Genomic DNA, 56,368 nt, shown 5'->3' with positions numbered 1-56,368 from the left:
TACCAGGGCGTTCCGCCGTCGAGCAGATTGCTGCCGCGCTCCTCGCGCCAATGGCCGGAGCCGAGCAGGCCCCAGATCACGGAGCCCAGTTGCGCGGCGCCCTCGATCATGGCGGCGTCCACGACCTGGCCTTCGCCGCCGCGCTGCACGTTCAGCAATGCGGCCACCACGCCGAGCGCCAGCAGCATACCGCCACCGCCATAGTCGCCCACCAGATTCAGCGGCGGCACCGGCGCGCTGTCCGCGCCGCGGCCGATGCCCGAGAGCACGCCCGAGAGCGCGATGTAGTTCAGATCGTGGCCCGCGCGCGCGGCGAGCGGCCCGGTCTGCCCCCAGCCCGTCATGCGGCCGTAGACGAGCCGCGGATTGCGCGCGAGTCCCTGCTGCGGCCCGAGGCCGAGGCGCTCCATCGTGCCCGGCCGGAAGCCTTCGATCACCACGTCGGCGCGCGACATCAGGTCGAGCGCGGCTTCGCAGGCCTGCGGGTCCTTGAGATCGAGCGTGACGGAGCGCCGGCCACGGCCCACGACGTTGATGAGCTTGCCCTCGCGTTTCGGGCCGAGGTCGTCCGGCGCGACGGGCCGGTCGATGCGCATGACGTCGGCGCCCATGTCGGCCAGCATCATCACCGCGAATGGGGCGGGGCCAATCGCCTCGAATTCGAGTACGCGAATTCCGCTCAGCACACCCATTTTTTGTCTCCGTTATGTTTGGACTTGTCTGGCGATTGCCGCCGTCACGAGCAATCGCTACACCCACTCAAGTAAGCCAGTTGGAGGCATGCGCGTGCCCCCCCTTATTGGGTGGCGCAAAGGGCGGGCTGCGGGTAGCCGCCGCCCATCGCCGGACGCGTAAACGGCGGAGGAAACACGCACCACGAGCCGTCGTGGTGCCGGAAGAACACGATGGCGTAGCCGCCGGACGGCCTCGCGGTCTCGACGCGCACGCAGCGCCACGGCGTCGAGCGGCATGGCTGAACGCGGGTCAGCACGACCTCGGCTGCGGGTTCCGGCGCCAGCCACTTCTCGATTGCCGCGCGCAACGACCTTCCATGCGCCCCTTTGTGACTCGCCATCGCTTATCTCCCGCCCTGCTCCGTTCATGAGGCTGCATGCAGCGAATCGCCGATGCACACTTGCCAGACATGAGCATAGTGACCGCGCGAGCCCCTCCACCCCCCTGCAAATGGGGGGCTGTAGCACGCAGCGATCTCCTTGAGGGAACAGACGGCATTGCTAGCCAGATCATCGGGAAGGGAAAGCCACAGCGCTGCACACCAATATCGTGCGAGCGAAAAGCAAGTGCGAGTCGCTGATTGCCGCGTGCCTCAGGGCCGTGATGATCCTGCTATTTCTCGGCCGCTGGCGCGCTACGCTCATGAATTCGCTTTAGCTCGTCGATGCGAAGACGATAGCTTCTGAGCAGACAAGCTTTATCGCTACACACATTGCGGGAATTTCGAAGCCATGCTCGTTGTTCCGCCCGCAATTGCGCCTTGTTAGATGATGCTTTTAGTTTTTGATTATAGGTTTCTGCCAATATGCTATCGAGGCGGGTAAGCTCCGCATCCCCGCAAATAAGCCGCGCTTGAACGGATATCAGCGTGTTGCAATCAAGACTTCGCGCTAGGGCCGTCTTCGCCGCGGATTGCGTTTCCAGCAGTCCCGGCCTGCAGAGCCCCTGCAGCGACTTGCAGGCGATATCGCGTCCGACCCATGCCATGTCTTGTGCGCCGTATTGCTTGACGAAACGATTGATGGCGGCCTGGCTGACGCCCCTTTGCATGGCGTTTGCCGCGATTATTTCGTTGCAAAGCGAGTCGGTGGCGTAGTTTCTCTTATCGCGCCGGTAGCAACTGTGGAAACCGAGCCGCCCCGTACCCACTACGCTTCGGCGCTCTCCTGAAGCGAACAGGATGGAAGCGCAAGCAGATGCGCACCTGGCATTATCTGGAACCAGGGTATAGACGCGGACTTTATCCATCGCATCGACGATTCGGAAAGCAGCCTCGACGTTTCCGCCGGGACTATTTAAAACAAGAATGACGAGTCCTTCGTCGTCACGGTCGGCCAATTTTGCGGCCGCCAGAAACCTCTTTGCATCGCCGTCCTGAATCTTCCCCTCGCCGATCACCATTTTCAGCTTGAGCTGTGGCTGGGTGGCAATCTTGAAGTCCATCCCTGGCGCGGCACCTGGAAACATCAGAATGACGAAACAAAACCAGCACGATAACCGCAGGATCCAGCGTTGTGCCGCCGCATCTCCCGCTGTTGGGTGCCCGGTGTTCGTCGATGGGTAATGCATGCGTCGTGCGAAATTCAACCGCGCTTCGTTCGGGGCCGCTTCGCCGGAGCAGACGCCGGCGCTTCGAACCGCTCCATCTTGACGCAGCGCCCAGCCGCCCATTCGGCCTGCAGCGCCTTGCGCACGTCCAGCAGCGCCGTGCGCTGTTCGTCGAGCCGCGTACGCAGCGCATCGATCTCCTGCAGACGCTGCTCGATGCGCCCGAGCAGCGCCTCCTTCGAGAAGCCCTGCATTTGCTCGACCGCCGCGCGCATGTCCTCCAGCGAGAAACCCAGCCGCTGCGCCAGTTGAATCTGCCTGAGCCGCTCCTCGGCCGCTTCGTCGTAAATGCGATAGCCGTTCGCGCCACGGTGCGCCGGCGGCAGCAGGCCGCTCTGTTCGTAGAAGCGGATGGCCGAGGCAGCCAAGCCCATGCGCGCCGCCAATTCGCCGATCTTCATGGTGCTTGACCTTCAAGTGAACTTGAAACTTAGTATATGCCAGTCACCCATGCTGAAAAGGTCAATCGATGGCTGCTTCACTGTTCGCTCCGCTCGCGCTGCCCAACGGCGGCACCCTGCCCAATCGCATTGCCAAGGCCGCGATGGAAGAAAATCTCGCCGACGCCGGCCAGCTTCCGGGCGCGGCGCTATGGCGTCTCTACGAGGCCTGGGGCGCGGGCGGCGCGGGCTTGCTGATCACCGGCAACGTGATGATCGACGGCCGCGCGCTGACCGGTCCGGGCGGCGTCGTGCTGGAGCGGGGCACGCCGCTGGAGCCATTCAGGCGCTGGGCGGCCGGCGCGCGCAAGCACGGCGCGCGGATCTGGATGCAGATCAATCATCCCGGGCGGCAGGTCATCGCGGCGATGGGGCGCGATGCGTGGGCGCCTTCGGCCGTGCCGGTCGATCTCGGGAAGCACAGCAAACTGTTCGCGCAGCCGCGCGCGATGACCGAAGCGAACATTCACGAGGTGATCGAACGCTTCGCGAATACCGCGCAAGCCGCACAGCAAGCTGGCTTCGACGGCGTGCAGATCCACGCCGCGCACGGCTATCTGCTGTCGCAGTTTCTTTCGCCGCTCACCAACCGGCGCGACGACGCCTGGGGCGGCGCGCTCGAAAACCGCGCAAGGCTGCTGCTGGAGGTCGTGCGGGCGGTGCGCGCGCGCGTTGGCGCGTCGTTCGCCGTGGCGATCAAACTCAATTCCGCCGACTTCCAGCGCGGCGGATTTTCCGAAGCGGACGCGCGGCAGATCGTGCTATGGCTCAACCTCGAGGCCGTCGATCTGGTCGAGCTCTCAGGTGGCAGCTACGAAAGCCCCGCAATGCAGGGGCGCACCGCGGACGGCCGCACGCTCGCGCGCGAGGCGTATTTCCTGAGCTTCGCCCAGGAGATTGCAGCGGTCGCACGCATGCCGGTCATGACCACAGGCGGCATTCGCCGGAAAGCGGTGGCCGAGGCCGTGCTTGCGGAAGGCGTGGCCGTGGTCGGCATGGCGAGCGCGCTCGCTTGCGTGCCGGATCTGCCCAGGCGCTGGCGCGACGGGCAAGCCGTCGATGCGCCGCTGGCCGTGGTCGACTGGCGGGACAAGGCCGTGGCCGGGCTCGCGACCATGGCGCTCGCCAAGCGCCGGCTGCGCGTCATCGCAGCAGGCAGACGGCCGGGGCGCAGCTATTCGCCGCTCTACAGCCTCGTGATCGATCAGCTTCGCACGCGCAAGCTGACCGCGCGATATCTGCAGTGGCGGCAGGCCCGCGCTTGACTCCGCTTGAATCCACTGAACCGCGCTCGACGACGTTCGACGACGCAAGGCTCAGGCGTGCCCGCGAAAGCTCGCGCACAACCGGAATGCGTCCTCCGAAACGGGAATCCCTTTGGCCTTGCAATAGCGCGTGACGAGCTTCAACAACTCCTTGATGTCGCGGCCGCTCGCGTTCGGATACGTCTGCGTGAGCGTCTCGATTACGTCATCGCCGAGCGCCGCGCCGAACTGTTCCGAAAGCACTTTCCAGAGGCGGACCGCGTCGGCTTTCGGCGGTGTTTCGTAGTGAATCGTCGCGATGCAGCGCGAGAGAATCGCATCGTCGACATCGTCGATGCGATTGGTGGTCATGAACAGCAGCCCGTTGAAATACTCGAGCGTGCGCAGGAACTCCGCGACGATCGCGTTGTGTTCGAGATCATTGTCGCGCCTGCGGATATAGACGTCGGCTTCGTCGAGCAGAAGAACGGCGTCCCAGCGCATCGCACGCCGCAAAATGGTCGAGAGTGCCGCGCCCACCGAAGCCGCCGTGGTTCCGAGCTGCCCCGAATGCACGCGATAGAGCGGCTTGCCGACCACTTCCGCATAAACCTCGGCAGTCAGCGTCTTGCCGAGGCCCGGCGCACCCTGGCAGAGTATCGTCGTGCCGCCCGACTTGCCCGGCACGACGTCCTGCACGAACATGTTCATGTTCGACGTGAGAATGTCGATCAGATCGTGATGGTGGGCCGGCAACACCAGCTTGTCGCGCAACTCGGGCTGGTAGCGATACGCCTCCATGTGCTGCACGTGCACCCAGATATCGCGATGCCATTCCAGGTGGAACAGGTGAACATAGCCGTGCAGCGGAATTCTTTCGAAACCTGCGGCAATGCCGGCGCCGCGCCAGAATTCAGGATCGCAAATCATTTCGAAGCGGCGCTCGAGCCGCTCCTCGTCGTTCACGCACTTGGCGACGACGCCGTCGACGATGCGCGTCAGCTCCACCGCGCCTTTCTCGTTCACCGTGAACGCAGCCTTCGTCACGACGAACTGCGCGCCAAAGCGGCGCTGAAACTCAAGAAAGCGCTGCGCGTGCTGCTCGTATTCGGATTTGAACTCCGCGCATTCCTTGTAGAAGCCAAACTCGGCCAGCAGCTCGGGAATCGTGCGATTGACGATATCGTGGCGATTGATCACGAGTGAGGTGGTCATGCCCGAGCGGCGTTTGTGATAGTCGGTCAGCTCCGAATTGGCCGACACCATCGTATTGGCCAGCATGTCGACCACCACATAAGGCGCACCCTGCTCCGGCTCCATGTAGCGAATCCGGTGCACGAGCCACGGCAGCAGCGTGCCGTCCTTGTTGCGCTGGTAAAGCCAGCCATCGATGGCGTCGCGAGACAGGTACGCGACGAGGCCCGGCACCAGCTGATCCAATGCGGGAATGACGCGCGCCTGCGGCGCGTTGTAGATATTGTCGAGCGCCAGCATCTGAAACATCAGCATGCGTTCGTTCTGCGTCTTGCTCAACGCGTAGAGCGTATTGAGCGAACGCGCGTCGAACAGCTTGCTCGACACGATCATGTTGCCGTGGCACACGCCGTGCTCCTTGAGCCGCATGGCGAGCAGCGATTCGGTCTCGATCATCCCGAGCAACGGATGAATCAGCGATTCCGGTATTTCAAAATCCATGTGCAAGACCCCCGTTCATTGCCGCCGCCATTGCGGCAGCGGACTCGCGCGTCATTTCAGGAAGAATTCGATTGCCATGCTGACGATGGGCGGATGAACCACGTGCACGCCATTGAATTCGATGTACTGAACATCGTATCCGGCTGCGCGCAGTCTTGCGGCATTGGCGCGGCCGCTCGTTTCGATCGGCAGCTGCTCGTCGACAAGACCGTGAGCGATGAACACCTTCGGCGCGCCTTCCTGCATGAAAATCGACATGAAGCCGCCGGAAAACGCGATCACGTGGCTCACGACATCGCCATTCGTCACGCCGATCGAAAGCGCGTAACTCGCGCCATCCGAAAATCCCGCGAACGCGAGGCGGCCCGGATCGATGCGGTAGCGCGACGAAACCTGCGTGAGCGCCTCGCGCAGCCGCTCAAGATCGGGGCCGTTGCCGCCAATCACAATGTCCCACGTCGGGTAAGTCGAATGCGGCGCGAGGACCAGAAACTTGTGCTGGCACGCATGCTCCTCGATAAAAGGCAACACCTTCTCCGGAAAGCCGCCCGCGCCATGAAACATCACGAAGAGCGCAACGGGCGCATCGTCATCGAGGCCCGGCGGCACGAACAATACGGCGTCGCGCTCATCGGCGAGCCCGAGATGATGGCGGCCCGGCGGCAACCGGCCCTGGGTCGGCTCGGCGTGAGCAAAGGACAGGCGACCGAACAGCGAGGGATCGAACATGACGGACCTGAAGGTGGATGCGGATCGCCGCCGAGATCGCCCCGGCTGTTGTTGGATGTTGCGGCTATTGTGATATATCATATATCACAACGCGATACAAAAGGAAGGAATTCCAGTCCCGCAATCAGCCCTTCTGAAAAACGATCACGGCATACCGGCACAAGTGCGCGCTTTCGTTCTTGAATACGCAATCGCCGGGCGGTCCCAGATCGAGGCAATCCCCCGCGCCCAGGTCATGGCGCTCGCCCGCTTCGATAAAGACCAGATTGCCCGCCAGCACCCAGATCAATTGCCGCGTGTGCAAATAGGCGGAAGCCGGCATCGGAATCTCCGCACCCGGCGGCAAATCGATTTCCACGAGATTGAGCGGTGCCGCCGACTTCGGCGACAGGTGACGCCGTACATACCCGCTTTGCGGATCGATCCACATCGGCTGATCCGCCGCGCGCAAGAGGCGGCCCTCTTCCAGTTCCGCGAGCGCCAGCAGCGCCGACATGCTCATGCCGAACGCCCCTGCCAGCTTCGCGAGCAGCGACGCCGTCGGGCTGCTCTCGCCGCGCTCGATCTTGTGGATCATGGCGCGCGAGACGCCGGATCGGGCCGCGAGGTCGGTGAGCGACCAGCCGCGCCCCTCGCGCTCGCCTCGAATGCGCGTGCCGATGCGTTGATCTATGTTGTCTAATATCGTGTACACTTGTTCCATTATAGTAGATTCAACGAAGAGGCGGCCATGAACATTCGCAACGCGGGACCCGAGGACATCGACGGTATCACGGCGATCTATAACGACGCCGTGCTGAACACGACCGCGATCTGGAACGACACCGTGGTCGATGCAGCCAACCGCACGGCATGGCTCGCCGAGCGGCGCAAGGCCGGCTACCCGGTGCTGGTCGCTGTCGACGCTCAGCAGTCGGTGCTCGGCTATGCCTCGTTCGGCGACTGGCGCGCCTTCGACGGCTATCGGCATACGGTCGAGCACTCGGTCTACGTGCGCAACGACCAGCGCGGGCGCGGCATCGGCGTGGCGCTCATGGAAGCGTTGATCGGCCGGGCGCGCGCGATCGGCAAGCACGTGATGGTGGCCGGCATCGAGGCGAACAATGCGGGCTCTATCGCGTTGCACGAGAAGCTCGGGTTCGAGCACGTGGGGCATATGAAGGAGGTGGGCATGAAGTTCGGCGCGTGGCTCGATCTGGCATTCATGCAACTCAGGCTCGACACGCGGCCAACGCCAGGGGGGTGATGCGCCCCGCCCGCCAAAATTTTTTCGCCCCGATGTCACACACGGGCCAGGCTCGCTCGTCATGTCAATGGAACCCAACGAAAGGAGATGGAACCATGACTGCCAAGCTCGACCCGTTCGCCGCCGCCCCCGCTCAAATGAAGTCCTGGATGGGCGCCTCGCTGGCCATTGCCGGCAGCCTCGACCGCAGCCTCGTCGCGCTCGTGGAGATCCGCACCTCGCAAATCAACGCCTGCGCCAATTGCATTAACATGCACACGGCCCATGCGCGCGAGGCAGGCGAGACCGAGCAACGCATCTACCTGCTCTCGGCCTGGCGCGAGGCGCCCTGCTACAGCGAGCGCGAACGCGCGGCGCTTGCGTGGACCGAGGCGCTCACGCGCATTTCCGAAGGCCATGATGCAATCGAGCGCGCCCGCACCGCGCTCAACGACCACTTCACTCAGGAAGAACAGGTGAAACTCACGCTGGTGATCAACGTGATCAATGGCTGGAATCGGCTCGCAGTCGGCTTCGGCCTGTGGGTCGATCCGGCGGCGGCGAAAGCCATGGCAACCCGGGCCGCCGCATGACGGATACCGGCCTGACCGCCCCTGAAAACCCGGGGGACGCCGGCGACGCCGCAGCGAGCTTCGATCCGCTGCGGCGCAAACTTATCCGCGTGGCGTACCGCATGCTCGGCTCCGTGGCCGACGCCGAGGACATCGTGCAGGACGCGTTCATCCGCTGGATGATGCAGGTCGATCGCACGGAGGTGCGCGTGCCCGAGGCCTTCCTGCGCCGCATGGTGATGCGCATGTGCCTCGATCAGCTCAAGTCCGCGCGGCATCAGCGCGAAACCTATGTGGGTCCGTGGCTGCCCGAGCCGGTCGTCGAAGAGGACGATCAGGACGACGTCACGCTGCCGCTGATGCTCGCGCTGGAGAGGCTCTCGCCGCTCGAGCGCGCGGCGTTCCTGCTGCACGACGTGTTCGGCCTCGACTTCGACGAAGTCGCCGCCACGATTCAGCGCGAGCGGGCCGCGTGCCGCCAGCTCGCGGCGCGGGCGCGCACCCATGTGCGCGAGTCGCGCCCGCGTTTTCACGTGGAGAAGGCGCGCGGCCTGGAATTGGCGGAGGCATTTTTCGCCGCGTCGCGCAGCGGCGACATGAGCGCGCTCGGCGCCATGCTGGCCACCGACGTGAGCCTGCATGCGGATGGCGGCGGCAAGCGCTCCGCAGCGCCCAAGCCGCTGTTCGGCTTCGGGTCGGTGATGAAAGTGCACGCGCATCTGGCGGAGCTGTTCCGCAAGAACGGCTCGACACTCGTGCGCGCGGGTTTCATCAACGGGCTGCCCGGCTTCGTCACGCTAGAAGCCGATGGGGAGTTGCAGACGACCGCGCTGGAAATCGAGAACGGCAAGATCGCCGCCATTTACGTCATGCGCAATCCGGACAAGCTGCGGCATCTGCACTGACCATTGGCGACATCGGCCTCAAGCAGACGGCTCCTGCCAGTAGCCCTCGCGCGCGTAGAGCCCCGCGAAGAAGTCCAGAAACGCGCGCACCTTCGGCGAGACGGTTTTGCGGGGCGGATAAACGCCCCACACACCCGGCGTCGCGGTGGAGGTGCGCGCCTCCCAGCCGGGCAGCAGGCGCACGAGCTTGCCCTCGCGCAGCGCTCCGCCCGCGGCCCACTCGGGCAGCAGCGCGACGCCCATGCCGGCCAGCGCGAGCGAGAGCACGGCTTCGGTGTCGTCGACGCGCAAGCGTCCGCCGAGCTTCACCGTGACCTCGCCCGAACTGCTGCGGCCCGAGGGGCTCACGATGACCCACTTGTCCTCGGCGGTCAGCGGAAAGCGGATGGCCTCGTGCGAGGCGAGTTCCGCGGGCGTGGCGGGATGCCCGCGCCGCGACAGGTACTCGGGGCTCGCGCAGACGATGCGCCGGTGCGTGGCGAGCTGCTTTGCCATCAGCTGCGAGTCGGGAAGCACGCCGATGCGCACGGCCACGTCGATGCCGGCCTCGATGATGTTCACGATCTCGTCGGTCAGGATCGCGTCGACGCTGATCTTGGGGTAGCGCGCCATGAATTCGGGCAAATGGCGGATCACGTGCCTGCGCCCGAACGACGTGGGCATGGTGACGCGCAGCACACCCTGCGGCGCGCTATTGAGCGACGAAGCGGCCTCGCGCGCCTCGTCGAGGCTTTGCATCACGCGCAGCGCGCGCTCGCGAAAGACGCGCCCGCCCTCGGTCAGCGTGAGGCCGCGCGTCGAGCGATTGAACAGCGAGACGCCAAGATCGGCTTCGAGTTCGGAGATATAGCGCGAGACCGTGGACGTTTTAACCTCGATCCGCTCGGCCGCCTTGCTGAAGCTGCCCAGCTCCGCGGACTGAAGAAATGCCCGAATCGCCAAAAAATAATCGATTACCACCTTGCCGCGCCTCCGCCCTGTTCCTGGCTGTTCCCGCCGTGTTCTTTTGACCCGGAGATCGGCCCCGCGCCGTTGATGCGCATTCTACCCGCCGAACGCCCGCGCCAATTGCGGCACCATTGATGTCGGGATTCATGGCCGGCATGGACGCCCCCCCTTGCACCGCTGGCGCACGGCTTTCAGTAATTTCCGAAAAATTACTGAAATCTCCGCCCATCCATAATTTCAGTAAAATATAAAAAATTACTGAAAACGGCTCCAGACATGCTCGGCTCACCGCTTTACCAACGTCACGACCAGGCTTTTTGCGCGCAGCTTGCGAACGTCGAGCAGGCGGCCGCCACACAGGACACCGTGCTCATCGGCGCGCCGGGGACGATACTCGAGCACAAGCGCGGGGGCCTCGTCTACTACGCCCGCCAGTTCATGAACCCCGAGGGCAAGAAGCAGGAAGAAAGCCTTGGCGGCCCGCAAGGCGACGCCGAGGTGGAAGCGCGCGTGGCGGCGATGCGCGAGCGCATCGTGCAAAGCAAGGATCTCGTGAACCGCATTCGCGAACTCGCGAAGCTCGGCTTCCAGATCGCCGATAACAAGACTTGCGCCACGATGGGCGTGCTCTACAACCACGGCCTGTTCCAGGCCGGCGCGGTGCTCATCGGCTCACATGCCTATGCGGTGCTGCTCAATAGCCTCGGCATCAAGTCGCTCGCCTACGAAACCGAAGACGTCGATATTGCCCGCGCACGGCAACTGGCGTTGCAGCACGTGCCCACGGGCGGCCTGCTCGCGATCCTCAAAGAGACCGGCATCGCCTTCGTGGAGGTGCCGCCGATGACGCGCGGCGCGCCATCGACCTCGTTCAAGCAGGCCGGCGCGACGCGTTTTCATGTCGATCTGCTCGTGCCTTCGGAAGACGACTCGTTCCCGATCGTCGCGGTGCCCGAACTGGATGCGCACGCAACTGGATTGCCTTACCTCGCCTATCTGCTCGGCAAGTCGCAGATGGGCACGCTCATTTCGCGGCACGGCGCGGTTCCGGTGCGCGTGCCGGACCCGGCGCGTTTTGCGATTCACAAGCTGCTGGTGTCGCGCTTGCGCACGAGCATGCTCGTCAAATCGCAGAAAGACGTGCATCAGGCTTGCGTGCTCCTCGCCATGCTCGGCGAGCACCGCAGCGGCGATATCGAAGATGCATGCGCCGACCTGCCCGATTCGGCCCGCGCGCCTGTGCGCCGGGCACTGCCTGAAGTGCGGCGTCTGCTCGAGGCGCACGAGGGAGCGCTGGAGGAGTTTGAAGCGGCTATGGGTGGGTAAGCGGGGGAAAGCGATTGTGCTGCTGGGCACGCCTGCGCCCATGAGATCGCTCGCCGCAAGTCAGCACGTCACGGCAGCGGCAAATGCCGGAGCGCCGAGCGGCAAAAGTGCTTGACTTGAATCAAGCGATGCTCCGGCGAGCTGAGCGTGAATGGTGCACAGGGCCACCGTGTTCGCACGCGGGGCTCACATCCAGTCGACCACGACGCGGTGCACCGCACGCAGGAGCCGATCGATGATCATCATCGCTGCCTTTATAGCGACTGTCTTTCTGTACAGTCTGTTATCCCGGCGCCTCGAGCGAACGGTTCTCACTGCCCCGATCGTCTTTGCCGCTGCTGGTGCGCTGATGCACTTCTCTCGCGAAGCGCTTCACGAACTCACGATCGGCCGCCACGATCTGCTGATGATGGCCGAGCTGGGCCTCGTGATGACCTTGTTCACCGACGCTTCACGGGTTCGTCTGTCGATGCTCAAGGGCGAGGCCAATCTGCCTTCGCGCCTGCTCAGCGTGGGCATGCTGCTCACCATTGCGCTAGGCATGATTGGCGCCAGGCTCGTCTTTCCGGCGCTGAGCTGGCCGGAGGCGGGCATTCTTGCATCGATCCTCGCACCGACCGACGCGGGCCTCGGTCAAATCATCGTGAACAGCCCGCTTGTTCCCGCGCGAATCCGCCAGGCATTGAACGTGGAAGCGGGACTCAACGACGGACTCTCCGTGCCATTTCTCATGTTTTTCATTGCCCTGGCCGAGGCGAGCGAAATGGGTCGACGCGGCGCGGTCCTCGCGCATTTCATGCTCGAGCAGTTGGGTTACGGCACGTTGATCGGTCTAGGCATCGGTCTCGCCGGCGGCTGGCTGCTCAGTCTCGCACAGCGCCGGCAATGGACGTCCAATCCAGCCGCGCAGCTGGGCGTGGTCACCCTGCCCTTTGCATGCGTGGTCGCGGCGGAAAGCACCGGCGCAAGCATGTTCATCGCAGCCTTCGTTGCAGGGCTCGCCACCCAGGCTGCTTTCCACGACGTCGGCAAGCACAGCGTCGAGTTCACCGAAGAGTGGGGGCAACTGTTCAACTACTTCGTCTTTTTCCTGTTCGCCCTGCTGGTTACCGGCGTCGTGCCGCAGTTCGGCTTCGCGGTGGTGGGCTACGGCGTGCTTAGCCTGACGTTGATCCGCATGGTGCCGGTGGCCATCGCGCTGCGCGGCACCCATCTGAGCCGCCCGACCACTTTGTTCATGGGCTGGTTCGGCCCGCGAGGGCTCGCGTCCATCGTTCTCGGGCTCGTCTATCTCGAAGGCGAAAAAGGCTTGCCTGGCGAGTCGACGATCAAACTCGCGGTCATGGCCACGGTCCTGCTCAGCATCGCCGCTCATGGGCTCTCGGCGCTTCCATCGATTAGCCGGTATGCGAAATCGATCGCCGCTCTCGGCGATTACGCGCCGGAGCACGCGGGCACCGAAGCCGAAGCAGACCGGGTGAGCGGCAACGGCGGATAAGCCGCTCGCGCGCGGCAAGCTTTGCGCCCACCGCAGCCGGCAAGCCGTAGCCCAACGTGCCGTAACCTGTCGACGAGTTGAACCACGAGCGCGGCGCCGCAGCATCGTGCACGAAGTTGCCCGCATAAACCGGGCTAGTCGAGTCGCCGGCGATGATCACACCGGGCAGCGCACTGGCGATCGTGTCGACCAATTGCTTCTGCGAGCGCGTCGGCGCATCGTAAGACGCCAGCACGGCGCGCCGCCCTTCCGCGACGCGCGCCGCGCCCCAGTTGGACTGACGTGCGGGCACGGGCAGTTCATGCAGCCGCTTCGACAGGCTGCTCAGCGCCTGCTGCGCATCGCCGGCAATCGCGACGTCTGCGCGGAAGTTGCGCATCCGCTGCTGCGCGTCGATGTCGATGCGGATCAGTCGGCCCTTGATACCAAAGCCCCGGTCGAAGACGACGTCATAGTCGGTCTCGCCCAGCTCCGTGCCGACCGCGAGCACGACATCGGCATCGCGCACCATCGCCCGCATCGGCGGCAACGACTGAGTCGACCCGATCAGGAGCGGATGACCGCACGGCAGCAGGCCCTTTGCGTTGTTGGTGAGCGTGACGGGCGCCTGCAAGCGTTCAGCGAGTTCGCGCAACTCGACCGCCGCATGCACCGCCCCGCCGCCTGCAAGAATGAGTGGCTGGCGCGCGGCGGCGAGCAAATCCGCAGCCATGGCGAGAGCGTCCGCGCTGGCTGCCGGGTTAGCCGGCGATACGGCGGGCACTCTGCTCGGTTTCAGGATCGGATCGCGATTGACTGTGACTACAATGGCTTTGCTTTGTGCGAGGTGGAAGGCGATGGGATCGCTAAAGCGATGGGTGGGAAGTCGATTGCTTGCATGCGGAACTTTCTGGGAGTTCACATGGACCTTTACGCCACGGCTTGCTTGTGGCGACCGCAAGCGCCGCAATACGTACCTGATGTTTTTTCACGGAAACAGCTTTCCCGGATTCAGAATCCCGTTGGGATCGAGTGCGTGCTTGATCGCCCGCATGCACCCAAGCTCCGTCTCGCTACGCGTGTAGCCCAGAAATGCGCGTTTGTGCAAGCCGATGCCGTGTTCGGCCGAAACCGATCCATGAAACGCCCTGACGAGATCGTAGACGGCGCTTTCGACCGCGTCGGGCGATACGCCCGGGATCGAGCGTCCATCTACGGTAACGTGGAGATTAGAGTCGCCGACGTGGCCGAAGAAGAACAATCGGCTGGCCGGCCAGTGGGATTCGAATTTGGCACGGCAGATGTCGACGAAATTGCCGATGTCCCCGATCGGAATGCTGATGTCGAAATTGATGGGGGTGAGCTTGACGGGAAATTCCGATGTTGCCTCACGTATTCCCCACAACGACCGAGCTTGTGATTCGGATTGCGCAATAATGGCGTCGAGTAATAAGCCGGATTCGAGATGGTTCGCCAGCGTTTGCGCGAGACTGTCGTGCCGGTCGTCGGCATAGGATGTATGCTCGATCAGCGCGTAGAGCGGGTACGCGCTTGAAAACGGCGCATGCTGGTTTCGGGACAGGGAAACGCCCAATTCGAAGAAGTCCGGCCACATCAGCTCAAACGCGCTGAGTTCCTTGCCAAGGCGCGCTCTGAGCGCTCGCAACAGCGCGATGACACTCTCGTATCCGGAAAGCGCACAAAGCGCGGTGTGTCGTGCGGCCGGGCGAGGGGCGAGTCGCAACACGGCTCGTGTGATGATGCCGAGCGTGCCTTCCGAACCAACGAACAGATGCCGCAAATCATAGCCGGTATTATTCTTGATCATCTTTCCCATGGCGCTCAGCACGCTGCCGTCTGCGAGCACGACCTCGAGTCCCAGCACCTGATCTCGAGCGGTTCCCGATTGAATGACGCGGATGCCGCCTGCGTTCGTCGCAAGGTTGCCGCCTATTTGACACGAACCACGTGCACCGAGATCGAGCTGGAACTCGAAATTTTCGGCCTCGGCGGCTTCCTGAATCGCCTGCAGCGTGGTGCCCGCCTGCACAGTCATGGTGGCCGCGCAACGGTCTATTTCTTCGATTCCGGCCATTCTCTCCAGCGAAATGCAAATGTCGCGCGACGTCGGCACGGCGCCCCCCGAGAGGCCCGTCAATCCACCCTGAGGCACGACACTTTGCCCGGCCGCATTGCAAAGCCGCAGCGCGGCGGCAACCTCTTGTGTATTCCGTGGCAACACGACCGCAAGCGGGGCTTGTGGAGACTTCGCGCTCCAGTCGCCACGGTAGCGGCTCGCGATGTCATCGCCGGTTCGCACCGCGTCCGCGCCAAGCGCGTCTTTGAGCGCGTTCAGTATCGTTTCCATGAGGGGCGTGTCGAGTTCGATTTTGGAGTGAAGCGCATTGCCTGCGTACCGGCTTGCGGTTCCCGCTCAGCGGGACGCCTGCTGCAAATTCTTTCGGTATCCCATCGACGCATTGATGCGGCCGAGAATGTAGTCGCCGGCAGCGACGGGTTCATACTTTGCGTCCGCATCGCCGACGCCCAGGCCGCGCGGGTCCACCACCGCACAATAGTCGGGATCGTAGAACGTTGCGATCGAATAGCGCTCGCGTCCCGAGCGATTGATCACGCGATGCATCGTCGAGCGAAAGCGATCGTTCGACCAGCGCGCGAGCAGGTCGCCGACGTTAATCACGAGGGTGCCTTCGATCGGCGGTGCGTCGACCCAGCTGTTCGAGCCGAGCTCGCGTACCTGCAGGCCGCCGACGTTGTCTTGCCACAGCAGCGTGATGCAGCCGTAGTCGGTGTGCGGCGCGACGCCGAACTGATCGGCTTCAGACTGCGGGTCCTGGTCCGGATAGTAGACCATTTGCGTACGTTGCAGGCGTTTGGTGTACTTATCCACGAAAAAGTCCTCGCCTATACCGAGGCTCAGCGCGACCACCCGCAGAAGATCCGAGCCGCACGCGCCGAGCGCCTCGTAGTAGTCGTAGAGGGCAGGACGCAACTCCGGCATGAACGCGGGCCAGTTGTTCGGACCACGCAACGCTTCGCCCGCGAGCACGGTTGGATCGTCTTCCGGCAGTTCCAGACCGATGGAGAAGAACTCCTTGAAGTCCGGACGCGTTGCCTGGTACATCGTCGCGTCGCCCAGCGCATTGAAGCCGCGATGCCGGTGATTGACCGCCGCCTGCCGTTTGACCTCCAGTGGGTGCGCAAAAAATGCGCGCGCCGCCGCCTGGGCACGCTCAATGATTTCAGCCGGCACGCCATGGTTCCGGATATAGAAAAAACCGCTGGTTGTGCAGGCCCGGAAGATTTCACGCGCGACCTGTTGTGTGACTTCGCGGTCGCGATTGCGCACACCCTGCATGTCGATCAGAGGAATGTAGGCGGTATCAGTCATTGCTATTCTCTTGTCAAGGTTCTAGTCGATAGGCCGGCCGGATACACGCGACGCGAGTCATCCCTGCTGCGGTGCGACACCGGGCGAGAAGCGGCAGCCGAGCCGATAACGCGAGCCAGGATGCACGAAGCGCGCGAACGTGACCGCCCGGCCGTTGGTCCACGTGCGCCGCACAAGCGTCAGGCAAGGCTCGCGATCGGGGATTTCCAGCATTGCCGCTTCGCTGGGCGTCGCCAGCGCCGCATCGACAATGTGCTCGATCTCGTCGAGCGGCACCGTGTCGTACAGATACTCGGAAGGCCGCCGCACGCTGAAGTCCTGCGTGAGAAAATCCGGTGCGAGGTCGGGATTCACGTAACGTTCTTCCAGTTGCACCGGCAGGCCATTCTCGCGATGCACGCAAATGACGTGAAAAACAGAAGCGCCCGGCATTAGCCCGAGCGCGGTGGATACCAGCATGGGTGCTGTTTCGCGCGCCTGAAGCAGGATGGAAAAACTGTACGCATGGCCACGCGAACGGATCTCGTCGCCGATGTGCGCGATCGTCAATAGCGTCGACAGCGGCTTGGTCTCGGCGACGAACGTGCCGATGCCCGATTGCCGCGTGAGCACCCCTTCGTCGGATAGCTCGCGCAACGCGCGATTGATCGTCATCCGCGAGACGCCGAGCGTTTCGACCAGCGCAAGTTCCGACGGTATCCGGTCGCCCGTCCTCCATGCACCCGAGTCGATGCTGTCGCGCACGTACATCTTGACCTGCTCGTAGCGCGCGAGGTCCGAGCGCGAAGCCGCTACGGCGCGCGGTGTCCCGGTGTCGTGCACAAGTTTGGCGATCTTCAATGCGATGCCCTCACGGCGACCGCGCAGCGCTCGCGCGCGAGCGCGTCGACGAACAGGTCGTTGTCGTCCCCGCTGCCGATCGACACGCGCATGCAGCTTTCGTAGCCGGCTTCGCGCCAAGGTTTGACGATTACGCCGCGCGCAAGTAGCCGCCGGGACAGCGCGCTCGCGTCCTCGTGCGTATCGAAAAACAGAAAATTCGCATATGAGCGCGCCGGCATGTAGCCAAGCGCGACAAGCGCCCCGCGCATGCGCTCGCGTTCGCACTCGACGTGCGCCACGCTCGCATCCACATGCGCGCTATCGGCAAGCGCCGCGAGCGCCGCACATTGCGCGAGATGATTGATGCCGAACGGCGTGCGAATGCGGTTCATCAGATCGACGAGCCGAGCATCGGAAGCAACGCCATAGCCGATCCGCATGCCCGCGAGCCCATACGCCTTCGAGAACGTACGCAGCATCAGCCACGGCGAACGGCTCCGCGCCAATAGCGGCAAGCAGTCGGCGTAATCGGGTGCATGGCGTGCGTACTCGTAATAGGCTTCATCCCACAGCACTAGCGTCGAGGGTGAGACGCAGGAAAGCAGCCGCTCGATCAGCGCGGCGTTCATTGCGCAGCCTACCGGATTAGAAGGATTACTTAATATTAGCATACGCGTTCGCGGACTGAGCGCCGCACACAGCGCGTCGACGTTGAATTCGAGCGCGCTCATCGGCACCGTCTTCACATGTGCGCCGGCACTTTGCGGGTAGATGATGTGCAGCCCAAACGACGGAGCCACTGTGATCACCTCGTCGCCCGGGGCGAGAAATGTGTGCGCGGCAACCGCGAGCAAATCCTCCGAGCCGTTGCCGAAGCACAGGCGCTCGGGCGAGAGCGCGACACGTTCGGCGAGCGCCGCTCGCAATGCATCGCACGACGGGTCGGGATAGATACTGACGCCCCCGGCGAGCGCGTGCGCTAGCGCGGCCTCGACGAGCGGGCCCGCGCCAAGCGGATTCTCGTTGCTCGCCAGCTTCGCGACACGTGCGAGTCCGTACTGCGCGCGCACACTGTCCGCTGACAGGCCGGCATTGTAAGGGGGCAGCGCGCGCACTTCGCTGCGGGTTGCTCCAATGAACAGCTCGGTCGGTGTCATTCGGAGTCCTTGTCGTCAGACTGCGCCCAGAAAGCATTGCGGTCGAAATAGTTTTGCAGGAACTGGCGCAGCCGCGGCTGCGTGGCGTCGTGGAACACTTCGCGCGGCTTGCCCTGCACGGCAATGCGGCCTTCGTCGATAAAGACAACCTTGTCAGCGACCTGCGCGGCAAAGCCCATCTCATGGGTGACGACCACCATCGTCATGCCTTCGCGCGCGAGCTGTTTCATCACTTGGAGCACTTCGCCAACGAGTTCCGGATCGAGCGCCGAAGTCGGTTCATCGAACAGCATGATGTGCGGTTCCATCGCCAGTGCTCGCGCGATCGCTACGCGCTGCTGCTGGCCGCCCGACAGCTTTGCGGGCCGCGTGTCCGCCTTATGCGTGAGACCAACCGTTTCGAGCATCGCAATACCGCGCTGACGCGCTTCGTCCCGTGGCATTTTGCGCACGCGCTGCAACGCTTCGGTGACGTTGCCGAGCGCGCTCATGTGCGGCCACAGGTTGAATTGCTGGAACACCATGCCGATATTGCGCCGCACCCGGTTGATCTCCGACTGCGATGCGCGTACGCGGTGGCCATTGCGCATCCTGTAGCCGAGCAGTTCGCCTTCGATCCTCACCTCGCCCCGGTCGTAGCTTTCGAGGGCGGCGAGGCAACGCAAGAGCGTGCTCTTGCCCGAGCCTGACGGCCCGATGATGCACACGACTTCGGACTTGTGGATTTCCAGATCGACCCCGCGAAGCACTTCGACTTCGCCGAATTTTTTTCCGAGACCGTGAACTTCGATCAGCGGCGAGCTGCCCGTGACTGCATGCGCGTGTAGCGAGGAAGTATGAATGTCGATGGGAGCGTTCATCGGAATCGGGCGCTGGTGGGTTAGTCAATCTGCAAGCCGTGCTTCGACCCACGCACCCACACGCGAGGTGAGCTCGACGAGCGCGAGATAGCAGACGCAAAGCACGAGCAGCGTTTCGACGAAAGCAAAGGTTTCGGAGCCGATGCCAGTCAGCACGAAAGTGAGTTCCGGCACGGTGACAATCGACAGCACGGCAGTTTCCTTGCTGAGCACGATCGTCAGGTTGGTGATCGCAGGCATGATGAGCACGAGCATTTGCGGCAACTGCACGCGCCACACGGTTTGCCATCTCGACAGGCCGAGACACTGCGCGGCTTCGAGATGGCCCGCTGGTATTGATCGGAAGCCGGAGCGAAACGCTTCGGCAAAGTACGCTCCCCCATATAAGCCGAGACCAATGATGCCAGCCGGAATCGGATCGAGCGTGAGACCGAACGAAGGGCCACCGTAGTACAGGACGAATAGCTGCACGAGGAACGGCGTCGCGCGAAAGCATTCGATATAGGCGCGTAGCACGCCGCGAACCCAGGGGGCGCACAACAACTGCATCACCGCGATGACGAAGCCAATCAGTATTGCGATCACGACACCCGCGACCCACGTGCCGAGCGTCATGCCGAAGCCCGAGGCGATCGATGGCAGATTGTGCGTGATGACGGTGGGATCGAACTGACTCATCGTGCATCCCTCATGCGTGCAGCCGCACTTCGGCGAGATGTGCGAGGCTCGCGAGCACGCCGTTGATGACCAGATAGATCAGCCCAGCCGCAACATAAACTTCGAGCGGCCGGTAGGTACTCGCGGCAATGTTCTGCGCGGTGCGCGTGATCTCGGCTACGCCGACCACCGAAATCAGCGAAGATGCCTTGATCAGCAGCACCATTTCGTTCGCGAGTGACGGCAGCGTGAGACGGAACGCTTGCGGCACCTTGATGCGCCAGAGCGTCGCGAACGTGCGCATGCCGAGCATCCGTGCCGCTTCGATCTGTCCATACGGCACGCTCAGAAACCCGCCTCGCAGAATCTCGGCGATATACGACGCCGAGCACAGCGACACCGCGCTGATGGCGGCCACGAGCGGCGGCACGTTGATGCCGACGAACGGCAGCAGGTAATAGACGAGGAGCAGTTGCACGAGCAGCGGTACTCCCCGGAAAAAGAACACATAGGCGCCGCCCAGTCTGCTTAGCCAGCGGTTCGGCGAGAGCCGCGCGGAACAAACCGCGAGGCCGATGAAAAAGCCGATCGCGAGTCCGGCCAGCGAGATCGTCACCGTGGCGAGCGTCGCCTGAAACAGCAGCGGCAACGATTGCATGAACACGTTCAGATGGAACATGGCGGGGCGTGTCGTTGTCGGACGGTGCCGCCGCGTGCATCGCAGCGGGATGGGGAACGAGGCGCGTCAGAAGTTCGGCGTCGGCATCGTATTGGGAACGGCCATCGTCGTGCCGAGCCATTTTTTCTGCAGCGCGGCGAGGCTGCCGTCAGCCTGGAGTTTCAGCAGCGCCGCGTTGAACGCGTCGAGCAGTGGCTTGCTGTCCGCGTCCTTGCGCACACAGTATGCGTAGTAAACCTTTGCACCGAACGGTGGCGTGAGCACTGCGAATGTTTCCGGACGTTGTTTCGCGACGTAGGCGATATTCGTCATTGCATTCGCGACCGCGACGATCCGGCCCGCGGCGAGATCCGAATACGCCTGGTTGTTGTCGACATATTCGCGGATCGTCGGCGCTGTGGGCAGGGTCGCTACATAGGCCTTCAACTGGTCGAGCTGCGCGGTACCCTTCGCCGCACCAATGTTCTTGCCGGCGACGTCGCTGGACTGCTTGAGCGACGTGTCGTTCGCACGCTTGAGCAGTGCATCGGTCGCGTCAGCCACGGGCAGCGTGTACGCGTAGCGCTCCATGCGGGCCTTCGTAACCGTGAGCGGGCCGCCAACCATGTCGAACTTGCCCGCTTCGAGGCCCGGGAGCACGCTCGGCCACGGCAGGTCGATGAAGCGTACCTTCACGCCGAGCTCCTTGCCGATTTCGGCAAACAGTTCTTTGTTGAAGCCGGCTTGCTGTCCGTTCTCGAGAAAGTCGAACGGTGCGAACTGCATTTCGGTTCCGACCACCAGTTCGCCGGCCTTCTTGACCTTGGCGAGCTGATCTTCAGCGAACGCGGAGACGCTGGTGGCGGCCAATGCGAGTGCGAGCGTAAAACGCTTCCAACTTGCGACGCGCTTCATAAGTTCTCCTGAGAGAATGACAGCTGTTGACAAGAATGGCGATGCGTGAAATACGCGCTGCGCGGACGCTGCGATGAAGGGCAGTATATACCGCATTTTTTTTGGAAAAATATGGTTTTTATGGCCTCGTTAACCCGCGCTTGCGATCGTCAATGACGCGGTATATACAGCCGCCGGAAAATAGTCGGCACGCCCTGGAGCATGTGTCTGACGAATATCCCCAAGCGTGACACGCTTTTTTGTCAACCTGGCGAGGCGCGGCAACGGATTTGAGCGCAGCACCCGCCGGAAAAAGCGCTTCGCCGCCTTGTTGCGCTGCTTTTGCACCAGCACATCCAGTTCGGCGCTGTGTTCGTCGACCGCATGCCACACCAAGTAAGGCTCCCCGCGCCGCGTCACGAACAATTCGTCGAGGTGCCACGAATACCCCGGCTTGTGCCGCGCCGACCTGGCGCACTGAGAGCCGCGCCGCGTTTGCATCAAACGATCAAGCGGGACCGCGAGCGATACCTCATGCTTCCGTGCAGGGGTGCCACGGCGGCACGCGAAACGCGTCCGACAAGAAGTCGATCAGGCAACGCACTTTCAGCGGCAACTGCTTCCGGCTTGGATAAACCGCGTAGATTCCGAGTTCGATTGAATGATATTCCGGCATCAACCGGATCAGCCGTCCGGCCTTCACGTCTTCGCCAATCATGAAGTCCGGCTGCAGGATGACGCCACCATCGCGCAGCGCAATGGCGCGGCACGTGTCGCCGTTGTTCGAATACATGCGTGCTTGCGTGCGCACCAGAACCTTGCCTTCCGGCCCTTCAAATTGCCACTCGTCGCGGCCGGACAAATGCGTGTAGGCCAGCACACGGTGCGCGGCCAGATCGCGCGGATGGCGCGGCGCTTCGTGGCGCGCGAGATAGCCGGGCGAGGCGCACACCACCATCGCGGTCGAGGCCAGCTTGCGACACACCATCGACGAATCCGGCAGCGTACTGATCCTCACGGCCAGATCGTAGCCTTCGTCGACGAGATCGACGACGCGGTCGTTCAGCGTGATCTCGAGGTCGATCTGCGGCCAGGCGGCCATGAAGTCGCCCCATAGCGGGGCAAGATGCGACACGCCGAAGCTGAGCGGGACGTTGACCCGCACCAGCCCGCCAGGAACCTGGGTGCGCGAGCTCACCTCGGCTTCCGCGTTGTCCATCGCCTCGAGGATTTCACGCGCCCGCTGGTAGAACAGACGCCCCTCTTCCGTCAACGACAGACGGCGCGTCGTACGGTGCAGGAGTCGCACCCCGATGCGCTGCTCAAGCGACTCGACATAGCGCGACACGGCCGCCTTCGATATCCGCAAGGTATCGACGGCGCCGACAAAGCTGCCCGCGTCGACGACCGCGACGAATACCGCCATTTCCTGACTTCGATCCATCTATTGTCTCGTTTATCGGGATTATAAATCCACAGCACCCAAGTTTATCTTCATTACTGCGATCAATAGAATCTGCCCATCCCCTCTCACGCGTAAAACAAGGCGCGGGGCATGAAACCCACTGTCATCGCGCCGGCATGGATTGCGAAGTAAGGCCATTGGAGGCCCTCGACTCATGGATATTCTGCACAACGACACCTCCTCAGGTCTCTCGTTCCGGCTGCGGCAGGCGGCAGGGCAGCCGGCGGCCAGGCTCTTCCTGCTTCACGGGGTAGGCGGCAACGAAACGAACCTGATGCCGCTCGCGCAAACGCTCGACCCTCGCCTCGAAATCGTCTTCGTGCGCGGCCCGCTCACGCTTGGCCCGGGACAGCACGCCTGGTTCCATGTCCGCTTCAGCGCACAGGGGCCCGTCATCAACGCCTGGCAGGCAGACGAGAGCCGCACGCGTCTGCGCGAACTGGTGCGCTCGCTGGCCCGCGCCGACGCCCCCGTGGCACAGCCAGCCATGATGGCCGGCTTCAGCCAGGGCGGCATCCTCAGCGCGAGCGTCGCGTTGTCCGCGCCCGAAGACGTGTCGCGCTTCGCGATCCTGAGCGGCCGCATTCTGCCCGAGATCGAGCCGCATCTCGCGTCCCCGGACCGGCTCGCGCAGGTCTCGGCGTTTATCGCGCACGGCCAGCACGACGACAAACTGCCTGTGAGCTTTGCCGGGCATGCCGATAACTGGCTCACCCGCCTCGGTGTCATGCACGACACGCGCCTGTACCCGGTCGGCCATACGCTCAGCGCCGACATCGCAAGTGACTTCTCGCGCTGGATTCACCAGCAGATCAATCTGGACTAACCCAACCAACCGGAGCCCATCATGACCGATACCCGCACCGCACCGTATGCCGCCCTCCTCCTGCGCCTCGCGCTCGGCCTCATGTTCGTTGCACACGGCCTGACCAAGCTGCTCGTCTTCACGCCGGCCGGCACCGCAAAATTCTTCGAGTCCGTGGGCTTCGCCGGCTGGTTCGCCTGGCCCATCATTGCCTTCGAGATTGTTGGCGGCGCACTGTTGCTGACGGGTGTGTACGCGCGTGCCATTGCCGCGGTTGCCGCGATCGAGCTGTTCATGGCCTCGACGGTCCACTTCGGCAACGGCTGGATGTTCACCAGCGCGAACGGTGGCTGGGAATACCCGGTTTTCCTCGCGGTCGCTGCCGCTGTCCTGGCGCTGCTCGGAGATGGAGCCTTCGCGCTCAAGCCGACGCTGCGCAACGCCTGACGCGTGACGCGCCTTGCCCGGGACTGATGCCATGGAATTCGGTATTTACACGTTCGGCGATCTCGCGACCGGGGCATCCGGCGCCACCGCAGCACAACGACGCATCGAAGCCATCGTCGCCGCCGCGAAACTCGCCGATGAAGCCGGCATCGACGTGTTCGGCGTCGGCGAGCACCATCGCGCAGACTTTGCCGTTTCCTCGCCGTCCGTCGTATTGGGCACGATTGCCGCCGTGACCCGTCGCATGCGGTTGACGAGCGCGGTCAGCATCCTGAGCTCCGAAGATCCCGTTCGCCTCTATCAACAGTTCTCGACGCTCGACCTGATCTCGGGCGGACGTGCAGAGCTGCTCGTCGGGCGAGGCGCATACGTCGAATCGTTTCCGCTTTTTGGCTATGCGCTTGCGGACTACGAATCGCTGTTCGAGGAGAAGCTGGCGTTGCTCACAGCGATCAACGAGCAAGCGCGCGTCACGTGGTCAGGACGCCATCGCGCGGGCCTCACCGACGCCGCGATCATGCCGAGGCCGGTGCGCGGGCGTCTTCCGATCTGGCTGGCAGCGGGCGGCACGCCGTCGAGTGCCATTCGCGCCGGCCGCGCCGGTCTGCCGCTGAACCTCGCCAACATCAGTGGATTGCCGGAGAAGTTCGTGCCCTTCATCGACATGTATCGGCAGACCGGTCTCGCCGCGGGGCATCCGGCCGGGCAGCTGCAGGTGGCCATTTCCGGTCATTTCCACGTGCAGCGAGATGGCGCCCGGGCGCGCGACGACTTCTTTCCCCACTACCGCCGCTACATCGCGAACAACCTGCCGCGCGGCCAGCTTGAAATCTCGCGTGGCGACTTCGAATCCCTGGCTTCGCCTCGTGGTGCGCTGTTCGTCGGCAGCGTCAATGAGATCGTCGACAAGATTCTCTTCGAGTACGAGCTATTCAGGCATCAGCGTTACATGGCCCAGATGGATATAGGCGGACTGCCATTCGACAAGGTCCGGCAATCGATCGAGCTGTTCGCTACCGAGGTCATACCGGCGGTGCGCCGCGCAATCACACGAAGTCCAGTTCGGGAATCATCGTCCTAATCCCTTTAGCGTAGCGCTCTCGCTGAAGGTATCTTCTCCACGCACTGCGCACCGCGCAGGCGTGTTTCGGGGGAGGCCTGTCCGGGCCTCTCCTTCTTTTTCACGCCATCGCATGGCGGACATTACCACTTCTCAGTGGCAACCCCGCCGCATCCCGCGCCACCGTTTAACAGTTGTGCGCACAACTATATGTATTAGCCATAGAACGCCCCCTCATCGTCGCTGCAGTGGCTGAAAAGCCCCCAACCGGGCAAGGCTGCGGTACGCACGGTGCATCCTCTGGCGCATCAGGATTGCGTTTGCTATTCTCTTTTGCGCGGATCGCTTACATTGCATAACGGGTGTACCCCGGGGCACACCCCCGTGCTACGTAGCGGCTCGCGTCCTCCCAACCTTGGGTACTCCAATCAATCACTAGGGGAATCAATGCGCTCCACCATCTGCAAGCTGACTCTCGCCGCTGCCACCACGGCATGTCTGATTGGCTCCGCCTCGTCAGCACTCGCGCAAACGGAGGCCAGTGCGCCAGCCGCCGCCCAGGCCGCAGCTTCACAGCCGCTCACCAAGGAACAGAAGAAACAGGCAAAGGCACAGGCCAAAGCACAGCACAAGGCAGAACGCAAAGCCGCCCGCGCGAAAAATACAGCCGAAATCAAGAAGCTTGAAGATGCTGGCTACAAGCCGGCGCAGAACGACCCGAACTATCCGCAGAACCTGCAGGATGCGCAGAAGAAGGCCAACGCAGCTGCGGGCGCCAGCCAGTAACGTGCGCGAGTGATTCATATGGTCCTGTGACGGCATCCGGTCCCGCTGCAATGCTCGCCCGAATGCCGTCGCCCTCGCCCGTGATGTCCGGCGTCTTCACTGCACCTTGCCGGTCCGTGCTCACCCGAGCGATTGTCGCGGCAAGCACGACGGGCGACGGACCCGATTGATCTGACAAACCGGCACGCGATGCGGCGAACGGTTCGCCCGCCGGCAAGACAGCACACTTCGCCCGAAGGAAAGGCATTCATGGTCACGCCGGCTTCGTTTACCGCGATGCTTTCGCTGTTTGCGCTGGTCGCGTGCGGCAGCCTGCCTTCGCAGCCAGACCGCGAGCCATCGTACGCCATCACGGATACCGCGAACACACGGCTGGGCCTCGCGTTTCGGGCTCAGGCCGAGGCCCACCCAGGTCTCGATGCCTTTCACCTGTTGCAGGATCCGGTCGACGCTCTGGACGCGCGCGTACTGCTCGCCGATCGCGCCGATCGATCACTCGACCTCCAATACTACATCTGGCATGACGATCTGACCGGCCGCAAACTGGCCGATGCAATCATCCGCGCGGCGGATCGCCGCGTAAGGGTGCGCCTACTGCTCGACGATCTCGGCACGAACGCGAATGACAGCAAGTTGCTCGATATCAGTTCGCACCCGAACATCGAGATCCGCCTGTTCAATCCGGTCGCGACCCGCACGTTCCGGAAGACTGGCGCCGCGCTTGAGTTTGCCCGCGTCAACCGGCGCATGCACAACAAGGCAATGATCGCGGACGACCAGGCTGCGATCCTCGGAGGCCGCAATATCGGTGATGAATACTTCGGCGCATCGTCGATGCTCGAATTTGGCGATCTCGATGTCGTAGTGCGTGGTCCCGCCGTGGCCGACGTATCGACCGAGTTCGATACGTTCTGGAATTCCCCTTATGTGTACCCTGTCAAAGCGCTCGTCGGACACGATGCCGCGCCCGAAGGTCTCGAACAGGAACGCGAGCGGTTGCGCGATTACCTGCGGACCATGGAAGACAACCCGTATGTGGTCATAGCACGGCAACGGCTCGAGAGGATCGTTCACGGACAGGGTACGCAGTTTTCCTGGGGGCATGCCGTAGTGCTGTACGACGATCCGTCGAAGATCGCTCATTCGCCGCGCGACGACGCAGGGCACCTGTTCCCGAAGCTGAAAGCGCTCGAACTCGAACCCGGGCATGAGCTGATCATCGTGTCGCCGTACTTCGTGCCGGGCAAGGCAGAGGTCGATCGGCTGCGCGCACTCGTCGCGCGCGGCGTGCGCGTGACGGTACTGACCAACTCCCTTGCATCTACCGACGTGGCTGCCGTCCATGCCGGTTACCGGCTTTACCGCCGTGATCTCGTCGACGCAGGGGTGATGCTGTACGAGCGACGTCCGTTCGGAGACCAGAGCATTTCGAAGCAGGTAGTGTTCGGGTCGTCGCGCGCCTCGCTTCACGCGAAAACGTACATCTTCGATCGCAGGAGCATTTTCATCGGCTCAATGAACTTCGACCCCCGCTCCCTGAAGCTCAATACGGAGATCGGGGTCTACTGCGAGAGCCCAGACATTGCCGCCAAAGTGGCAACGGACCTGGAATCGGGAATCGACCAGATCGCGTGGCGCGTGGCGACTCGGACGGACACCGCTGGCCGCACGCATCTCGTGTGGATCCAGACCGCGCCGGATGGCACGAAGACCACGCTGGATGCAGAACCTGCAGTGTCTGCAGCGCGGCGACTGGAAGTCTGGTTCCTTGGGCTGTTGCCCATCGAATCGCAGCTGTGAACAGGCGAGCCGGTCAGGCGATCAGGAGCGGATCGCTAATATGAAAGGATTAGATCCGCTTTTGCTCGGCAGCCTGTGCCATACCTGGCGCTTAAAGACGCCGTTTAGACTTTGAGCGGCATTTGAGCGCCGAATTCACGAGCCTCCAGGCCCGCAACAGTCGTCACATCGATGACGCCCGAGATTGTCACAGTTGCCAATGCATGTTGCGGTCGCGTGTCTCGCCCACCGCTTCTGGCTTTTAACAAGCGACCGGATGGACAAGGCCTCGGTCCCGCGTGGACGTGCCCCGCCCCGCTGTGCGCCTCCATGCGTCATACCCAGGCGACGCGTGCGCGGCAACGAGGCAACTTCGAAAACAGCCCACGCCGGGAACTCGAATGCATTACGCTATATCGACGCTTTCCGCTTGCCAGGAATGTCTCGCCCCCGTAGCGAACAGCCAGACGTCTCCGTCACGAAGATCAGCGCCAGCGCGCCGACTACACACGCGCCCATCATGTAGTAAGCCGGCACGAGGACATTGCCCGTGCGCGCGATCAACCACTCGCTGATCAGCGGAGCCGTGCCACCGAAGATCGACGTCGATACGTTGTACGCAATCGCCATCCCCGCATAACGCACCTGCGTGGGGAACATCGCGGGAAACATCGCCGAGATGCTCGCAAGCTGCGGAACGTAAAGCAGGCCCAACACCGAAAATCCAATCAATGCGCCGATGAGGCCGTGCTTCATCAGAAGGAACATCGGAATGGCGGCAACGAAAAGCCCGACGAGGGAAAACCACCAGACGTTCTTGCGGCCGATCCGGTCAGAGACAGCCCCTGCGAAAGGCAGGAACAGCATCATCGTCAGCATGCCGATCAGGGGCACCAGAACCGACGCATTTTCGCCCATGCCAAGCTGCTTCTGCATGAAGGTGGGCATGTATGCCAGCAGCACGTAGTTGACCACGTTGAGCGCCACCACCAGACCACCGAGTAACACCAGCGGCCGCCAGTGATCAATCACCAGCGCCTTCAGCGTGGTGCATTGTTGCGGTTCCGTTTGCTGTTCCTTCTGGCTCGCGCGCTCCAGTTCGACGAACACCGGCGTATCCTCCAGCTTCGAGCGCAAGTAAAAGCCGATCAGACCCAGCGGCGCAGCGATCAGAAAAGGCAGTCGCCATCCCCATTCATGCATGGCGGTATTGCCGAGCACGACCGAGCAGCCGAGCATCAGAAACGCGCCGAGCGAAAAACCCGCGAGCGTCGCGAACTCAAGAAAGCTGCCGCAAAAACCTCGCTTCTTGTCGGGCGCGTATTCGGCCATGAAGGTCGCGGCGCCGCCATATTCGCCACCTGTGGAAAAGCCCTGAACCATCCGCAGGACGATCAAGAGTGCCGGCGCCCACCAGCCGATGCGCGCGTAGGTCGGCACGAGTCCGACCAGCAGCGTGGCCACCGACATCAGAATGATCGTTGTCGCCAGCACCTGCTTGCGACCGAGGCGGTCTCCGAGTGGTCCCCAGAACAATCCGCCCAGTGGACGAACCAGAAATGAAATGGCGAACGTCGCGAGCGCGAAAAGTGTGGCTTGAGCCGTGCTGCCCGGGAATAGTGCGGCCGATATGTAGCTCAAGCCATATGCGTAGATGCCGTAATCGAACCACTCCGTGGCGTTGCCGAGCGCCGAAGCTGCAATGGCGCGACAAAGCAGACTCGTTGACTGACACCGCTCCGCCTCGTTGTCCCATGAATGTGCGTAGTCCATCGTTCCTCCTGAATGTCCAGCGATGTGATAGCGTCCCGACCACATCGAAATCTCTGCGGGTGATCCGCGCTTGCCGCGATTTGCGTCCCTCAAACTTCGAGCGATGGCAATGGCAGCGTCATCAATCGTCCCTGTGCGGGCCTCGCGTTGTTGTTGCCGCAAAGACGCAGACACATCCACGCCGTTGCAAGATTGCTGCTGACTGTAGGCTTGCCAATCGACGTCTCGATGCGCGCGACCAGCGCGGCCGCACGCACCGCCGTACAGGAAATAAAAAGTGCATCGGATTCGTCGGCAGTTGCCGAATGGGCAAATTCCACAATGTCGTCATGCGAGATTCTCGCCATCTCGCGGTCGTCGGCCAGGCCCAGGCAGGTGAAGCGATCGATTACGAAGCCCTGCGCAGCGAAATACGCTGCCATCGGCGCGCTGGTTTCCACCGTATAGGGCGTGAGCACGCTGATGCGCCGCGCGCCGAGCGCGCGCAACGCGGCCACTGCGGCGGCGGTCGGCGTAACCACATGCGCCTGCGGCTTCGCTGCATGAATCGCCGCTTCGATCTGCGCGTCGCCGATCATCACCGACGCCGACATACACGAATACATCACGACGTCGAGCGCTTCGTCGGGCAAGATCAACGCTGCGCCGGCGGTCAGCGAGGGCTGCATCGCACGCAGATTTTCCGGCGTGACCGGGTTCACGTAAGGCACGCGGTTCACATAAATGCCGATCCGTTCGCTTGCGACGAGCGCCGCGAAGTCCGGTTCGGTTGTGTGATCGGTGGCGAGAATCACGAGCCCGATACGCTTGTCTAGTGCGCGTTCATTAAGGCGCGGTGCACGATCGGCAGACTGGATGACGGGTCGCATTGCTCAATGTCCGAGAGGCGGAAAGCGCTTTTCAAGCAATCTCACCGCGGCTACTGCGATCAGGCTGATGCACAGGAACAGGACGCCAACCAGCGTCATCGGTTCGAGATAGCGGTAGTCTGTGTTCGCGATGATCTTCGCCTCGTTCATCAATTCGAGCACGGTAATCGCCGACAGCAGCGGCGTTTCCTTGAACATCGAAATCAGATAGTTCGCGAGCGCGGGCAGCATCGGCGGGACGGCTTCGGGCAGGATGATGTGCTGCCACGTTTGCGATGGACTCAAATTGCACGCCTTCGCGGCTTCCCACTGTCCGCGCGGCACGTTCTCGATACCGCTTCGATAAACCTCCGCCGCATACGTCGCATAGTGCACGCCGAGCGCGAGCACGCCGGCAGCGAGCGCGGGCATGCGAACGCCGATATCCGGCAGCACATAAAACACGAAATACAGTTGCACGAGCAACGGTGTGCCGCGAATGAAGCTCACCACAGCCGTCGTGCCGCCGGCAACCGCACGATTCGGCGAAAGGCGCAGCACCGCGAACACCATGCCGACTACGGCCGCCACGATCGCACCGAGCACGGTGGCGAGCACGGTGATCTCCAGACCTTGCAGCAGAATCGGCAAGATCTGGCGCGCGAAACTCCAGTCCCATTCCATGCGCTTATCTCCTCATCCCGTCGAGTCCGAAGCTCACCCGGCGCTCGAGCTTGCGCATGCCGAACGCAATCAGGCACGCCATGGCGAAATACAGTACGAGTATCGTCGCGAATGGAATCAAGGTATTGCCTGTCTGCGAGCGCACTACCTGTGCCTGAAAGGTCATATCGCCAAGCGAAATCAGCGAGACGACAGCGGTGCCTTTGAGCAATTCGATTGCGTTGTTGCCGAAGGTCGGCAGCATCAGCGGCAATGCTTGCGGCAGGATCACATGCCGCATGCGTTGATAGCGGGTCAGATTCAATGCGATACAGGCGTTCCTTTGCTCATGGCCAATCGCCACCACTGCGCCGCGCACCACTTCCGCGCCATATGCGCCGACGTTCAGACCGAGCGCGAGGACACCGGCCTGCAAGGGCGTCAGCGTCAACCCAATCATCGGCAAGACGAAATACGCCCAGAAGAGTTGGACGAATACCGATGTGCCGCGAAAGAACTCGATATACGCTGTCGCCAGCGATCGCACCGCGGAGAATCGCGACAAGCGCCCCAATCCGGCGACAAACGCCATCACGAGGGCCAGTACCGCCCCCATCACCGTGAGTTCGACGGTGGCCTGAGCGCCCTTCAGAATCAGCAGAAGATAGCCGTACCAGTCATGCATGGACGCACCTCGTGTTGCGACAGGCCCCGAACGGCTTCATTTCGAAGCCGCGCACAATTTTTCGCGGCTGGTCGACATCGCGGCCTTGGCGGAGAATCCATAGGGTTCGACGATCTTCGCGAATTCGCCCGACTCCTTCAGCTTTTTCAACTCGACGTCGAACGCATCGCGCAGCGCCGTATCCTGCTTGCGGAACGCTACGCCATCGCATTGCACCGGCGTGCCCTGCACGGGCGCAATGGATTCCAGATTGGCATCTTTCGCCTTCGCGAGCAGATCGCTGATCGACAGCAGCGGCAGCGCGAATGCATCGATGCGACCGTCCTGCAGCATCTTCAGTCCGCTCTGGCCATCCGGCACGACGATCACGCGGTCGCCCGGAATATTGGCGGCCATCGCAAGCTTCTGTTCGGTCGTGCCGCCTTCCACGCCGATCACCGCCTTCGGATCTTTGGCGATCGCCTCATAGGTCTTGATGTTCTTCGTGTTGCCTTTCTTGACCGCGAATGCCTCGACCGCACACAGCACCGGTTGGGAATACGCAACGGCTGCGCAACGCTGCGGCGTCATGAAAAGCCCTGCCGCGATCGCGTCGTGACGTCCGACCGCGAGACCAGGAATCATTGCACCGTACTCGGAAACCGACGCGACGATGTCGTTCACACCAAGTTTCTTGAACACCGCGCGCGCCACATCCGGTGCGGCGCCGGTCACCTTGCCATCGGCGCCCACTGCCGTGAACGGCGGTTCGTTCGCGATGGCAATGCGCGCAAAGCCCTGCTGTCTTAGTTGCGCCAGCTTGTCCTGCGCGGCGAGCGCAACGCCGCCTAGCGCCAGCAGCGAAATCGTCCCCGTGATCAGCATGCCTTTCAATTTCATGGTTGCGGCTCCTTTATCGTGGTCGTATGCAATGGCGTGCGTTCAAGACACCGCAGCGGCTCAAAGCCTGTGGCCCGCAGCGATGATCTTGCGGAGAAACGCCTGGGTCCGTTCGTGTTCCGGGTGCCGGAAGATGTCTTCGGGTTTGCCTTCTTCAATGATCCGGCCGCGGTCGAAGAACAGCACGCGGTCGGCGAAGTCGTGCGCGAAACCCATTTCATGCGTGACGAGCAGCATCGTCATGTCGGTTTCCTTCGCCAGGCGCTGCATCACGTTGAGCACTTCTTCGACGAGTTCGGGATCGAGCGCCGACGTCACTTCGTCGAACAGCATGATTCGCGGCGCAAGGGCCAGCGCGCGCGCAATCGCGACGCGCTGCTTCTGCCCACCGGAGAGTTGCGCAGGACGACTCTTCGCCTTGTCCGCCATGCCCACCATGTCGAGCAATTCCATCGCCCGCCTTTCAGCCGATTCACGGCTCTCACCCTGGGTCAGGATGGGCGCAAGCGTGATGTTGTCGAGCACGCTCTTGTGCGGAAACAGATTGAAATGCTGAAACACCATGCCGACCTTCGAGCGCATCTTCTGCAAATGCCGCTCGTTCGCGGGCACCATGCGCTCGCCCTGCCGCATCTGAAACAGCGGCTCGCCATCGATCTCGACGTGACCGCCATTTATCGATTCGAGTGTCATCAGAATGCGCAGGATCGTCGTCTTGCCCGAACCCGATGGTCCGATCAACGCGAGCTTCTCACCCGGCATCACCTCCAGAGACAACTCGTCGAGCACGGTCAGCGCGCCATAGCGCTTCGTGACGCGGTCGATCTTGATCAGCGGCTTGTTCATCGCGGCTTCGACATGCGAATCGCCGACGTGAGCTCGCGCGACTCGCGAGGCGGCAGCAAAGGCGGTCGGAGCAATATCTGAAACGTTCAGCGTGTCGGTGACTCGCGCGGTATTCATCTCGATTCGATTCCCGTTCTTCATGCCAGGGGTTTGCCGGAACGCGGTTCATCGGCAGTCGCGCCCGGCAATGCTGCCAGGCTGGCCGGTTCCGCTATGCAAATCAGAATACAAAGCCATATTCGCGATCCGATTGCTCTAGAACAATTCTTTTTCCGCGCACCGAAAACCTGCCGCGCAATGCCGCCCCACAGGGCATTCATGCACCAAACCGGCATTCGCATCAGGGTCAACACCTGGACGAGCCAGCGAGCTTTTGCTGCGTCGCACCGTGCTCTCATGCGCACGTCGAAGATTGAACTAGCACATTCGAAGCGGCTTTTTCGCGGCATTAGACTGCGCCCAGAAACGCCCCAAAGGCGTCTTGTCGCGTGCCGGAGCACCTGAACAAGGCGCCATTCTCCGAACCGACGTCACGCCCAGAGAGAGATAGGAAGATGTCCGATACAACAAACCTGGAACGGCAAAGTGCAGCGCCTGCGGTACGCTTGCCATTCGAACGCGCCGAATACGCCACGCGTCTGGCCAAAACGCGCAAGGCCATGCAGGCGGCGGGAGTCGAACTCCTGATCGTGTCCGATCCCACCAATATGGCCTGGCTCACCGGATACGACGGCTGGTCGTTCTACGTGCATCAGTGCGTGCTGCTCGCACTCGAGGGCGAGCCGGTATGGTTCGGCCGCGGTCAGGACGCCAACGGCGCAAAACGCACCGTGTTCATGCAGCATGATCAGATCGTCGGTTATCCGGATCATTACGTGCAGTCGCCGGACCGCCATCCTATGGACTACCTCGCGAATGAAGTGATCGAGGCACGCGGCTGGGGCGCACTACGCATCGGCGTTGAAATGGACAACTACTATTTCAGCGCAGCCGCATACCGGTCGCTTGTCGCGCATCTGCCGAACGCGAAATGGCAGGACGCCACCGCGCTGGTGAACTGGCAGCGCGCTGTCAAATCGGCACGTGAAATTGAATACATGCGTGTGGCCGCGCGTATCGTCGAGCGGATGCATGCGCGCATCGTCGAGCGGATCGAACCCGGCATGCACAAGAACGACCTGGTTGCCGAGATCTACTCGACCGGCATTGCGGGTGTGGACGGTCATGGCGGCGACTATCCCGCCATCGTGCCGCTCTTGCCGACGGGCGCCGATGCCGCTGCTCCCCATCTAACATGGGACGATACGCCGTTCGCGAAAGACGCGGGAACGTTCTTCGAAATTGCAGGCTGCTTCAAGCGCTATCACTGCCCGCAATCGCGCACGGTGTACCTGGGCAAGCCGCCGAAACATTTCCTCGACGGCGAGCGTGCCGTGGTCGAAGGAATCGAAGCGGGGCTTGCCGCCGCCAAACCCGGCAATACCTGCGAAGACATCGCCAACGCGTTCTTCGCCATGCTGAACAAATACGGCATCGAAAAGAACAGCCGCTGCGGCTATCCAATCGGCGCAAGCTACCCGCCCGACTGGGGCGAGCGCACGATGAGCCTGCGCCCCGGCGACAAGACCGTGCTGGAGCCCGGCATGACGTTCCACTTCATGCCGGGTCTGTGGCTCGACGACTGGGGCCTCGAGATCACCGAGAGCATCCTGATCACCGATACCGGCGTCGAGACGCTCTGCAACACGCCGCGCAAGCTGTTCATCAAGCCGTAAGCCCCTGCCACCGCCTGGAACCCGTCTGCGTGCTCACTTTGCATCCCGCAACGGGTTCCCCAAAGGAAAACCATGCTGCCAAAGACCATGAAGGCCGTCGTGCTCACCGCGCACGGCGGCCTCGACAAGCTCGTCTATCGCAACGACGTGCCCGTTCCCGCGTGCCAGCCAGGCGAAGTGCTGCTCGACGTCACCGCGTGCGGATTGAACAATACCGATGTGTGGGTTCGTGAAGGCGCTTACGGCACCGACGACGACCCGCAAGCCGTTTCGACCTGGCGGCGCGGCCGCTCGACGCTGACGTTTCCGCGCATTCAAGGCGCGGACATCGTCGGACGTGTGGTCGCCGTCGGCCGCGGCGTGAGCGAAACGCGCATCGGCGAACGGGTGATCGTCGATGCGTCGATCTACAACCGCGATGACGACAGCCTCGCCGACATCGACTACATCGGCCACGGCCGCGACGGCGGCTATGCCGAATACACGGCGGTGCCTTCGGAGAGCGCACATCGCGTCGATTCGTCTTGCTCCGATGCCGAACTCGCGACATTCTGGTGCGCGTACCACACCGGCGAGCAGATGCTCGAGCGCGCCGCCGTAAAGCGCGGCGAAGCGGTACTGATCACGGGCGCCTCGGGCGGCGTGGGCTCGGCCGTCATTCAGCTGTGCAGGGCTCGCGGTGCGATTCCGTATGCGGTCGTGAGCCGGGGCAAGGAAGATGCAGTGCTCCAGCTCGGCGCGCAAGGCGCGATGCTGCGCGACAGCGCGGACTTCGGCGCTGCGGTCGAACGGATGACCGGTGGCAAGCCTGTCGACGTCGTGGCCGATCTGGTCGGTGGCCCATTGTTCGGCAAGCTATTGAACGTGCTTCGCCCCGAAGGCCGCTACACGACGGCCGGCGCGATTGCGGGCCCGCTCGTCCAACTCGATCTGCGCACCATGTATCTGAAACAGTTACAGTTGAACGGATCGTCGCAAGGCACGCGCGCCGCATTCAAGCGCGTGCTCGACCATATTCAGGCGGGCACCATCAAACCGGTGCTTGCGGCGACCTGGCCGCTGTCGAAGTTTCATGAAGCGCAAGCGCAATTCATGTCGAAACGCTTCGTCGGCAACATCGTCGTCGTGCCGGATCGGCATTACCGCGACGATGCCAAGGCAGCTTGAAACGCAAACGCGGTTAGCAGCGCAAAAAAGCCAGACCCACGGGTCTGGCTTTTTTGCACCTGTGTTCAGGCTATTGACGCATCACGAAGCCTCACGAAGAGGCAGCCGGCGCAAGCGCCGCCGACGCAACCTCATCCAACGCCTCACGCGCGATTTTCACGATCTCGTCAACGTCACTGCGCGAGGTCACCAGCGGCGGCGCAAAGCCGAGAATATCGCCGTGCGGCATCGCCCGCGCGATCAAGCCACGCTGCATGGCCGCCGCCGACACGCGCGGACCGACCTTCAGCGCCGCGTCGAACGGCCGGCGAGCCTCCTTGTCGGCCATGAATTCGAGCGCGGCCAGCATGCCCGCGCCGCGCACTTCACCGACCAGTGGATGCGAGTCGAACGCGGCATGAAGCTGTTCGAGCAAGTACGCGCCGGTTTGCGCGGCGTTCTGCGTGAGGTTCTCGCGCTCCAAAATATCCAGATTCGCGAGCGCCGCCGCCGCGCACACTGGATGGCCCGAGTACGTCCATCCATGCCCCATCGCGCCGAGTTCCTGAGACGCCTTGTCGATCACGTCCCACACGCCCTCGCTCACGATCACGCCCGACAGCGGCGCATAGGCACTCGTCAGGCCCTTCGCGACGGTAATCAGATCCGGCGCGATGCCATAGTGCTGCGCGCCCATTTTCGAACCGACCCGGCCGAAACCGCACACGACTTCGTCGCAAATCAGCAGAATGTCGTGCTTTTTCAGTACCTGCTGGATGGCGGGCCAGTAACCGGCAGGGGGAGGCAGAATGCCGCCGGTGCCCATCACCGGTTCAGCGATGAACGCGGCGATCGTATCGGCGCCCTCTTTCGCAATCAGCTTCTCCAGTTCGTCGACGCAATACGCGACGAATTGCTTTTCGTCCATTCCCGCCGGCGCCTGCCGATACCAGTGCGGACACACCGTATGCTTGACGCGATCGATTGGCAAATCGAAGCATTGATGGAAGCTCGGCAAGCCCGTCAGGCTGCCGGTCACGATGCCCGAGCCGTGATAGCCGCGCTGCCGCGAGATGATCTTCTTCTTGTTCGGACGGCCCTTCACGTTGTTGTAGTACCAGACGATCTTGATCTGCGTTTCGTTGGCGTCCGACCCGGACATGCCGTAGTACACCTTCTTCATCCCCTGCGGCGACCAGTCGATGATGCGCTTCGACAATTCGATGATCGTATCGGTCGAGTGGCCGACGTAGGTGTGATAGTAGGCGAGCTTCTTCGCCTGCTCGTAGATAGCATCGGCGACTTCCGTGCGGCCGTAGCCGATGTTCACGCAATAGAGACCGGCGAACGCGTCGATATACGACTTGCCCTGGTGGTCTTCGATGCGAATGCCTTTGGCGCCCGTCACGATGCGCCCGGGCAGCGCGCCATTCGCGTGGTCGTGCGCATGCGTCGACGGATGCATGAAGTGCGCGCGGTCGGTGTTAAAGAGTTGATCGAGTTGAGTCATCGGAAGCTCCTTCGTGTAATCCATCCAGGGTTTGAGTTGCGCTACGCTGCGCGACTCTCGGTAACCGGCAGGCCAAGTTGCCCGAGGCAGAAATAGCGGGTTTCGACGAACGGTTCGAAGCCTTCGGCTCCGCCTTCGCGGCCGAGTCCCGAAGACTTGACGCCGCCGAACGGAATAGGTGCACCGGTGAACTTCGCACCGTTGACCGAAACCATCGCGAATTCCAGACGGCGGATCAGTTGAAAAACCGTGTTGATGTCCCGCGCACAGACGTAGGCGGCAAGGCCGTATTCGGTATCGTTCGCGCGCTCGATCACTTCGTCGAGCGCATCGAACGGCGACACCCCCGAGATCGGCGCGAAGTTTTCTTCGTCGTAGATACGCATGCCCGGCGCCGCGTCGGCCACCACGGTTGGCTCGAAGAACCAGCCGCCGCGCTCGTGCGGGTTGCCACCCACCGTGATGCGCGCGCCCTTCGCCTTCGCGTCGGCAACGCGCTGTGCTGTGCTGTCGAATGCGGCCTGGTGCATCAGCGGCCCGACATCCACGTTTTCCTCGAATGCGGCGCCCACATTCAGCGCCCGCACGGCTTCGGTGTAGCGTTCGACGAATGCCTCGTACAGCGGCCGCGCGACGAAGATGCGATTGGCTGCGCAACAATCCTGCCCCGAGGTCTGAAACTTCGCCGCGACTGCAACACGCACGGCCTCTTTGAGATCGGCGTCCGCCGTCACGATGAAAGGCGCGTTGCCGCCAAGTTCCAGGGCCGTCTTCTTGATGCCGGCGCGCGCGGCCGTCTGCATGACGAGCGCGCCAACGCGCGTCGATCCCGTGAAGCTCACTGAACGCACGCGTTTGTCGCTCACGAGCGTTTCCATCGCCACTTGCGGCTCGCCGAGCACGACGTTGAACACGCCCGCCGGAAAGCCAGCTTCTTCGGCCAGTTGCGCGAGCGCGAGTGCGGAGAACGGCGTTTCGTGCGCAGGCTTCACGACCACGGTGCACCCGGCGGCGAGCGCGGCAGCCGCTTTGCGCGTGATCATCGCGCACGGAAAGTTCCACGGCGTGATCAGCGCAGCGACGCCCACGGGTTCCATCACCGTACCGAGATGCGCACCATCGATATGAGTCGGAATGTTGCGGCCATTCAGCCGGCGTGCTTCATGCGCGAACCATTCGACGAAACTCGCGCCGTATGTGATTTCGCCGCGCGCTTCGGCAATCGGCTTGCCCTGTTCGAGCGACAAAATCGCCGCGAGATCATTCCGATGGCGCAGGATCAGTTCATGCCAGCGCAGCAGCAATGCCGTGCGTTGATTAACCGGCAGCCAGCGCCATTTCGAGAACGCACGCCCGGCGGCGTCAACTGCTTCGGTAATCTGCGCGGCGTCCAGCATCGGTACGTGGCCGAGCACCTTTTGATCGGCGGGATTGAGGACTGGAATGCTCGTCGCACTCGCGCTATGCACCCAGCGCCCATCGACATAGCACAACGACTTGAAAAGAACCGGATGACCCAGCAACATGAATGCCTCCTGTTTGCAATCCATGTGTGTCACTGTACGGGCTGCGGCGCTGTGTTTTTTTTGGTTGATGCGCCTTGAAACCTGGCTTTTTTTCTGAATTTCGAAATGACGTCGTGCGTTTTTCTGCGGCCGCGCAAAGCCGCCGGACGATAGCCGCCGGCACGCTTCATGCGCCGTCGCCGATGCTCTCCTGCGCCCAGTCCGGCAACTCTTCGACGCCGCTTTTGACGACCTTCGTGACGATGTACGTGAAGTACTTTTCGATGCCCAGTTCGTCGCCCAGCAGCGAATCGATGAAGCGCTGATAGTGGTCGATATCACGCGACATCACGTGCATGACATAGTCCACGCCGCCGCCGGTGGCGTGGCATTGCACGACCTGCGGCGCGCGAGCGACACGCTCTTCGAAACGCCGCATGTCGTGCGCGGTGTGACGCGCGAGTGTAACTTCGACCACCACGCGGCTGCCTTTGAACGCGGCCACCCAATCGATGTCGGCGCGATAGCCGCGTATTACGCCGCCTTCCTCGAGACGCTTGACGCGTTCCCACGCCGGCGATATCGACAGGTTGATTTCCTCGGCGAGGCGCGACTTGGTGATGCGCCCATCGTGCGCTAGGATGCGCAGAATCGCCAGATCGTAGCGGTCGAGCTTCATCGGACGATTACGCCGTTAGCGCGCCGTGACCGGTATGCCGCGCTCGACGACGTCGGCCAGCACCGCCACCGTATCGCCGGTTCTGACGAGGCCGGGAAAATGCCGCGCGGCGAGCATGCCCGCACGACGCGCGCGATATTCGACGGGCGCGGTGCCGGTGCGCGACGCATCGTAGATGCGCGCGATGACTTCTCCGTTTTCGACCATATCGCCGAGGTCCTTGCACAATTCCAGCAGACCATCATGCTCGCTCGTCGTGTAGCAGGTGGCGTCGGGCATATCGAGCAGCGTCGTGGTGCGCGCGGTGTTTGGCGCGGTCGCATTGTCGGCAGCCGTTGCCAGAATGCCCGCATGCTGCAAAAAGCCTCGCACGCCGCGCTCCGCGATTGCAACGCTCTGCACGGTGGCCGTGCCGCCGCCGCCAAGTTCCGTCGAGACGAACACCTTGCCAGCCTCCTCGACGGCCGTGTCGTATAAACCGACGCTATCCAGTTCGAGCATGCGCATCGAATATGGCGCACCGAATGCGCGCATCGCGGCTTCGCAACGCGACTGCTGATTCGCGTCGGGCAAGACGTGAATGGCGGCGAATGGCACGAAGTCGAGCGTGCGCCCGCCCGCGTGCAGATCGAGCACGTAATCGGCAAGCGGCAGCAGATACCGCTGGAAGTAGTCGGCGATTTTTTCGGTCGCCGTGCCGTCCGGCTTGCCGGGGAAGCTGCGATTCAGATTGCCGCGATCGATCGGCGACGTGCGGCTTCCCGCTCGAAACGCCGGAAAGTTCATGAACGGCACGACGATCACGCGCCCCTTCACATCCTTCGCTTTCAGCGACACCGCCAGTTTTGACAGCGCGATCGGCCCTTCGTATTCGTCGCCATGATTGCCGCCGGTGAGCAACGCAGTCGGTCCTTCGCCATTGCGCACGACGGTGACGGGAATCATCTCGGCGCCCCACGCAGAACCATCGTGCGAGTGCGGCAGTTTCAGAAAGCCATGTTGTTCGCCGTCCGCGTTGAAATCGACCGTCGGCTGAATAGGTGATGCACGCATCTGAACTGCTCCTTCATGTGCCGCCTGGGCGGCGTTTCGATTGTTGCGCCTTCATGGCGATGTCATTGCGAAAAGAGCACCCCGGCGCTCGCGCCACGCGCCCGCTGCAAGGCGAGTGCCGCAATCGCGGTGTCCTGCGCGCCGGTTCCGGTCAGATCGCAGATCGTCACGTCGGCTTCATCGACGCGGCCGGCACTCTGGCCCGCGATCACCTGCCCGAGTTCGGTTATCGCGCTGTCGGCGTGCATCGCACCGGCATTCAGCGCGTGATGCAGTTCGCCGAGCACACGCGTTTGCTGCGCGCGGTCGCACACGTAGCGCGCCGCCGCCAACGCCGCCGGGGCGATTTCGTTCTTGTGTTCGGCATCGGAACCCATGGCCGTGATGTGCAGACCAGGATGCAGATGGGCGGCTTCGATCAGCGGCGTGCGGCTCGGCGTGGTCGTGATCGCTATATCTGCTTCGGCGAGCGCATGGCGAACGTCGCGCGCCACCTCGCATCGAACGCCGAGTGTTTCGCTCATCTCCTGCACGAAGCGCTGCGCGCTTTCCGGGTTGCGCGCCCACACGCGCACTCGCTCGATGCAGCGCACCAGCGACAGCGCCTGCAATTGCAGGCGTGCCTGCTCGCCCGCGCCAAGCACCGCGACGTGCGGCACGTGGGGCTTCGCGAGCCAGCGCGCCGCCACCGCACCGGCAGCCGCCGTGCGCACCGCCGTGAGATAACCGTTATCGAGCAGCACGGCTTCGGTCAAACCGGTCTTCGCCGACAGCACCAGCATCAGCCCGTTCAGACTTGGCAGCCCGAGCGACGGATTGTCGAAAAACCCGGGACTCACCTTGATCGCGAGACTGTCGAAGCGCGGCAGCCAAGCGGTCTTCACGTCGATTTCACCGTTGTGGTCCGGCAGGTCGAGCCGCAGGATCGGCGGCATGGCAACGGCCTCGGTGGCAAGCGATAGAAACGCCGTTTCCACCTGATCGACCGCCGCGAGATCGAGCGGGACGAGTTGACGTAGTTCGGCTTCGCCGAGGAGCGTGATGGAAGTCATGGGGCCTCGAGTGAGTCACGTGGTGCACGGCTGCGGTCAACGACGCGCCGATGCAGGTCCATATCGATGTTCGCGCCGGTCACGACCAGCACGAGCGGTCCGTGCGCGAGACGCCCGGCTTCGAGCTTGCCGTCGAGCAAGGCGGCGATGCCGACGGCTGCCGCGCCCTCTACAACGAGCCGTTCATGCCAGTACGCGTGCGCAATGCCGCGCGCAATGGATGCCTCGTCGAGCAACACGATCTGGTCGATCAGATCGCGCGTGAGCCCAAAGGTGTAGCGGTTTTCAAGCCCGATGCCGCCGCCGAGCGAATCGGCGAGCGTTTCGACTTCGTCGACGAGAACCGGTTTGCCGGCCGCGAGGCTCGCCTGCATCGCCGCGCCGCGCGCCATCGTCACACCGGTGAGGCCAATCGCGGCGTTCGCGCTCCTGGCGGCGAACGCGACGCCGGCAAAGAGGCCACCACCCGAAAGCGGCACGACGATGTTCGCGACATCGGGGAGCGCCTCGACGATTTCCAGGCCAATCGTTGCCTGCCCGGCGATCACATGCGGATCATCGAACGGCGGCACATACGCATAGCCTTCGTTGCGCACCAGAAGCCGCGCTGCGTGTTCGGCCTCGTCCTGGCTTTTACCGACAATCTGAACCTGTGCGCCGAGCGCGCGCACCGCGTCGACCTTGTTGGCCGGCACGAGCGCCGACATGCAGACCATCGCGTCGATGCCGAGCGCGCGGGCCGCATGCGCAACCGCGCGCCCATGATTGCCGGTGGAAGCGGTCACGACCTTGCGGCAACCGGCCTCGGCGAGACGCGCGAGTGCGTTGGTGGCGCCGCGCACCTTGAAACTGCCAGTGGGTTGCACGGTTTCGAGCTTGAGATACACGGGCACGCCCGCAAGATGCGACAAGCCCTGCGATTCGACGAGTGGCGTGCGGCAGATGCGCCTCTCGATACGCCGCCGCGCATGATAGACATCGGCCAATGAAAGACCGGTCTGCGAAGTAAGGGATATCGAAGCGGACATCGACTCGGCTCTGCGCGAAAGGGTTCGAAGGTTTCGAATCCGATGCGGCTACGCCCGCCTTGCTGGCTCATGGGTGGCTGCATCGTGCTCAGTCCAGCCCAGTCTAATGTTCTAAAAAGCGATTTTTATTGTCCTGGTACATTTCCAGTTCGCGCGTCGCAATGCGCGCGACGATTACACGAAATCGTGTACTTGCGGGTATTGCTCGAACACATCGAGCATGGTCTCCAGCGCATTGTTGTAAGTTCCTTCGCCCACCTCGGCGCCCACACACACGCGCACGGCGTTGGGCCGATCGGCGTCGCGCACCAGAAACGGATCGGGTGAAGTCACGGCGATATTGCGATTGCGCAGTTCCCTCACGAGGCGATCGGTGCGCCAGTGATCGGGCACGCGCAGCCACGCGGAGAGCGCCTGCGGATGCGCGCCGAGCACGTATTTGCCCAGCGTCTTGCGCAACTGTGCCTGACGCTTTCCAAGCCGTTCGCGCTGGATCTCGACGAGCCGCGCCGCCGTCCCGTCCGCGATCCAGCGCGTGGCCACTTCCGCCATCGGTGAGGTGGCCATCCAGCTGCTGACGCGAAGCACGCTCTCCACGCGCAGCGCCAGCCTGCGCGGCGTCGCCAGATAGCCGATCCGCAAGCCCGCCATCACCGATTTGGTCATGCTCGTGCAGTAAAACGACAGGTCGGGAATCAGGCTGGAGATCGGCGTGGCCGCTTTGGCGGGAAGCGGGCCGTAGACATCGTCCTCGATTATGTACACGCCGTAGCGCTCGGCGATTCGCGCAATCGCGCGGCGCCGCGAGTCCGGCATCAGCGCGACCGTCGGGTTGTTCAGCGTCGGAGTGCAGACGAGCGCGGTAATGCGCTCGCTGTCGCACATTTCCTCGAAATGTTCGGGATGAATGCCGTACTCGTCGATCTCCAGGCCTTTCAGCGTGAAGCCCAGCACGTTGGCCGAGCCGATCACGCCGTGATCGGTCAGGCTCTCGCACAACACCGTATCGCCGGGGCCGACCGTCGATGCCAGCGCGAGAAAAATGCCGTGCGCGGTGCCGTTCGTCACAAGCAGCGTATCGGCCGAAGCCGGCATGCCCAGTGACGCGAGCCACGCGACGCCCGCCTGCCGGTGGTGTTCGAAGCCCGCGATCGGGCGAAACGCGCGAATCCACGGCTGATCGTCGATGGTTGAAAGCGTGGCGCACACCTTGCGCCACATCGCGTCGTGTTCCGCCGTATGAATGATCCGCGCGATCGAAAAATCGACCACCGATCGCTCGGCGGTATCGAGCATGTAGCTCGACATGGTCTCGGTAACGCGCGCAGCCACGAAGCTGCCGCGTCCTACCTCGCAGCGGATCAGCCCCTGTCGCTCCAGTTCCTTGTACGCATTGGTCACTGTTTGCACGCTGATCGCCAGTTCGGCCGCGACGTCGCGCTGCGGCGGCAGGCGTGCGCCAGCCGGCAAAGTCTGGCTCTCGATGTCGCTCGCGATAGCCTTGACCAGCCGTTTGTATTTCGATTCCACGCCATGCACCGCGCGCAGGGTTTCCCGCCACTGCTCGATCACCGACGACCTCCGCGTTTTCCGGTTCGCGTATCCGGTTACCACCGGTTTTTGTGGCTTCCCTCGTCTATATTGCGGCAAAACAGGACGCGAAGAATATTGTCCTATGACATTTCCGGAAAAAAATTGCTGCTCGCTTTCGGCGTCGGAGGGGTGGCGTAGGCCCAGCGGGAATGCCTTTTAGCCCATGAGCTATAAAAGAGACCCGTTCCCCGATTTTTGTAGCCAAAGGGGACAATTCCCACTTGCCGCCTCGAAGCCCTTGGGCTGCAAATTTTTTCGTTTTCAGCCCCGCGCGGTCGTGCCAGCACGCTAAATCAGCGTTTCCCTGGCGCCTGCCTCATCGCTCAGCGTATCAGGCAGGATGAGCTGGGCAGGCACGCGCGAAGGCGCGAAGTGCGTCGCCGCGTAGTACAGCGCGCCCGGCACGACGATGCCGACGATCCACGAAATATCCACGCCGCCGAGATACTCGACCCAACGCCCGGTATAAAAGCCGGTGGCAACGAAAGGCATCTGCACCAGCACACCTGCAACGTAGACGGTTATACCGACCGGATTCCAGCGCCCGTATCGGCCATTCGCATCGAAGAGCGCGGGCACGTCGTAACGCTCACGCGTGACACAATAGTAGTCGACAAGGTTGATCGCGCTCCACGGCGTGAAGAACACCAGCAGGAACAGCAGGAAAGACGAGAATGCCTTCAGAAACGAATGCTGCCCGGCAAGCGCGAGTGCGCTCGACGCGCTCACGGAGAGAATCACGAATGCGAGGCGGGTACGGCGGGACACTTCGCGGCGCTGGCCCAGACCGGTAACGATCGTCGCCACCGACATCACGCTGCCGTACGCGTTGAGCGTGGTGATGGTGAGCTTGCCAAGCGCAATCGTGAAATAGAGGATCGCAGCGATGGTACCCGTCGCACCGAGGCCGACAATGAACGCCACCTCATGCCCGGAGAAGCGGTTCCCCGCGAGCGCGGCGGCGAGCACGCCGAACGTCATCGAAACCTGCGCCCCGATCACCGTTCCGCTGAATACGGCGAAGAAGGTCTTGAGCGTCGAGGTGGACTTCGGCAGATAGCGTGAATAGTCGGCGACGTAGGGACCGTATGCGATCTGCCAGGACGCTGAGAGCGAAACGGCGAGCAGGAAGGAGGCGACGGTGAAATGCCGGTTGGCGATCAGCGAGCTCCATGCGTGACCCGTCAGGAGGCTCGCGAAGAGGTACAGGAAGGCCAGTGTGCCGACGATGCTCGATACGCGGCCCATTGCGTGAATGATTCGATAGCCTAGTCCGGTGAGCAGAATCACCACGGCGGCAAAGATCAGGATCGCAACGGTGTTGTTCACGTCGAGCAGTTCGCCGATGGCCTGACCGGCCAGCACCGTGCCGCCCGCAGAGAACCCCACGTACATCACACAGACCAGCACGAGCGGAATGATTGCGCCATAGACACCGAACTGCACGCGGCTCGAAATCATCTGAGGCAGGCCGAGTTGCGGGCCTTGCGCACCATGCAAGGCCATGACCGCGCCGCCGAGAATCTGCCCGAGGAGAAGCCCGATCAACGACCAGAATACGTCGCCACCCAGCACGACGGCGAGCGCGCCAACCACGACTGCCGTTATCTGCAGATTCGCACCGAACCAGAGCGAAAACTGGCTGGAAAGATTGCCGTGGCGCTCGGCATCGGGGATGTAGTCGATCGAACGACGCTCAGCTATGGCGGTTCTTGCACTCCGTGATGCGGTACGGTCCATTTTGTGCTCATCTCCAAAAGGTAACTGCTGCAGGGTCGTGCCCGCGTGCGCTGCGAACCGCGGCGCACCAGGCGTTGAACAAAGCGGCGTACGTTGTTCAGATTTTTTCGGTAAGCGACGGAACGATGTCGTTGAGATCCCCGACGACGCCGTAATCGGCGACGCTGAAAATCGGCGCTTCCGGATCCTTGTTGATCGCCACGATGACCTTCGAGTCCTTCATCCCGGCCAGATGCTGGATCGCACCCGAGATGCCCACCGCGACGTACAGTTGCGGCGCGACGATCTTGCCGGTCTGGCCGACCTGGTAATCGTTCGGCACGTAGCCTGCATCGACTGCCGCACGCGAGGCGCCCAGCGCTGCGTTCAGCCTGTCGGCCAGCGGCTCCAGAACCTTGGTGTAGTTCTCGCCGCTGCCCAGACCGCGGCCGCCAGAGACAATGATCTTCGCGCTCGTGAGTTCCGGGCGGTCTAGCTTCGTGACTTCACGGCTCACGAATAGCGAGAGGCCGGAATCCGCCACAGCCTCGATTTTTTCCACGCTCGCGCTGCCGCCTTCGGCTGCAACCGCATCGAATGCGGTCGCGCGGACCGTGATGACCTTGATGGGATCTTGAGATTGCACCGTCGCAATCGCATTGCCTGCGTAGATCGGGCGCTCGAACGTGTCCGGGCTGTCGACTGCGGTAATATCGCTGATCTGGGCGACGTCCAGCTTCGCGGCGATACGCGGCGCGATGTTCTTGCCGCAGGCAGTCGCCGGCATGAGGATGTGCGTGTAGTTCTTCGCCGGGTCTTGCACAATCGCGTGAACCGTCGCTTCGACGTTCTCCGCAAGACCTGCTTCAAGTTGCGGCGCGTCGGCCAACAGCACCCTGGACACACCTGAGATCTTCGCTGCCGCATCCGCTGCAGGCTGCGCATGGTGACCCGCGACCAGCACGTGAACGTCGCCACCGATCTTCAGCGCCGCAGCAACCGTATTCAGCGTAGCGGCCTTGATCGACGCATTGTCGTGTTCTGCAATTACCAGATTCGTCATTTGCTCTGTATCCGTGGTTTGCTCAAAGCACCTTGGCTTCGGTTTTCAGCTTCGCCACCAGCGCCTTCACGTCCGGCACCACCACACCGGCGGCGCGCTTCGGCGGCTCGCTGACTTTCAGTGTCTTCAGGCGCGGCGCGACGTCCACGCCGAGGTCTTCCGGCTTGATCGTTTCCAGCGGCTTCTTTTTCGCCTTCATGATGTTCGGCAGCGTCACGTAGCGCGGCTCGTTCAAGCGCAGATCCGTCGTGACCACGGCCGGCAGCTTCAGCGACAGCGTCTCGGCGCCGCCGTCCACTTCGCGCGACACGCTTGCCTTGCCATCCGCCACCACAACCTTCGACGCGAACGTTGCCTGCGGCAGGTTGGCCAGCGCGGCCAGCATCTGGCCGGTCTGGTTCGAATCGTCGTCGATGGCCTGTTTGCCCAGGATGACCAGCGAAGGCTGTTCCCTGTCGACCAGCGCCTTCATCAGCTTGGCCACCGCCAGCGGCTGCAGGTCTTCATTCGACTCGATCAGGATGGCGCGGTCCGCGCCGATCGCGAGCGCGGTGCGCAGGGTCTCCTGCGCCTGCGTCACGCCTGCCGACACGGCGATCACTTCGGTCGCCACGCCCGCTTCCTTCAGGCGTACCGCCTCTTCCACGGCGATTTCGTCGAACGGGTTCATCGACATCTTTACGTTCGCAATGTCGACGCCAGTGCCGTCGAGCCTCACGCCGACTTTGATATTGGCATCGACAACGCGTTTGACCGCCACTAGCACTTTCATTTTCGCCCTCCGTCCATTGACCGTCGTTACGCCAGAATCGACCGCGCAATCACCGTGCGCTGAATTTCCGACGACCCTTCGTAAATACGCAGAATCCGCGCGTCGCGCACGAGCCGCTCGACGCGCATCTCGCGCGTGAATCCATAGCCGCCGTGTATCTGCAGCGCCGCGTCGGTGACGAACGCCACCATCTCCGACGCGTAGAGCTTCGCCATCGAAGCCGCATCGGTGAACGGCTCGCCCGCCGCGCGCCGCGTCGCCGCCTGAAGCGTCAGGAGCCACGCTGCTTCCAGTTGCGTTTTCATGTCGGCAAATTTCCATTGCAAGCCTTGTTTCGCTGCAAGGGGCTCGCCGTTGACGTGGCGCGTCTTCGCCCATTCCATCGCGTCGCCAAGTGCCGCTTCTGCAATGCCGAGGCTGGTCGCCGCCACATCCAGGCGGCTGTTGTCGAGCACTTTCATCGCCGTGCGAAAGCCGGTGCCTTCTTCGCCCAGCCGGTTTGCCGCCGGCACATAGCAATCGAGCGCGACCTCGTGCGCCGGTGCGCCCCGAATGCCCATCAGCATTTCAGCCGACGACACCGACACGCCAGGCGTATCGGCATCCACAACGAACGCGCTGATACCGCGCGTCCCGAGCTCCATCGCGGTCTTCGCGTAGACCACGATAAATTGCGCCGCCCCGGCGTTCGAAATGAAGTGCTTCACACCGCGCAGCCTGTAGCCATCACCATCACGCACCGCCTGGGTCGTCATGCCAGCCGGATTCGAACCGGCTTGCGGCTCGGTCAACGCGAACGCGCCGAGCTTGACGCCCGTCGCCGCGTCGGGCAGATAGCGTGCGCGCAACGCATCGTCGCCACCGATCAGGATCGAATCAGTGGCGAGGTAGTGGGCGCCAATCATCGACGAAGTCGACGCGCACGCGCGCGCAATCTCTGCCAATGCAAGAATGATCGCTGCGGGCGAGGCGCCAATGCCACCCCAGCGCTCAGGCAGGTTCATGCTCATCACGCCCAGATCGGCAAGCGCCGGCACATAGCGCGTAGTGGAAATCTCGTCGCGGTCCACCTGCGCCGCGTGCGGCGCCAACTCTGCGTGCGCAAAGCGACGGATCGCCTCGGCAATCTCGAGATCGGCCGCGGTGACACCCATTCGTTTAAGCATCATTCATCTCCTGAATCGTTTCGTTTGGCATGCTTAAGGTTTTGTCGACACCCAGTACGCCGGCGGCGCACAGCGCATCGATGTGGGTTGCGTCGACGCCGAGCTGCCGCTGCAGCACGGCCAGCGTGTGCTCGCCCAGGCGCGGCGCACGCGTCGTGCGCGTGGCGGGCCAGGCCGAGAACTGGACCGGCTGCCTCGGCAGGCGCATGGTGCCCCCGCCGCTGGACGGCGTCTCGACCAGCAGGCCACGCTCGCGCGCTTGCTCGCTCTCCAGCGCGTCTCTGATGTTCTGGATCGGTGCGACAGGAATGCCCGCCTCGCTCAGTAGCGCATTCACCTCGTCGATGCTACGGATTCCAGACCACGCTTCGATGCACGCACGCAACACCGCTTCGTTTTCGCAGCGCGCCGCGTCGTTCGCAAAGCGTGCATCGTCGACCAGCGCGGGTTGGCCAAGCGCGTGCGCGAAGCGCTCGAAAAGACGATTGTTGAGCACCGCCACGACAAAATAGCCGTCCTTCGCGCGATAGGCCCCGAACGGCGCCGACGACGGGTGCCGGTTGCCTACGCGCTGCGGCGCGATGCCGGTCGTCGCATAACGCGCGACCTGCGCGGCAGTCAGGCTAAGCGTCGCATCGAACATCGCCACGTCTACGTGCGTACCCTTGCCGGTGCGCTCGCGCGCTAGCAGCGCTGCGAGCACGCCCCACGAAGCGAAGATGCCGCTCACGACGTCCGAGACCGAATCGCCGACAAGCGTTGGTGCGCCATCGGGCAAACCGGTCGCGTCCATCAGTCCGCACATCGCTTGCAGAATGATGTCGTAGGCGGGCCGATGCGATTCCGGTCCGGTCTGGCCGAAACCCGAGACGCTTGCATACACGAGCGCGGGATTGTGCGCGGCGAGCTGCGCATAGTCGATGCCGAGACGCTCGGCCACGCCGGGGCGGAAGTTCTCGACAACGACATCGGCCTGCGCGCAAAGCGCCTGCGCCAGCGCGCGGCCTTCGTCGCGCTTCAAATCGATCACGACGCTTTGCTTGTTGCGGTTCATCGCACTGAAAAGACCGCTCTCTCCTCCAGAAAACGGGCCGATTGCGCGGTAGTCGTCGCCGCCGGGCGGCTCGATCTTGATGACTTCGGCGCCCAGGTCGCCGAGCAGCGCGGAACATAGCGGGCCCGCGAGCACGCGGGAAAAATCGATCACACGAATGCCGTCGAGCGGCAGCGCGAGCAGTGTCACAGCGTCTTCCTCCAGAACAGCCGGCCAATTCGGCGGGTGAATTAATTCTCGGCTTTGGAGGCAATAAGATAAAATACTGGAATAAATTAACCGCTATATGAAAATCGTATGGCCCTATCGCTCAGGCTGCTGCGCTACTTCGTTACGGCCGCGGAAACCGGCAGCACGACCGCTGCGGCGAAACAGTTGAACGTGTCGCAGCCTTCAATCTCAGTGGCGATCCGTGAGCTGGAAGCGCTGTTCGACGCGCCGCTCTTCGCGCGCGGCGCAGGCACCGGCATGACGCTTACGCATTTCGGACAACGAAAGCTGGCCGAGGCGCGCCACCTGCTCGCCTCGGCATTGGCGTTCGCCACCGACGACGTTGGCGAAGGCGACGGCGGCCTCGTTCAGATCGGCGTGTTCCGCACGATCGCGCCGGTTTATCTGCCGCGTGTGCTCAAGCTCGCGCAGGCGCGCTTTCCGGGTCTCACCGTGCAGTTCCGCGAAGGTGACCTGGCGCAACTCGATGAGTGGCTGCGCAAGCGCCAGATCGATCTCGCACTCATGTACGACGTGGGCTTGCCCGGGGACATCGAGCGCGAGTGCCTCGCCGAACTCAAGCCGTACGCGCTCTTGCCCTACGCGTCATCGCTCGCGAAGCGCCGGCGCGCGATCTCGCTGCACGAACTCGCGGAGCAGCCATTCATCCAGATCGACCTGCCGCAGAGCCGCGACTTTCTGATGGCCCCATTCTGGCAGCACGGCCTGTCGCCCAACGTGCAGTATCGGGCGACGTCCATTGAACTCGTGCGCGCGATGGTGGCAAGCGGGCTGGGCGTGTCCCTGCTAATTACGCAAAGTCCCGCGGCCGAGAAGACGCCGCTCGTTGCCGAGCGGCCGATACGTGAAGCCACCGTGATTCAGCCGCTCGTGATTGCACGACCCGCGCGTGTGCCGCACACGCGAGCCTCGGAACTGCTCACCGCCTGCGTGCGCGACGCGGTGACTGAAGCAACGCGCGAGCGGGTCGGAAAATGATCGATGTGGGCATCAAGCGTCGTCCGCATTAATTCCGTCACCGTTGCGCCCATCATTGGGTCATCCATTGAAAGGCCATCCGGCATCACGGCCGGCATCAGGGCCAGCCGTATGTGAAGGCGCCTCCTCAAGATTTGCCGAGCGGCTGGCAGGCAGGGAAAGCACGCACAGATAGCGCCATCGGCAAACCAGACGCACCACATGCCCACCACCGCATAGCGTTCGTGGGTTTCAGCAGATATGCATACGCTTGCCAACCGCGCCAAAGCGCGCCCTGCCCTCTTCGACAGGGCGCCACAGCAAGATTGTTCCCGATGGTCGTTAGCCGCCGCTAATTTCCCGCGTACTCGCGCAAACACGGCCAATCTGCCTTTTTATATTCACTGCGCATGGTTTCGATTTATTTTTCGCGGGCGTCCAGTTTTTTTCTGGTAGAAAGCAATACGTAAGAATTGAGCGGAGCCGCCGCTCATTGGAGCCTCGACCCATGAATCTTCCGAAACGCATGCTCGTAGCCAACGTCGCCTGGGCGCAGGAAATTGCCCGACGCGACCCGCAGTTCTTCAGCGCGCTAGCCGCCGGGCAGAAGCCGCAAGTGCTCTGGATTGGCTGTTCCGATAGCCGCGTACCGGCCGAAAGCGTCACCCACTGTGCACCAGGCGACCTCTTCGTCCACCGAAACATCGCCAACCTGTTCCACCCCGACGACGACAACAACATGAGCGTGCTTGAATATGCGGTGCGCGTACTCCGGGTCGCACACATTATTGTCTGCGGCCATTACGGATGCGGCGGCGTACGCGCCTCGCTGCTCCCACCCGCCGGCGCTCTGCCGCACGTGAACCGGCGCATCAAGCCGCTTTGCGCGCTCGCGCAGACGCATCGCGCGGCCCTCGAACGCCTGCCGTCGGAAGAAGCTCGCATCAACCATCTTGCCGAACTCAACGTGATCGAGCAGGTGCGCCTGCTGCGCGAGCATCCACTCGTGCGTGAGAGCGAACCCGCACCGCTCGTGCACGGATGGATCTTTTCGCTCAGCGACGGCCAGTTGCGCGAACTCGCTTCGGGCTACGATGCGACAACAACGTTGGCAATCGCGGCAAGCTGATCATTCATTCTGAATTGCGTGTCCCCTTCAGGCGTGCGTCGGCCGTCGTGGCCCGGCACTTGCACAAAGCACGCACTCGCGTTTCCCACCCGTCTCTTCTTCCTGCTTCCGTCATGACTTCAAGAGCTTCTCTGTCCGCGCTTGCGCGCGACTTCGCTGCGGGCACCGTCGTCTTTCTCGTCGCGCTACCCTTGTGTCTCGGCATCGCAAGAGCCTCCGGCGCCGAGCCATTAGCCGGTCTCGTTTCTGGTATTGTCGGCGGCATCGTCGTCGCCGCGCTCAGCGGTTCGCGCTTGAGTGTGAGCGGCCCCGCCGCGGGACTCGTTGTGATCGTCGTGGATGGCATCGCACGCCTTGGCGGCTTCTCCGCATTTCTGCTCGCGGTGCTGCTTTCGGGCGTCATACAGTTCGGCTTTGGAATGCTGAGAGCCGGCCGGCTCGCCTCCTATGTGCCCACGCCCGTTATCAAAGGCATGCTCGCCGCAATCGGTCTGCTGCTGGTCGTGAAGCAAATCCCGCTCGCACTGGGACTTGCGTCAGCGCCCCGCACCGAATCATTCCTGGCTGCACTTCAGTCGATTTCTCCCATCGCATGCATCGTTGCTGCGCTTTCGCTCGCCATCCTCGCGGCGTGGGAAACACGTGCCCTGCGACGCTTTTCGCTCGTGCGGCTCGTGCCTGCACCGCTTGCCGTTGTGGTTGCCGGCGTAAGTGTCACAGTGGTTTGCGGCGCGCTCGGGCCTACGTTTGCGCTCCCGGTCGAACACCGTGTGGCGCTGCCTGCAATCGGGTCGTTAGCGGCACTGGGCGACGCCCTGAAATTTGGCGACTTTGAGTTGAGCTTCGCACTTCTCGCCTCTCCGGAGATCTGGATCGTGGCGTTGACCTTGGCCGTCGTTGCAAGTCTCGAGACCTTGTTGAGTCTCGAAGCCGTCGAGCAGATCGACCCGCTGCGACGCACGGCACCGCCAGACCGCGAACTGAAGGCGCAAGGCGTCGGCAATTTCATCGCGGGCGCCGTTGGAGGATTGCCAATTACATCGGTCATCGTACGCAGTTCGGCAAACGTGCACGCCGGTGCGCAAAGCCGGCTCTCAGCAATCGTGCACGGCGTGCTGCTGCTTGTCAGCGTGTTCGCCCTCACCGATGTCATCAACCTGATTCCGCTCGCAAGCCTGGCCGCAATTCTGATACATACAGGCGTCAAGCTCGCCAAACCCTCGCTATTCGTCGGACTCGCGAAACAGGGCGCAGCGCCGTTCGCGCCGTTCATTGTGACTGTCACTGGTGTCCTTGCCACCGATCTGCTTACCGGGATCATGCTTGGCGTGCTCTGCAGCGTCGGGCTGGCACTGTGGGCGAACCTGCATCGGCCGATTGCGCTCGCGCAGCACGACGACCATTTTCTGCTCTCGTTTCGCAAGGATGTGTCGTTCCTCGGCAAGGTGCCGCTCAAGCAGATGCTCACCCGCATTCCTGACCGTGCCACGGTAATCGTCGACACCACGCGTGCCGACTTCATTGATCACGACGTCCGTGAGTTGCTCGAGCGTTTCTTCGCCGACGCGAAGCAACGCTCGATAGTGGTCGAGATGCGGCATGCAGCACACGTGCCCCCTCCTGTGACTCGGACATGGAGGTCGACCCCGGACCTCGCGGCCGAGGCCCGCTCAAACTGAAGAGAGAAAGCACGCCCCGCCTTCAAGTTCCGCCAGGGGCGCATTGAACCTGCCGCGATTCGGGCCAGACGGCTGCGTGACCCTCGGCCAAGGCTTTCTGCCGGGCGCGGTGGGGTTCACGTAGCGCAGCGGGCGATCGGTAGGCATGGGCATCGAGCATGTCCCCCGCGCACAGATCGCACAAGGCAAGCCCGGATATCGCAATGCAGCGAAGCTGCACCGCTTTAACGCGGTGAATGACGCATTGAAAGCCGCCGGCGTTCAATACCACGCCCATTGGGCGCTCATGCTGCGCGCGCTCGCGCACAAGCCGCGCACGCATGTATTTGGCGGAGCGCCCGAAATGTCCGGGAGATTCCGGATGACGCTAACCGCTACCGTCCCGCACCCTCACGAACTCCAGCGTATCGAGTTCGTCCGTCTCGGGCGCCACCACGACGCGATTGCGGCCTGCCGCTTTCGCCATGTAGAGTGCCGCGTCTGCCCGCGCCATTGCGCTCTCCAGCGTATCGCCAGGCAAGATCTCGCTGACCCCGACGCTGAACGTGCAGCGCACGCCATCGTCAGGCGATTGTTCGGCAACAAGCCGAAGTGCGTTGGCCATTCGCGCGGCATCGGTTTTGCGGGTATCTGCAAACAAGATCGCGAACTCTTCGCCGCCCAGCCGTCCCAAAAGATCGCACGACCGCAGCCCGTCGGACACCACCGATGCGACGCGCGCAAGAACACGATCACCGACTGCATGGCCAAAGCCGTCGTTGACGGCCTTGAAATTGTCGACGTCGAGGATCGCGATGGACAGCCGCCTGGACTTTTCCTGCGCCTCGGAAAGCAGCAGGTTCGCCCTGGACATGAACGCGCGCCGCATGAGTACGCCCGTCAGTTCGTCGATGGTCGCGAGTTTTTCCATCCTTCGGGCGAGCTGATCGTGTGCGAGCATCACCATGCCGATCGACATGCACGGTAACGTGACAACCGCCAGTCCGAGCAGCAGAACGTTCCAGAGCGACAGTTGCAGGAATGTAGTGGGCGGCACGACACCGGACGCTGCCGCAACGATCCGCGCGATGTGTACCAACGCGCCAAGGTAAGCCGCTGCAGCCAGGAATCGATGCGCGTAGCGCGTGCCGTCCCTCGGCGCGTGACGCAGGGCCAACGTACCCACGGTGATGCGTCCATACGCAAACACAATGGATGCCAGCGTGACCCTTGCATGGAGATCAGGCGATACGCACGTAAAGTACGCCAGCGCTACAACGACGATCACGATCGCCACTGACTCGTCACGACGTACAGGACTAAGGCCGAAAAACTGACGCATGCCCTGAACAAGCAGCATCACGGCGCCCAGCGTAAGGAGCAGGACGCCCAGGATTGCGCCCGGACCAGGCTGATTGCCGACGACCAACACCCATGACGAAGCCGAAGCCAATAGCGCGTAAGCGAAACACCAACGACCAACTCCCGCCACGGCTGTCCGAAGCAGCGAACCCAGGATGGCAACGCTCATCAGGCAAGATACGATCAAGATGCCGAACAAGGCGATGGCGCTGAGCATGAAATTGGGCTGGCAATGAAAAGGAAGGGCGGCCTGAAATAAGAAAGCCGGCAGTCAATCGTTGAAAGCAAAACGAAAAACAAGAGTCGCGCAACGCTGGCACGCGCCTAATGCGTATCGTATCCCACGCGGGGTTGGATGAATACGAGCAGATATGGAAGGAAACCGATTCCGGCGAGCCTCCGCACTGAGAGAACATAAAGCGCCTCTTCCTCAATCGACGAGGACGTGCGCCACGCGCGGATATTCGACATGGGCGGCAGGCTTTGACCTTCGAATCGTGCAAAATCTGGCGCTTT

Annotated in this window: 53 protein-coding genes and 1 pseudogene (1 of these 54 running past the window's edge); 16 read left to right on the top strand and 38 right to left on the bottom strand. The window is 62.8% G+C overall.

Translation table 11 applies throughout. The features are described from left to right. The 4 genes from P5W99_RS25630 to P5W99_RS25615 form a co-directional block, all read right to left on the bottom strand. Positions 1-692, bottom strand: the 5' portion of a protein-coding gene (locus P5W99_RS25630) for a CaiB/BaiF CoA transferase family protein (RefSeq protein ID WP_434664913.1). The gene continues 466 nt to the left of window position 1, outside the view; the window shows 692 of its 1,158 coding nt (coding positions 1-692); its start codon is at positions 690-692; its stop codon lies off the left edge, out of view. A 104-nt stretch (positions 693-796) separates the two neighbouring features. Then, the gene (locus P5W99_RS25625; protein ID WP_421027688.1) at positions 797-1,075 is read right to left on the bottom strand and encodes a hypothetical protein; all 279 of its coding nucleotides are present in this window, start codon (positions 1,073-1,075) and stop codon (positions 797-799) included. A gap of 272 nt (positions 1,076-1,347) precedes the next feature. Next, positions 1,348-2,322, bottom strand: coding sequence for an ATP-dependent Clp protease proteolytic subunit (locus P5W99_RS25620; protein WP_421027687.1), 975 nt, complete (start codon positions 2,320-2,322; stop codon positions 1,348-1,350). Then, entirely contained in the window at positions 2,319-2,744 is a 426-nt protein-coding gene (locus P5W99_RS25615; protein ID WP_421027686.1) for a MerR family transcriptional regulator, read from the bottom strand. The genes P5W99_RS25620 and P5W99_RS25615 overlap by 4 nt, the downstream gene beginning before the upstream one ends. Before the next feature lie 68 nt (positions 2,745-2,812). On the opposite strand from P5W99_RS25615, the gene P5W99_RS25610 reads away from it, so the two are divergent. Beyond that, positions 2,813-4,048: an NADH:flavin oxidoreductase/NADH oxidase family protein gene (locus tag P5W99_RS25610; RefSeq protein WP_421027685.1), complete on the top strand. Its 1,236-nt coding sequence runs from the start codon at positions 2,813-2,815 to the stop codon at positions 4,046-4,048. 51 nt (positions 4,049-4,099) lie between these two features. On the opposite strand, the gene P5W99_RS25605 is transcribed toward P5W99_RS25610, so the two are convergent. From P5W99_RS25605 to P5W99_RS25595, 3 genes are all read right to left on the bottom strand, one after another. Then, a complete protein-coding gene (locus P5W99_RS25605; protein WP_421042745.1) occupies positions 4,100-5,722 on the bottom strand; it encodes an AAA family ATPase in 1,623 nt (540 codons plus the stop codon). A 51-nt stretch (positions 5,723-5,773) separates the two neighbouring features. Then, positions 5,774-6,451 (bottom strand): alpha/beta hydrolase, encoded by a 678-nt coding sequence (locus tag P5W99_RS25600; protein WP_421027683.1) that lies wholly within the window; start codon positions 6,449-6,451, stop codon positions 5,774-5,776. 124 nt (positions 6,452-6,575) lie between these two features. Next, positions 6,576-7,145: a helix-turn-helix domain-containing protein gene (locus tag P5W99_RS25595; protein ID WP_421027682.1), complete on the bottom strand. Its 570-nt coding sequence runs from the start codon at positions 7,143-7,145 to the stop codon at positions 6,576-6,578. Positions 7,146-7,181: 36 nt separating this feature from the next. Between P5W99_RS25595 and P5W99_RS25590 the strand changes: the two genes are divergently transcribed. From P5W99_RS25590 to P5W99_RS25580, 3 genes are all read left to right on the top strand, one after another. Then, positions 7,182-7,697, top strand: coding sequence for a GNAT family N-acetyltransferase (locus P5W99_RS25590; protein WP_421027681.1), 516 nt, complete (start codon positions 7,182-7,184; stop codon positions 7,695-7,697). Positions 7,698-7,792: 95 nt separating this feature from the next. Continuing rightward, positions 7,793-8,269, top strand: coding sequence for a carboxymuconolactone decarboxylase family protein (locus P5W99_RS25585; RefSeq protein ID WP_421027680.1), 477 nt, complete (start codon positions 7,793-7,795; stop codon positions 8,267-8,269). Continuing rightward, positions 8,266-9,153: a sigma-70 family RNA polymerase sigma factor gene (locus P5W99_RS25580; RefSeq protein WP_421027679.1), complete on the top strand. Its 888-nt coding sequence runs from the start codon at positions 8,266-8,268 to the stop codon at positions 9,151-9,153. Before P5W99_RS25585 ends, P5W99_RS25580 begins: the two co-directional genes overlap by 4 nt. A gap of 18 nt (positions 9,154-9,171) precedes the next feature. Here P5W99_RS25580 and P5W99_RS25575 read toward each other — a convergent pair whose 3' ends face one another. Next, positions 9,172-10,107, bottom strand: a complete 936-nt coding sequence (locus P5W99_RS25575; RefSeq protein WP_035525651.1) for a LysR family transcriptional regulator — start codon at positions 10,105-10,107, stop codon at positions 9,172-9,174. 270 nt (positions 10,108-10,377) lie between these two features. On the opposite strand from P5W99_RS25575, the gene P5W99_RS25570 reads away from it, so the two are divergent. Next, positions 10,378-11,427: a GSU2403 family nucleotidyltransferase fold protein gene (locus P5W99_RS25570; RefSeq protein ID WP_434664909.1), complete on the top strand. Its 1,050-nt coding sequence runs from the start codon at positions 10,378-10,380 to the stop codon at positions 11,425-11,427. A 235-nt stretch (positions 11,428-11,662) separates the two neighbouring features. Continuing rightward, positions 11,663-12,925, top strand: coding sequence for a cation:proton antiporter (locus P5W99_RS25565; protein WP_434664907.1), 1,263 nt, complete (start codon positions 11,663-11,665; stop codon positions 12,923-12,925). Here the strand turns inward: P5W99_RS25565 and P5W99_RS25560 are convergent. From P5W99_RS25560 to P5W99_RS25510, 11 genes and pseudogenes are all read right to left on the bottom strand, one after another. Continuing rightward, positions 12,825-13,637: a thiamine pyrophosphate-dependent enzyme gene (locus P5W99_RS25560; protein WP_434664905.1), complete on the bottom strand. Its 813-nt coding sequence runs from the start codon at positions 13,635-13,637 to the stop codon at positions 12,825-12,827. The genes P5W99_RS25565 and P5W99_RS25560 overlap by 101 nt on opposite strands. 255 nt (positions 13,638-13,892) lie before the next feature. Then, positions 13,893-15,272 carry an FAD-binding oxidoreductase gene (locus P5W99_RS25555; RefSeq protein WP_421027675.1) on the bottom strand — a complete coding sequence of 460 codons (1,380 nt, stop codon included), beginning with the start codon at positions 15,270-15,272 and terminating at the stop codon, positions 13,893-13,895. A gap of 66 nt (positions 15,273-15,338) precedes the next feature. Further along, entirely contained in the window at positions 15,339-16,316 is a 978-nt protein-coding gene (locus P5W99_RS25550; protein WP_421027674.1) for an isopenicillin N synthase family dioxygenase, read from the bottom strand. A 57-nt stretch (positions 16,317-16,373) separates the two neighbouring features. Continuing rightward, positions 16,374-17,150, bottom strand: coding sequence for a histidine utilization repressor (hutC, locus tag P5W99_RS25545; RefSeq protein WP_421028034.1), 777 nt, complete (start codon positions 17,148-17,150; stop codon positions 16,374-16,376). 2 nt (positions 17,151-17,152) lie between these two features. Next, positions 17,153-18,295, bottom strand: coding sequence for an aminotransferase class I/II-fold pyridoxal phosphate-dependent enzyme (locus P5W99_RS25540; protein ID WP_421027673.1), 1,143 nt, complete (start codon positions 18,293-18,295; stop codon positions 17,153-17,155). Then, entirely contained in the window at positions 18,292-19,155 is an 864-nt protein-coding gene (locus P5W99_RS25535; protein ID WP_421027672.1) for an amino acid ABC transporter ATP-binding protein, read from the bottom strand. Before P5W99_RS25535 ends, P5W99_RS25540 begins: the two co-directional genes overlap by 4 nt. Before the next feature lie 24 nt (positions 19,156-19,179). After that, positions 19,180-19,833, bottom strand: coding sequence for an amino acid ABC transporter permease (locus P5W99_RS25530; protein ID WP_421027671.1), 654 nt, complete (start codon positions 19,831-19,833; stop codon positions 19,180-19,182). A 10-nt stretch (positions 19,834-19,843) separates the two neighbouring features. Then, positions 19,844-20,491: an amino acid ABC transporter permease gene (locus tag P5W99_RS25525; protein ID WP_421027670.1), complete on the bottom strand. Its 648-nt coding sequence runs from the start codon at positions 20,489-20,491 to the stop codon at positions 19,844-19,846. Between the two features lie 66 nt (positions 20,492-20,557). Beyond that, entirely contained in the window at positions 20,558-21,385 is an 828-nt protein-coding gene (locus P5W99_RS25520; protein ID WP_421027669.1) for a transporter substrate-binding domain-containing protein, read from the bottom strand. Between the two features lie 255 nt (positions 21,386-21,640). Beyond that, positions 21,641-21,835, bottom strand: a pseudogene (locus P5W99_RS25515) (DDE-type integrase/transposase/recombinase); the annotation flags it as partial. A 61-nt stretch (positions 21,836-21,896) separates the two neighbouring features. After that, positions 21,897-22,808 (bottom strand): LysR family transcriptional regulator, encoded by a 912-nt coding sequence (locus P5W99_RS25510; protein WP_421027668.1) that lies wholly within the window; start codon positions 22,806-22,808, stop codon positions 21,897-21,899. Between the two features lie 175 nt (positions 22,809-22,983). Between P5W99_RS25510 and P5W99_RS25505 the strand changes: the two genes are divergently transcribed. From P5W99_RS25505 to P5W99_RS25485, 5 genes are all read left to right on the top strand, one after another. After that, a complete protein-coding gene (locus P5W99_RS25505) occupies positions 22,984-23,655 on the top strand; it encodes an alpha/beta hydrolase (RefSeq protein ID WP_421027667.1) in 672 nt (223 codons plus the stop codon). A gap of 21 nt (positions 23,656-23,676) precedes the next feature. Beyond that, entirely contained in the window at positions 23,677-24,081 is a 405-nt protein-coding gene (locus P5W99_RS25500; protein WP_421027666.1) for a DoxX family protein, read from the top strand. A gap of 31 nt (positions 24,082-24,112) precedes the next feature. Beyond that, positions 24,113-25,162 (top strand): LLM class flavin-dependent oxidoreductase, encoded by a 1,050-nt coding sequence (locus tag P5W99_RS25495; protein ID WP_434664901.1) that lies wholly within the window; start codon positions 24,113-24,115, stop codon positions 25,160-25,162. A gap of 426 nt (positions 25,163-25,588) precedes the next feature. After that, the gene (locus P5W99_RS25490) at positions 25,589-25,927 is read left to right on the top strand and encodes a DUF4148 domain-containing protein (RefSeq protein WP_421027663.1); all 339 of its coding nucleotides are present in this window, start codon (positions 25,589-25,591) and stop codon (positions 25,925-25,927) included. Between the two features lie 249 nt (positions 25,928-26,176). After that, positions 26,177-27,727 carry a phospholipase D family protein gene (locus P5W99_RS25485; protein ID WP_434664899.1) on the top strand — a complete coding sequence of 517 codons (1,551 nt, stop codon included), beginning with the start codon at positions 26,177-26,179 and terminating at the stop codon, positions 27,725-27,727. Between the two features lie 390 nt (positions 27,728-28,117). Here P5W99_RS25485 and P5W99_RS25480 read toward each other — a convergent pair whose 3' ends face one another. The 6 genes from P5W99_RS25480 to ehuA all read right to left on the bottom strand — a co-directional run bounded on the left by P5W99_RS25480 (position 28,118) and on the right by ehuA (position 33,517). Beyond that, a complete protein-coding gene (locus P5W99_RS25480; RefSeq protein WP_421028033.1) occupies positions 28,118-29,479 on the bottom strand; it encodes an MFS transporter in 1,362 nt (453 codons plus the stop codon). An 89-nt stretch (positions 29,480-29,568) separates the two neighbouring features. Then, positions 29,569-30,348: an ectoine utilization protein EutA gene (eutA, locus tag P5W99_RS25475; RefSeq protein WP_434664897.1), complete on the bottom strand. Its 780-nt coding sequence runs from the start codon at positions 30,346-30,348 to the stop codon at positions 29,569-29,571. 3 nt (positions 30,349-30,351) lie between these two features. After that, entirely contained in the window at positions 30,352-31,011 is a 660-nt protein-coding gene (ehuD, locus tag P5W99_RS25470) for an ectoine/hydroxyectoine ABC transporter permease subunit EhuD (protein ID WP_421027660.1), read from the bottom strand. Positions 31,012-31,015: 4 nt separating this feature from the next. After that, complete coding sequence (ehuC, locus tag P5W99_RS25465) at positions 31,016-31,675, bottom strand: ectoine/hydroxyectoine ABC transporter permease subunit EhuC (protein ID WP_434664895.1); 660 nt, start codon at positions 31,673-31,675, stop codon at positions 31,016-31,018. A gap of 36 nt (positions 31,676-31,711) precedes the next feature. Then, the gene (gene ehuB, locus P5W99_RS25460; protein ID WP_434664893.1) at positions 31,712-32,554 is read right to left on the bottom strand and encodes an ectoine/hydroxyectoine ABC transporter substrate-binding protein EhuB; all 843 of its coding nucleotides are present in this window, start codon (positions 32,552-32,554) and stop codon (positions 31,712-31,714) included. A gap of 60 nt (positions 32,555-32,614) precedes the next feature. Further along, complete coding sequence (gene ehuA / locus P5W99_RS25455; RefSeq protein WP_434664891.1) at positions 32,615-33,517, bottom strand: ectoine/hydroxyectoine ABC transporter ATP-binding protein EhuA; 903 nt, start codon at positions 33,515-33,517, stop codon at positions 32,615-32,617. 437 nt (positions 33,518-33,954) lie between these two features. On the opposite strand from ehuA, the gene doeA reads away from it, so the two are divergent. Next, positions 33,955-35,175, top strand: a complete 1,221-nt coding sequence (gene doeA, locus P5W99_RS25450) for an ectoine hydrolase DoeA (RefSeq protein WP_434664889.1) — start codon at positions 33,955-33,957, stop codon at positions 35,173-35,175. Positions 35,176-35,247: 72 nt separating this feature from the next. Continuing rightward, positions 35,248-36,342 (top strand): alcohol dehydrogenase family protein, encoded by a 1,095-nt coding sequence (locus P5W99_RS25445; RefSeq protein WP_434664887.1) that lies wholly within the window; start codon positions 35,248-35,250, stop codon positions 36,340-36,342. Positions 36,343-36,433: 91 nt separating this feature from the next. Here the strand turns inward: P5W99_RS25445 and P5W99_RS25440 are convergent, their stop codons facing one another. The 12 genes from P5W99_RS25440 to P5W99_RS25385 all read right to left on the bottom strand — a co-directional run bounded on the left by P5W99_RS25440 (position 36,434) and on the right by P5W99_RS25385 (position 50,704). Next, a complete protein-coding gene (locus tag P5W99_RS25440; RefSeq protein ID WP_421027655.1) occupies positions 36,434-37,831 on the bottom strand; it encodes an aspartate aminotransferase family protein in 1,398 nt (465 codons plus the stop codon). 41 nt (positions 37,832-37,872) lie between these two features. Continuing rightward, positions 37,873-39,357 (bottom strand): NAD-dependent succinate-semialdehyde dehydrogenase, encoded by a 1,485-nt coding sequence (locus P5W99_RS25435; RefSeq protein ID WP_421027654.1) that lies wholly within the window; start codon positions 39,355-39,357, stop codon positions 37,873-37,875. Between the two features lie 166 nt (positions 39,358-39,523). Then, positions 39,524-40,015 carry an Lrp/AsnC family transcriptional regulator gene (locus P5W99_RS25430; RefSeq protein WP_434664884.1) on the bottom strand — a complete coding sequence of 164 codons (492 nt, stop codon included), beginning with the start codon at positions 40,013-40,015 and terminating at the stop codon, positions 39,524-39,526. A gap of 15 nt (positions 40,016-40,030) precedes the next feature. Next, positions 40,031-41,068 carry a N(2)-acetyl-L-2,4-diaminobutanoate deacetylase DoeB gene (gene doeB / locus P5W99_RS25425; protein ID WP_421027652.1) on the bottom strand — a complete coding sequence of 346 codons (1,038 nt, stop codon included), beginning with the start codon at positions 41,066-41,068 and terminating at the stop codon, positions 40,031-40,033. A gap of 62 nt (positions 41,069-41,130) precedes the next feature. Next, entirely contained in the window at positions 41,131-42,120 is a 990-nt protein-coding gene (locus tag P5W99_RS25420; RefSeq protein WP_434664882.1) for a cyclodeaminase, read from the bottom strand. Continuing rightward, entirely contained in the window at positions 42,117-43,148 is a 1,032-nt protein-coding gene (gene eutB, locus P5W99_RS25415) for a hydroxyectoine utilization dehydratase EutB (RefSeq protein WP_421027650.1), read from the bottom strand. The genes P5W99_RS25420 and eutB overlap by 4 nt, the downstream gene beginning before the upstream one ends. A gap of 174 nt (positions 43,149-43,322) precedes the next feature. Continuing rightward, complete coding sequence (locus P5W99_RS25410; protein ID WP_421027649.1) at positions 43,323-44,720, bottom strand: PLP-dependent aminotransferase family protein; 1,398 nt, start codon at positions 44,718-44,720, stop codon at positions 43,323-43,325. Positions 44,721-45,029: 309 nt separating this feature from the next. Then, positions 45,030-46,481, bottom strand: a complete 1,452-nt coding sequence (locus P5W99_RS25405; protein ID WP_421027648.1) for a purine-cytosine permease family protein — start codon at positions 46,479-46,481, stop codon at positions 45,030-45,032. A gap of 97 nt (positions 46,482-46,578) precedes the next feature. After that, positions 46,579-47,523 carry an electron transfer flavoprotein subunit alpha/FixB family protein gene (locus P5W99_RS25400; RefSeq protein ID WP_421027647.1) on the bottom strand — a complete coding sequence of 315 codons (945 nt, stop codon included), beginning with the start codon at positions 47,521-47,523 and terminating at the stop codon, positions 46,579-46,581. Between the two features lie 22 nt (positions 47,524-47,545). Beyond that, positions 47,546-48,295 (bottom strand): electron transfer flavoprotein subunit beta/FixA family protein, encoded by a 750-nt coding sequence (locus P5W99_RS25395; protein ID WP_421027646.1) that lies wholly within the window; start codon positions 48,293-48,295, stop codon positions 47,546-47,548. Positions 48,296-48,321: 26 nt separating this feature from the next. Then, positions 48,322-49,461: an acyl-CoA dehydrogenase family protein gene (locus P5W99_RS25390; protein ID WP_421028031.1), complete on the bottom strand. Its 1,140-nt coding sequence runs from the start codon at positions 49,459-49,461 to the stop codon at positions 48,322-48,324. Continuing rightward, positions 49,454-50,704, bottom strand: a complete 1,251-nt coding sequence (locus P5W99_RS25385) for a CaiB/BaiF CoA transferase family protein (RefSeq protein ID WP_421027645.1) — start codon at positions 50,702-50,704, stop codon at positions 49,454-49,456. The genes P5W99_RS25390 and P5W99_RS25385 overlap by 8 nt, the downstream gene beginning before the upstream one ends. A gap of 108 nt (positions 50,705-50,812) precedes the next feature. Between P5W99_RS25385 and P5W99_RS25380 the strand changes: the two genes are divergently transcribed. The 3 genes from P5W99_RS25380 (at position 50,813) to P5W99_RS25370 (ending at position 54,511) form a co-directional block, all read left to right on the top strand. After that, on the top strand, positions 50,813-51,724 hold the full coding sequence (locus P5W99_RS25380; protein ID WP_421027644.1) for a LysR family transcriptional regulator: 912 nt from the start codon (positions 50,813-50,815) through the stop codon (positions 51,722-51,724). A gap of 487 nt (positions 51,725-52,211) precedes the next feature. Continuing rightward, positions 52,212-52,832: a carbonic anhydrase gene (locus P5W99_RS25375; RefSeq protein WP_434664878.1), complete on the top strand. Its 621-nt coding sequence runs from the start codon at positions 52,212-52,214 to the stop codon at positions 52,830-52,832. A 113-nt stretch (positions 52,833-52,945) separates the two neighbouring features. Beyond that, a complete protein-coding gene (locus P5W99_RS25370; protein ID WP_421028030.1) occupies positions 52,946-54,511 on the top strand; it encodes a SulP family inorganic anion transporter in 1,566 nt (521 codons plus the stop codon). A 367-nt stretch (positions 54,512-54,878) separates the two neighbouring features. Here P5W99_RS25370 and P5W99_RS25365 read toward each other — a convergent pair whose 3' ends face one another. Beyond that, positions 54,879-56,069, bottom strand: coding sequence for a GGDEF domain-containing protein (locus tag P5W99_RS25365; RefSeq protein WP_421027642.1), 1,191 nt, complete (start codon positions 56,067-56,069; stop codon positions 54,879-54,881). Positions 56,070-56,368: the final 299 nt, after the last annotated feature.

It is taken from the genome of Paraburkholderia sp. A3BS-1L (assembly GCF_051125215.1).
Taxonomy (GTDB): Bacteria; Pseudomonadota; Gammaproteobacteria; order Burkholderiales; family Burkholderiaceae; genus Paraburkholderia.
This window is presented reverse-complemented; position numbering and strand designations above follow the sequence as displayed.

What these genes read in the sequence shown, in the direction of transcription:
- P5W99_RS25625 (WP_421027688.1), bottom strand. Translation starts at nt 1,075, where the DNA reads ATGGCGAGTCACAAAGGGGCGCATGGAAGGTCGTTGCGCGCGGCAATC.
- P5W99_RS25615 (WP_421027686.1), bottom strand. Translation starts at nt 2,744, where the DNA reads ATGAAGATCGGCGAATTGGCGGCGCGCATGGGCTTGGCTGCCTCGGCC.
- P5W99_RS25610 (WP_421027685.1), top strand. Translation starts at nt 2,813, where the DNA reads ATGGCTGCTTCACTGTTCGCTCCGCTCGCGCTGCCCAACGGCGGCACC.
- P5W99_RS25605 (WP_421042745.1), bottom strand. Translation starts at nt 5,722, where the DNA reads ATGGATTTTGAAATACCGGAATCGCTGATTCATCCGTTGCTCGGGATG.
- P5W99_RS25600 (WP_421027683.1), bottom strand. Translation starts at nt 6,451, where the DNA reads ATGTTCGATCCCTCGCTGTTCGGTCGCCTGTCCTTTGCTCACGCCGAG.
- P5W99_RS25590 (WP_421027681.1), top strand. Translation starts at nt 7,182, where the DNA reads ATGAACATTCGCAACGCGGGACCCGAGGACATCGACGGTATCACGGCG.
- P5W99_RS25585 (WP_421027680.1), top strand. Translation starts at nt 7,793, where the DNA reads ATGACTGCCAAGCTCGACCCGTTCGCCGCCGCCCCCGCTCAAATGAAG.
- P5W99_RS25580 (WP_421027679.1), top strand. Translation starts at nt 8,266, where the DNA reads ATGACGGATACCGGCCTGACCGCCCCTGAAAACCCGGGGGACGCCGGC.
- P5W99_RS25570 (WP_434664909.1), top strand. Translation starts at nt 10,378, where the DNA reads ATGCTCGGCTCACCGCTTTACCAACGTCACGACCAGGCTTTTTGCGCG.
- P5W99_RS25565 (WP_434664907.1), top strand. Translation starts at nt 11,663, where the DNA reads ATGATCATCATCGCTGCCTTTATAGCGACTGTCTTTCTGTACAGTCTG.
- P5W99_RS25560 (WP_434664905.1), bottom strand. Translation starts at nt 13,637, where the DNA reads ATGGCTGCGGATTTGCTCGCCGCCGCGCGCCAGCCACTCATTCTTGCA.
- P5W99_RS25555 (WP_421027675.1), bottom strand. Translation starts at nt 15,272, where the DNA reads ATGGAAACGATACTGAACGCGCTCAAAGACGCGCTTGGCGCGGACGCG.
- P5W99_RS25550 (WP_421027674.1), bottom strand. Translation starts at nt 16,316, where the DNA reads ATGACTGATACCGCCTACATTCCTCTGATCGACATGCAGGGTGTGCGC.
- P5W99_RS25540 (WP_421027673.1), bottom strand. Translation starts at nt 18,295, where the DNA reads ATGACACCGACCGAGCTGTTCATTGGAGCAACCCGCAGCGAAGTGCGC.
- P5W99_RS25535 (WP_421027672.1), bottom strand. Translation starts at nt 19,155, where the DNA reads ATGAACGCTCCCATCGACATTCATACTTCCTCGCTACACGCGCATGCA.
- P5W99_RS25530 (WP_421027671.1), bottom strand. Translation starts at nt 19,833, where the DNA reads ATGAGTCAGTTCGATCCCACCGTCATCACGCACAATCTGCCATCGATC.
- P5W99_RS25525 (WP_421027670.1), bottom strand. Translation starts at nt 20,491, where the DNA reads ATGTTCCATCTGAACGTGTTCATGCAATCGTTGCCGCTGCTGTTTCAG.
- P5W99_RS25520 (WP_421027669.1), bottom strand. Translation starts at nt 21,385, where the DNA reads ATGAAGCGCGTCGCAAGTTGGAAGCGTTTTACGCTCGCACTCGCATTG.
- P5W99_RS25510 (WP_421027668.1), bottom strand. Translation starts at nt 22,808, where the DNA reads ATGGATCGAAGTCAGGAAATGGCGGTATTCGTCGCGGTCGTCGACGCG.
- P5W99_RS25505 (WP_421027667.1), top strand. Translation starts at nt 22,984, where the DNA reads ATGGATATTCTGCACAACGACACCTCCTCAGGTCTCTCGTTCCGGCTG.
- P5W99_RS25500 (WP_421027666.1), top strand. Translation starts at nt 23,677, where the DNA reads ATGACCGATACCCGCACCGCACCGTATGCCGCCCTCCTCCTGCGCCTC.
- P5W99_RS25495 (WP_434664901.1), top strand. Translation starts at nt 24,113, where the DNA reads ATGGAATTCGGTATTTACACGTTCGGCGATCTCGCGACCGGGGCATCC.
- P5W99_RS25490 (WP_421027663.1), top strand. Translation starts at nt 25,589, where the DNA reads ATGCGCTCCACCATCTGCAAGCTGACTCTCGCCGCTGCCACCACGGCA.
- P5W99_RS25485 (WP_434664899.1), top strand. Translation starts at nt 26,177, where the DNA reads ATGGTCACGCCGGCTTCGTTTACCGCGATGCTTTCGCTGTTTGCGCTG.
- P5W99_RS25480 (WP_421028033.1), bottom strand. Translation starts at nt 29,479, where the DNA reads ATGGACTACGCACATTCATGGGACAACGAGGCGGAGCGGTGTCAGTCA.
- eutA (WP_434664897.1), bottom strand. Translation starts at nt 30,348, where the DNA reads ATGCGACCCGTCATCCAGTCTGCCGATCGTGCACCGCGCCTTAATGAA.
- ehuD (WP_421027660.1), bottom strand. Translation starts at nt 31,011, where the DNA reads ATGGAATGGGACTGGAGTTTCGCGCGCCAGATCTTGCCGATTCTGCTG.
- ehuC (WP_434664895.1), bottom strand. Translation starts at nt 31,675, where the DNA reads ATGCATGACTGGTACGGCTATCTTCTGCTGATTCTGAAGGGCGCTCAG.
- ehuB (WP_434664893.1), bottom strand. Translation starts at nt 32,554, where the DNA reads ATGAAATTGAAAGGCATGCTGATCACGGGGACGATTTCGCTGCTGGCG.
- ehuA (WP_434664891.1), bottom strand. Translation starts at nt 33,517, where the DNA reads ATGAATACCGCGCGAGTCACCGACACGCTGAACGTTTCAGATATTGCT.
- doeA (WP_434664889.1), top strand. Translation starts at nt 33,955, where the DNA reads ATGTCCGATACAACAAACCTGGAACGGCAAAGTGCAGCGCCTGCGGTA.
- P5W99_RS25445 (WP_434664887.1), top strand. Translation starts at nt 35,248, where the DNA reads ATGCTGCCAAAGACCATGAAGGCCGTCGTGCTCACCGCGCACGGCGGC.
- P5W99_RS25440 (WP_421027655.1), bottom strand. Translation starts at nt 37,831, where the DNA reads ATGACTCAACTCGATCAACTCTTTAACACCGACCGCGCGCACTTCATG.
- P5W99_RS25435 (WP_421027654.1), bottom strand. Translation starts at nt 39,357, where the DNA reads ATGTTGCTGGGTCATCCGGTTCTTTTCAAGTCGTTGTGCTATGTCGAT.
- P5W99_RS25430 (WP_434664884.1), bottom strand. Translation starts at nt 40,015, where the DNA reads ATGAAGCTCGACCGCTACGATCTGGCGATTCTGCGCATCCTAGCGCAC.
- doeB (WP_421027652.1), bottom strand. Translation starts at nt 41,068, where the DNA reads ATGCGTGCATCACCTATTCAGCCGACGGTCGATTTCAACGCGGACGGC.
- P5W99_RS25420 (WP_434664882.1), bottom strand. Translation starts at nt 42,120, where the DNA reads ATGACTTCCATCACGCTCCTCGGCGAAGCCGAACTACGTCAACTCGTC.
- eutB (WP_421027650.1), bottom strand. Translation starts at nt 43,148, where the DNA reads ATGTCCGCTTCGATATCCCTTACTTCGCAGACCGGTCTTTCATTGGCC.
- P5W99_RS25405 (WP_421027648.1), bottom strand. Translation starts at nt 46,481, where the DNA reads ATGGACCGTACCGCATCACGGAGTGCAAGAACCGCCATAGCTGAGCGT.
- P5W99_RS25400 (WP_421027647.1), bottom strand. Translation starts at nt 47,523, where the DNA reads ATGACGAATCTGGTAATTGCAGAACACGACAATGCGTCGATCAAGGCC.
- P5W99_RS25395 (WP_421027646.1), bottom strand. Translation starts at nt 48,295, where the DNA reads ATGAAAGTGCTAGTGGCGGTCAAACGCGTTGTCGATGCCAATATCAAA.
- P5W99_RS25390 (WP_421028031.1), bottom strand. Translation starts at nt 49,461, where the DNA reads ATGCTTAAACGAATGGGTGTCACCGCGGCCGATCTCGAGATTGCCGAG.
- P5W99_RS25380 (WP_421027644.1), top strand. Translation starts at nt 50,813, where the DNA reads ATGGCCCTATCGCTCAGGCTGCTGCGCTACTTCGTTACGGCCGCGGAA.
- P5W99_RS25375 (WP_434664878.1), top strand. Translation starts at nt 52,212, where the DNA reads ATGAATCTTCCGAAACGCATGCTCGTAGCCAACGTCGCCTGGGCGCAG.
- P5W99_RS25370 (WP_421028030.1), top strand. Translation starts at nt 52,946, where the DNA reads ATGACTTCAAGAGCTTCTCTGTCCGCGCTTGCGCGCGACTTCGCTGCG.
- P5W99_RS25365 (WP_421027642.1), bottom strand. Translation starts at nt 56,069, where the DNA reads ATGCTCAGCGCCATCGCCTTGTTCGGCATCTTGATCGTATCTTGCCTG.